Origin of the sequence: Nocardia wallacei (assembly GCF_029869545.1) — a bacterium.
Lineage (GTDB): Bacteria > Actinomycetota > Actinomycetes > Mycobacteriales > Mycobacteriaceae > Nocardia > Nocardia wallacei_A.
On record NZ_JARWQD010000163.1, the window covers coordinates 1 to 42,359 of the forward strand.

Sequence of the window (42,359 nt, forward strand, 5' to 3'; positions counted from 1 at the left end):
CGTTGCACGACCCCCGTGCGCAGTTCGACGTTGTCCGCGCCGATGCGATAGGTCGTGGTGAACCACCGCGCGACCGCGAATCCCACGATGACCACGAGCGCGAGCAGTCCCCACCCCGGGGGCCGTTCGGCGTAGAGGTCAGCCCTTGTGGGCCTTGATCGCCTCGGTCAGCTGCGGGGCGACGTTGAACAGGTCGCCCACGATGCCGTAGTCGGAGATCTCGAAGATCGGCGCCTCTTCGTCCTTGTTGACGGCGACGATGGTCTTCGAGGTCTGCATGCCGGCGCGGTGCTGGATGGCGCCGGAGATGCCCAGCGCGACGTAGAGCTGCGGGGAGACCGTCTTACCGGTCTGGCCGACCTGGAACTGGCCCGGGTAGTAGCCGGAGTCGACGGCGGCACGCGAGGCGCCGACCGCGGCACCCAGCGCGTCGGCCAGCGGCTCGACCACCTTGTGGAAGTTGTCCTCGCTGCCCACGCCGCGGCCACCGGAGACCACGATGGTGGCCTCGGTCAGCTCCGGCCGATCGCCGCCGACCACGGGCTCGCGGGAGGTCACCTTGGTGACGCCCTCTTCCTGTGCGGGCACCTCGACGGTCACCTTCTCGCCCGCGGCGGCCTGCGGGGCCGCCTCGATGGCGCCCGGGCGCACCGAGATGACCGGCACGTCGCCGGTGGCCTTGGAATCGACGGTGAACGCGCCACCGAAGATGGAGCCGGTGACCGAGCCGTCGGCGTTGACGCCGATGACGTCGACCAGCAGGCCGGAGCCGATGCGGGCGGCGAGGCGACCCGACACCTCCTTGCCCTCCGCGGAGGCGGCCACGAGAATCGCGGCGGGGGAGGCGGATTCGGCCAGACCGGCCAGCACGTCGACCTTCGGGGTCACCAGGAAGCCCTCGACGTCGTCGGACTCGGCGATGTAGATCTTCTCGGCGCCGGCGGCGGACAGCGCGTCGGCCAGCTTGTCACCGGTGCCGGTCGCGCCGAGCACGACGGCGGCCGGGGTGCCCAGCGCGCGGGCGGCGGTGAGGAGTTCGGTGGTGACCTTCTTGGGCGCACCTTCGGCGTGCTCCACGAGCACGAGTACTTCTGCCATTGCTCTCTATCTCCTGAAGTTCGTTGGGCTCGGGGGCAATCAGATGATCTTCTGGCCGACCAGGTAGGTGGCGATCTGCTGGCCGCCCTCACCCTCGTCGACGATCTTCTCGCCCGCCGTGCGCGGCGGCTTCGGGGTGACACCGGTGACCGCGGAGCCCGCGTTGCCCACACCGACGGTCGACGGGTCGATGCCCAGGTCGGCGAGGGTGAAGGTCTGCACTTCCTTCTTCTTCGCGGCCATGATGCCCTTGAAGGACGGGAAGCGCGGCTCGTTGATCTTCTCGGTGACCGAGACGATGGCCGGGAGGCTGGCCTCGAGCTTGAACACGCCCTCGTCGGTCTCGCGCTCGCCGGAGATCTTCTCGCCGTCGACGGCCAGCTTGCGCAGGTGCGTCAGCTGCGGGATGCCCAGGTACTCGGCGATGATCGCCGGGACCGCACCCGCGCGGCCGTCGGTGGACTCGTTACCGGCGATGACCAGCTCGACACCCTCGATCTGGCCCAGCGCTCCGGCCAGGACCCACGCGGTCTGCACGGCGTCGGAGCCGTGGATGGCGTCGTCCTTGACGTGGATGGCCTTGTCGGCGCCCATGGACAGCGCCTTGCGGATGGCCTCGGTCGCGCGCTCCGGCCCCATGGCCAGGACGGTGACCTCGCCGCCCTGCGCTTCCTTGATCAGCAGGGCCTCTTCGACGGCACGCTCGTTGATCTCGTCCAGGATCGCGTCGGCGGCCTCGCGGTCGAGGGTGTAGTCACCATCGGTCAGCTTGCGCTCGGACCAGGTGTCGGGAACCTGCTTGATCAGTACGACGATGTTCGGCATTGGTCTTCGTCGACCTCCTGTTCTGGATGGCACGTGAGGTTGGGTTCGCACGATCAGGTGGCCGTACGTCCACGAAATAGCTCAGCTCGGGACATTACCCTACGTTAAGTTACTCGTGGGTAACTTAGGGTGTGATGTTCTGCATCACCACTCCGAGCGCGGGTGTGATAGGGGCAACCGCTAACGTCGGGTGAATGAGTGAGGCCGTTTTCTCCCCCGCCGCAGGGGAGTCCAGCGCGGTGGAGCCGCTGCCCCTGACCGGCGAGCGGACGGTGCCGGGCATCGCGGAGGAGAACTACTGGTTCCGCCGCCACGAGATCGTCTACGCGCGGCTGCTGCGGCGCTGCGCGGGTAAGGCGGTGCTGGAGGCCGGGTCGGGAGAAGGCTACGGCGCCAACATGATTGCGGGCGTCGCGGCGCGGGTGATCGGGCTGGACTACGACGAGAGCGCGGTCGAGCACGTGCGGGCGGCGTATCCGCGGGTGGAGATGGTGCAGGGCAATCTGGCCGCCCTGCCGTTCGAGGACGCGTCGGTGGATGTGGTGGTGAACTTCCAGGTCATCGAGCATCTGTGGGATCAGGCCCAGTTCCTGCGCGAATGCCTGCGGGTGCTGCGGCCGGGCGGGGAGTTGCTGATCAGCACGCCGAACCGGATCACGTTCTCCCCGGGCCGCGATACCCCGCTGAACCCCTTCCACACCCGCGAGCTGAACGCCGCGGAGATGTCGGAGTTGTTGGTGCAGGCCGGTTTCCGGGTGGAGGTGATGGCGGGGGTGCACCACGGCCCGGAACTGGTTGCGCTGGACACCAAGTGGGGCGGATCGCTGATCGATGCCCAGATCGAGCGGGCCCTGGCGGGGGAGCCCTGGCCGGAGGAACTGGCCGCCGACGTGGCGGGGGTGCGCACCGACGACTTCGTGCTGTGGGATGGCGCGGATGGCGCGTGGGACCCGGACATCGACGCCAGCCTCGACCTGGTCGCCATCGCGGTGAAGCCTTGAGTGCAGGAGAGGATCCCGGCCAAAAGCATGCCGGGAATGTCGGTGGGGCGCAAAGCGCCGGGAATGTCGGTGGGGCGTCTGGCTCTGTCCCGGGCCAGTTCACACTGGTGCTGCACTCTCATCTGCCGTGGCTGGCGCATCATGGGCGGTGGCCGGTGGGGGAGGAGTGGCTCTATCAATCCTGGGCCGCCTCCTATATTCCCGTGGCGAAGGTGTTGAGAACCCTTGCCGCGGAAGGTCGTTCGCATCTGCTGAGCCTCGGGATCACCCCGGTGCTGGCCGCGCAGCTCGACGACCCGCACTCGCTGTCCGGGATGCATCACTGGCTGGGCAACTGGCGACTGCGCGCTGACGAGGCGGCGATGGCGGGCAATCTCGCGCTGGGGCGGCACGAGCACCGGCTCGCCACCGCGGCACTGGCCGATTTCGAACGGCACTGGCGGCACGGCGGCTCGCCGGTGTGGCGGGAGCTGATCGATGCCGGGGCGATCGAGCTGCTCGGCGGCCCGCTGGCGCATCCGTTCCAACCGCTGCTGGACCCGCGGCTGCGCGGGTTCGAACTCGGCGAGGGTCTCGCCGACGCCCGGCATCGGTGGGGGCATACGCCGTCGGGGATCTGGGCGCCGGAATGCGGCTTCACGCCCGGCATGGAAATCGGGTACGCGGCCGCGAATGTGACGCATTTCATGGTCGACGGACCGGCGCTGCGCGGCGACACCACGCTGGGGCGCCCGGTGTGGGATTCCGACGTCGTCGCCTTCGGGCGGGATCTGCAGGTCAGCTATCGGGTGTGGTCGCCGAAGTCGGGTTATCCGGGCCAGGGCGCCTACCGTGACTTCCACCACTACGACCACGACACCGGTCTCAAACCGGCCCGGGTCACCGGCAAGCAGGTCGCCGGTCCGGACAAGGCGCCCTACGACCCGGAGCTGGCCGCCACGGCGGTGACGCGCGACGTCGAGGACTTCGTGGAGACGGTGCGGCGCAGGCTGATCGACGAATCCGCGCGGATCGGGCGGCCCGCGCTGGTGGTGGCCGCGTTCGACACCGAGCTGTTCGGGCACTGGTGGCACGAGGGGCCGCAGTGGCTCGAGCAGGTGCTGCGCGCGCTGCCCGAGGCCGGGATCACCGTCGGCACACTCGCCGATGCCCGCGCGAACGGATTCGTCGGGGAACCGGTGCAGCTGGCGGACTCCTCGTGGGGGTCGGGCAAGGACTGGCGGGTGTGGGCCGGGGATCAGGTGCAGGACCTGGTCGATCTCAACGGCGACATCGTCCGGCTCGCCCTCGACACGCTGGACAAGATGGGTGCGCACGGCGACGGGCTGCGCGATCCGGTGGCCGACCAGCTGCTGCGCGAGGCGGTGCTGACCGTGTCCAGCGACTGGGCGTTCATGGTCAGCAAGGACTCCGCCGCCGGGTACGCCCGCGACCGCGCGCACGAGCACGCGCACGCCGTCCGCGAGATTTCCGGCGCCGTCGCCGCGGGCCAACTCGCCAAAGCACGGCAGTTGGCGGCAGGATGGTACGCGGCCGACGGGCTGTTTCCGGCGCTGGACGCGCGCCGCCTCGCCACGTCCGGTCCCGCCGGGAACCTGGGACGCGGCGTAGTGACAGAAGGACCCGCATGAAGATTCTGATGGTGTCGTGGGAGTACCCGCCCGTGGTGGTCGGCGGGCTGGGCCGGCACGTCCATCACCTCGCCACCGAGCTGGCCGCGGCCGGGCACGAGGTCGTGGTGCTGGCGCGCCGCCCGATGGGGACCGACTCCTCGACCCATCCGACCTACAACTTCATCGAGGACCGGGTCCTCGTGGTCGCCGTGGCGGAGGATCCGCCGTGCTTCGACTTCGGCGAGGACATGCTCGCGTGGACCCTGGCGATGGGGCATGCGATGGTGCGCGCGGGTATCGCGCTGAGCAAGCCGGGCATCGCCGACGGCTGGACGCCCGATGTGGTGCACGCCCACGACTGGCTGGTCGCGCATCCGGCGATCGCGCTGGCCGAGCACTACGACGTGCCGCTGGTGTCGACCATCCACGCCACCGAGGCCGGGCGGCACAGCGGCTGGGTGTCGGGGCGGGTCAACAAGCAGGTGCATTCGGTGGAGTGGTGGCTGGCCCGCGAATCCGACGCGCTGATCACCTGTTCCACCTCGATGCAGGACGAGGTGGAGCGGCTCTACGGTCCCGAACTGGTGCCGGTCACGGTGATCCGCAACGGAATCGACGTGGGCGCGTGGGCCTTTCGCGACCGGGCCCCGCGCTCGGCGCCGCCGCGGCTGCTGTATGTGGGGCGGCTCGAGTACGAGAAGGGTGTGCAGGACGCGATCGCCGCGCTGCCGCGCATCCGCCGGGCCCATCCGGGGACGACGCTGACCGTCGCCGGTGTGGGAACGCAGTTCGAATGGCTGCGCGAGCGCGCCCGGGCCCATCGGGTGATGCGGGCGGTGAATTTCACGGGGCGCCTGGACCATACGGAACTGCTGGGCTGGCTGCACGGCGCCGACGCGATCGTGCTGCCCAGCCGCTACGAGCCGTTCGGCATCGTCGCCCTCGAGGCGGCCGCGGCCGGGACGCCGCTGGTGACCTCCACCGCGGGTGGCCTGGGTGAGCTCGTCATCGATGGCATCACCGGCGCCTCCTTCGATCCGGCCGACGTGAACGGCCTCGTCGATGCGGTGTGCGCGGTGCTCGACGACCCGGCCGCCGCCCAGCAGCGCGCCCACGCCGCCCGCGCCTACCTCACCGCCGACTTCGCCTGGGACGTCGTCGCCGCCGAGACCATCCAGGTCTACCAGGCCGCCAAGCGCCGCGTCCGCAACCCCCTGGGCCGCCCGGTCGTCGTGGAACGCCCCCTCCCGGACCGCGATCCGAACAACCCCCTCTGAATCCGCATCGCCCGCACGGCAGGCCGCGCGCAACCATCCCGATGCCCCTGGTGCCGCCGGTGGCGAGTGCGAACTTCCCGCTCAGATCGAAAAGGTCTGCGTGAGTGGTCAACTGGTTGTCCGCCGTTCCGCATCTTTCGTCGTTTCCGGCGTGTTTCGGCCGGAAACAGATCCCGGCCAAAAGCGCGCCGGGAATGAGGGTGGGCCGTGCCGGGGATAAGGGTTGGAGTGCGCCGGGGATAAGGGTTGGAGTGGGCCGGGAATGAGGGTGGGCCGTGCCGGGGATAAGGGTGGAGTGCGCCGGGAATGAGGGTGGGCCGTGCCGGAATAGGGGTGGAGCGCGCCGGAGGTGTGCGGTGCGGAAACTGGGCTAACCCGGCGTATCGAGTCGGTGAACGGCGGGTGTGATCGTCGTCTCGTTCACCGGACTGGCATCGGCAGGACACTCGGCGGTAGCCCCGAGGCCGATTCCGGCTGGCTTCATCGGGACATGACAACAATGTCCGTGTTGACAGCGCCGGGCCGCACGACGGACACAGGGGTGGAGCGGCCGCGGTATTCGCTGGTCGTGTCGTCCGATGCGGAGCACCGCCGCGCGGCGCAGCGGCTGCGCTACCAGGTGTTCGCCGCCGAGCCCGGATTCACCATTCCCGACAGCGCCGACGGACTCGACGCCGACCGCTTCGACGAACACTGCGACCATCTCCTGGTGCGCGACGAGCTGACCGATCAGTTCGTCGGCTGCTACCGGATGCTGCCGCCGGACAAGGTCGCCGCGGCGGGCGGGTACTACACCGCCACCGAATTCGATTTGACCGCAATGGATCCCGAGGGACAGCGGATCGTCGAGATGGGCCGGGCCTGCGTGGTCCCCGACCACCGCAACGGCTCCACCCTGACGCTGATGTGGGCGGGCATCCTGCACTACATCCAGCTCACCGGCTACGACTGGGTGATGGGCTGCGTCTCGGTGCCGATGCGCGACGATCCGGCCGATCCGGCGGGCGTCAACGTGCGCGGCGTGCGAGATCTGTTGCTGGCCAAGCACGGTGGCGATCCGCGACGACGGGTCCTGCCCTACAACCCGGTCGTCGTCGACGGCCGCACCCTCGACGACCTGGAATCCCCGGCGCGGCCGAAACTTCCGCCGCTGCTGCGCGGCTACCTGCGGCTGGGCGCGGAGATCTGCGGCGAGCCCGCGCACGACCCGGACTTCGGCGTCGCGGACTTCGTCGCGCTGCTCGGCCTCGAAACCATCAACCGGCGCTACCTGGATCGGCTACAGAGCGCCGCGAATACCTTCGACGGACGGTGATTGCGATGCCCGCCTTGGTAGCACCCGGTTCCTCCGCGCTGTCGTGCCCACCGGCCGCGCCGGTCCACGACTGGATGCCGTCGAGCCCGTGCGGGCCCAGTTGCGTCGACGTCTCCGCCACGGCCGGGACCGTGCGCGCGGCGGCGCGGGTGCTGGGCGTGATCGCGCTGCTGTCCAGCTTCCCGGCGGTGAACCTGGCCACCCCGCGCGCCCGGCGGGCGGGCCTGCATCGGCGCTACGCCCGCGCCGCATTGCGTTGCTGCGGAATACGTTTGCGCGTCATCGATCGGCGCGGCGATTCGGCTCCCGGGGCGGTCGGTGCGGGGCCGCTCGTGGTGGCCCAGCACGTGGGCTGGACCGATGTGCTGGCGCTGGCCGCGGTGCAGCCGATGGGATTCGTGGCCCGCGCCGACCTGATCGACTGGCCGCTGCTGGGGCGGCTCGCGCGCCTGGTCCGGGTGATACCGATCGACCGCGAGCGGCTGCGCCAGCTGCCCGAGGTGGTCGACACCATGGCGGCGCGGCTGCGCGCGGGGGAGCCGGTCGGCGTGTTCCCCGAGGGCACCACCTGGTGTGGTCGCGCCCACGGGCGCCTGCGCCCCGCGCTGTTCCAGGCCGCCGTGGACACCGGCGCACCCGTGCAGCCGATCCGGTTGCGGTATCTCGACCGCGACGGCGAACCGTCCACCGTGCCCGGTTTCGTCGGTCTCGACACCTTCGTCGACTCGGCCCGCCGCGTGCTGCGGTCGAAAGGTGTTGTGGCGGAGCTGGAACTGCTGCCGCGGGAGCTGCCGGGCGCCGACCGCCACGAGCTGGCCCGCCGCTGCGAGCGGGCCGTGCGCGGCACCGAGACCCTGGACATCGACGCGCACGCCACCGCGGTCGGCACCGGCCCGACCCGTGCGATCGTGCTCGATACGGTCGCCGAGCCCGCGACGGTCTCCTGAATTCGCCCGGTCTGGGGCGCTCCTGTAACGGAACAGTGCGATTTGCCCATAAATAGCGAGACGCCGCCCGCGGGCGGCATCGACATCGCTAGTATGGCAATGCTTTTCGTTAACTACTGGCCTGGACAAGGGAGTACGACGAATGAAACGCACGTTCCTGGGCGCGGCGACCGCCGCATTCCTCGGCGCGGGACTGGCCGTCGCCGCACCCGCCACCGCCGACAACGGCGAGCCCTGCCAGCTCGGCTGGTCCAATGTCGGGCCGCGGACGTGCGTCAAGACCGACTTCAACCTCAGCCCGGTCTTCACGCTCGGCAACGGGGTGTGCGCGGGCATGATGTCGGCCGGGGGCACCGCCTTCGACGGGCCCCTCTACCCGTACTCCGAGGCGCCCGGGGCCGCGCACGCGATCGTCCTGCGCATCACGCAGGGCTTCTCGCCCGTGGGTGAGTGGGGCCCGCAACTGCTGGCCTGCGATGTCACCGCGATCGCCGACTGGCGCAATCTCGACACCGGCCAGGCGGGCAGCGTGAGCCGCTTCGTCCCGGCGGGCCAGCGCCTGTCCCCGGCGATCGTCCTCGCCGAAACCGGCCCGGGCCGAGTCCAGCTGACCCTGCGCACGGACAAGGCCAACATCCCGGCCTCGACCGAGGTCGTCGTTCCATAGCGGGTAATCGCCGCCGGGCCGAGGCCGGGGCCCTCGGTGCCGTGCGCCCGGAGGTACTCGGCGCCGAGCCGGTCCCTTGCTGTCCGCTGACCTGCCGACAGCTGCTACCACTGGAGTGGGCCGGTGGCGGCGAAGTAGCCGCCGGTCGGGCCGTCGGGGCCGATCCGGGCCATGCGGACGGTGATCTCGGCGCCTCCTCGACCGTCTGCCTGCCCGCGAACCCGTTGAGGTCCGTTCCCGGCTCAGCCCTTTGTTCCCCGCCCGGAGGCTCGGGGAATATCGGGCTCAGCCCTTTGTCCCCCGGCCGGAGGCTCGGGGAATATCGGATGGTCGCCGGTGGGTTGGGGATCGTGGGTGAGTTCGTGGAAATGTCGGAGAGCGCGGAGGGACGGCCCCTAAGATGTGCAGGTCAACGGTGGGATAGGCTTTATCGGTCATGAAGTCGGCTATCCCGGGTCCGGTCGGTGCGGTACCCCAGACTGTCTACCTCGACCACGCGGCGACGACACCCATGTTCCCGGCCGCGGTCGAGGCGATGAGTGCTGCGCTGCGCACCGCCGGGAACGCGTCGTCGCTGCACGGCTCGGGGCGCGCGGCCCGGCGCATGCTGGAGGAGGCGCGCGAGTCGATCGCGGCCGATCTGGGCGCGCGGCCCTCGGAGGTCATCGTCACCTCCGGCGGCACCGAGAGCGACAATCTCGCCGTCAAGGGCATCTACTGGGCGCGGCGCGCGGCAGACCCGCGGCGAACCGGGATCCTGGTCAGCGCGGTCGAGCACCACGCGGTCCTCGACGCCGTGGAATGGCTGGAACAGCACGAGGGCGCGCAGGTCACGCTGCTCGAGGTCGACGCGGCGGGCACAGTATCGCCCCGCACGCTGCGGACCGCGCTGGCCGAACATGCCGACGACACCGCGCTGGTCACCGTCATGTGGGCCAACAACGAGGTCGGCACCATCGAGCCGATCGGCGAATTGGCCGCCGTCGCACAGGAATTCGACGTCCCGATGCACAGCGACGCGGTGCAGGCCGCCGCGCAGCTGCCCGTCGACTTCGGCGCCTCGGGGCTGTCCGCGGCCAGTTTCGCCGGGCACAAGGTCGGCGGTCCGCACGGCGTCGGCGTGCTGCTGCTCGGGCGGCAGGTGCCGTGCGTTCCGCTGGTGCACGGCGGCGGTCACGAGCGCGATCTGCGGTCGGGCACCTCGGATGTGCCCGCGGCACTGGGCCTGGCTGCCGCGCTGCGTGAGACCGTGAGCGGATTGCCCACGCGCACAGCCGAATTGAGCAAACTACGGGACGACCTGATCGCCGGCGTGCGCGACGCGGTCCCCGACGCGGTGCTCAACGGGCCGACCGGCGGGCGGCGGCTGCCGGGTAACGCCCACTTCACCTTTCCCGGCTGCGAGGGCGATTCGCTGCTGATGCTGCTGGACGCCGCCGGGATCGAATGCTCCACGGGATCGGCGTGCAATGCCGGGGTCGCCGCGCCCAGCCACGTGCTGCTGGCGATGGGCGTCGACGCCCACCAGGCCCGCGGTTCGCTGCGTTTCTCGCTGGGGCACACCACAACCGGATACGACATCGAACGACTGCTGGAAGTGCTGCCGCCGGTGGTGGAGCGGGCCAAGGCGGCCGGGCTGGCCGGTGCGAAAGGAGGGACGCGATGAGAGTGCTCGCCGCGATGAGCGGCGGCGTGGATTCCGCCGTGGCGGCCGCCCGCGCGGTGGACGCCGGGCACGAGGTGGTCGGGGTGCATCTGGCGCTGTCGGCGAACCCCGGGACACTGCGCACCGGTGCCCGCGGCTGCTGCTCCAAGGAGGACGCCGGGGACGCCCGCCGCGCCGCGGATGTGCTCGGAATCCCGTTCTACGTCTGGGATTTCGCCGATCGCTTCAAGGAGGACGTGATCGACGACTTCGTCGCCGCCTACGCGGCCGGTGAGACGCCGAATCCGTGCCTGCGCTGCAACGAGAAGATCAAATTCTCCGCCCTCGCCGACCGCGCGGTCGCGCTCGGATTCGATGCCGTGGTCACCGGCCACTACGCACGACTGGAGGACGGCGTGCTGCGCCGCGCGGTCGACGCCGACAAGGACCAGTCCTACGTGCTGGCCGTGCTGACCGCCGAGCAGCTGACGCGGGCCATGTTCCCCGTCGGCGACACCCCGAAGCCGCAGATCCGCGCCGAGGCCGCCGAGCGCGGCCTGTCGGTGGCGAACAAGCCCGACTCGCACGACATCTGCTTCATTCCCTCCGGCGACACCCGCGCCTTCCTCGGCGCGAAGATCGGCATCCGGCCGGGCGCCATCGTCGATGCCGACGGGCACAAGCTCGCCGATCACGAAGGCGTGCACGGCTTTACGATCGGCCAGCGCAAGGGGCTGGGCCTGCCGGGCCCGGCGCCGGACGGCCGTCCCCGCTACGTCACCGAGATCGATCCCGACTCCGGCACCGTCCACGTGGGCGCGGCCGAGGATCTCGAGGTGTGGACGGTGACCGCGGAGCGGGCCGTGTGGACCTCCGGCGCCGCGCCCTCGGGACCGATCGACTGCGTCGCGCAGGTGCGTGCCCACGGCGGCACCGCACCGGCGGTCGCCGAGGCGGTCGACGGCGGGCTCGAGGTGCGTCTGCGCGAGCCGCTGACCGGCGTCGCCCGTGGTCAGGCGGTGGTGCTGTATCGGCCGGACCCGTCGGGAGACGAGGTGATCGGCAGCGGGACGATCAGCGGGACCGGACGCGAGCGGGCGGGGGAGCCAGCCGGGTCGGTCTCGGACGCGGCTCGGTGAGCTCCGATCTCCGGAGCAGCCGCGGCACTCTCTTCGCGACCGCTTCGCGGCGGGTCGTGATCATCGCATGACACGTCGTAGGCTGTGGATGTCGCACCCGCGCGCCCGGGACGTCGAGGTCGATCGTCCGGACGGTGGTCCGGACCCGGATTCGGGCGCGGGACTTCCGCAATGACCGCGCGGGCGAGCGTGCGGTCGAACGAATGGACGGTGCACCGTGACGTCGGGTAATGAGGTAGTGCTGCGCGGCGGGATCGCCACGGGGGTCGGCTCCTGGCCGGGTACCGATCCCCGCGAGGCGGCGGCGACCATCGTCGGCGAACTGGGCGAACTGCCGCACCTGGTCGAATTGCCCGGGCGCGGAACGGGTTCGGACATGATCGGCCGGATGTCGGCGCTGCTGGTGGATATGCAGTTCGACACGACGCCGCGCGGCTATCGGATGGCACCGCGGCCCGGTACGGTCTCGCGGCGTGCCTTCGATCTGCTGCGGACCGATCTCGACGCGCTCGAAGAGGCCTGGGAGACAGCCGGTCTGGCCGGACGCAACCACGCGGTGAAGGTCCAGGTCGCTGGCCCGCTGACGCTGGCGGCGCAGGTCGAGCTGGTGAGTGGGCATCGCGTTCTCACCGATTCCGGTGCGGTGCGCGACCTTTCGGAATCCCTCGCCGAGGGACTGTCGCAACATATCGCCGAGGTGGGTAAGCGCCTCGGTGCGCGGGTCGTGGTGCAGCTGGACGAGCCGTCGCTGACCGCGGTGCTCGACGGGGCGATCCGCGGGCCGAGCGCGATGCACACGGTGCGCGCGGTGCCGGGGCCGCAGGCGCTGGCCGTGCTCGATTCGGTGGTGACCGCGCTGGACGCGCCGGTGCTGGTGCACACCTGCGCCGAGCCGCCCGCGCTCGGCCTGTTACGTCGAAGTGCCACTGCCGCGGTCGGATTCGATATCGCCGCGATCGGCACGCGCGATCTGGACAATATCGGCGAGCTGCTGGATTCCGGCAAGTACCTGGCGCTCGGGCTGGTGCCGACCGTCGCCCCGGGCGGACGCGTCACCTGGCGTGACGTCGCCGAGCCCGGTGTCCGGCTGCTGGATCGCCTCGGCTTCCCGCGCCGCCTGCTCGCCGACCGCGTGCTCGTCACCCCGGCCTGCGGGCTGGCCGGTGCCACCGCGCAATGGTCCCGCCGCGCCCTCGAACTGGCAGCCGAAACCGCTCGCGTCTTCGCCGACGAACCGGAGTCGATCAATCTCGAGTGACGGCCGCGCCGACTCCGGGATGCTGTCGGCCGGAGTCCGCCCGATCCGATGCGGCACCGATCCCCGGGCCACCAGCACGCCAGGATGCGGTCAGCCGAAGGGCGGACGGGCGCCCGGGTGGCCGAGCTGCCAGTGCTGCGGTTTGCCCGGCGGGTAGACGACCGGGATCTGGTCGCCGGGGGAGGGCCACTGGTTGACGTCCCAGGCGAAACGACCGTAGACGGTCTCCGCGGCGACCGACGGGCCGGACAGGGTGCCGGTGATGGTGACGTACTGGCTGCCCTGCGCGGCCGGTCGCGGGCTCACCCCGGTGACGTGCAGCGTCCCGGTCTCGGGCTCGGGACGGTTCCACCCGGCACGCGGGCCGGATCCCGGCTTCGCCCGCCCGCGCCGGAAACTCGTGATCAGCACCACGAGCACCACGACGACCATGACCAGAAACGCGATCTCCAGCATGCCCCCATGCTATGCGCCGGGCCTATCGGGCCCGTTCAGCGCGCGGTGAGTTCCGTGGTGCCCTCGGGGGTGCGGCGCAGCTGCCAGACGGTGGTGCGGCGGTGCTGGGAGCGGCCGTTGCCGCGGTCCACCAGGGTGCGGTTGCGGGTGGTGAAGATCAGCTGCGCGCCGCGGGAGTTGGTCTCGGGGTTCTGGAACAGCTGGATCAGGCGGTCGGTCGCGTCGCCGGTGAGGTGCGTGTCGATATCGTCGACGGCCAGCACCCGTCCGGTGTCGAGCGCGTCCAGCATCGGCGGCAGCAACCGCAGCAGCGCCAGCGTCGCGGTGGACTCGTCGGCGATGTCGAAGGTGGCGTCGATCCCCTCGTGCACCAACCCGAGCCCGACGCCGCGGCGAGCCACCATCCGCGAGTACAGGGTGTCGCGGGCCGCGCGCAGGTTGCTCAGCTCGCGCTCCAGCGCGGTCGGCGTGAGGCCGTGGGTCTGCCGCAGCTGTTCGGCGCGGGCGGGTGAGGCGAGGCAGGCGTCGAGTTCGGTTGCCGCACCGGCGATATCGTTGTCCAGGTCGCGCAGATAGTCGGCGTACATCGGATCGTTCTCCGCGATCAGCAGATCCTCGATGCCCAGCTCCGCCGAGCGCAGCAGGGTCAGCAGGCGCGCGGCATTGTCCGCGGAGCGGGAGATGTGGCTGCCGAGGCTGTGCGCGATGCGCTGCGGATCCGGTTGCCCGCGTTGCACATCCAGCTGCGCGGAGAACCAGCGATAGGCGGGCACCAGGGCCTCCGCGTACATCTGCCCGGTGAGGCTGAGCAGCAACGCATTCGGGCGCACCAGCGGCACCAGCGCCCCGATGCCGTACCGCACCGGTTCGAACATCGGCCCGATGCGGACGTGGTCGCCCTCGCGCTCGAAGACGATGCGCTTGCGGTTGCGCGGATGACTGTGCAGCCACTCGGCGGTCACGTCGGCGTTGTCGAGCCGGAAACCGTAGGTGTAGGGCACGCCCTCGGCGACGAAGGTGGCGACGAATTCGGAAGGGCGATCGGCGAATCCGCGGTGCGGGGCGCGCACCGGTCCCGCGTAGGGATCCCAGCCGGTCACCGAATTCAGCACCGCGTCGCGCATATGGCCGAGCGCGTCGACGAGGCTGGACTTGCCGGTGGCCGCCGTGCCGTGCACCGCGGTCACGGGCGCGGGCAGCGCGCCCGCCCGGCTGCCGACCAGCCGCAGTTCCTGCGTCTCGGCCAGCGATCTGTGGTTCGTCACCTGAAAACTGCGCAACACCCGTGCCATCCTGCCGTCCGCTCCGGTACGCCGCGACGGCGGGCCTGCGGGGACCGTCAGTCGTAGGTCGGATCCGGGTGTGGGAGCCGTCCGGCGTCGAAGGACGGCGGGGCGTCGGATTCGGCTGTGCCGTAGGCGAGATCGCCCATCGGCCCCAGGCGGAAATCGAGGCGCCCGCCGTCGCGCGCGAACGATTCCGGCAGCCAGGCCCTGGTGGTGACCGTTCCATCGACGCTCAGGGACCTGATGTATCGCAGCGAGTCGCACAATCCGGGAGCCGAGACGATGATCGTCTGCCCCGAGGAGCGGGTCACCTCGATCTCGGGGAAGGCGGGCTGGTTCACGAACAGCTCCGCGCGTCCCGGAATCACCGGATAGAAGCCGAGGGCGGCCCAGACGTACCACGCCGACAGCGAGCCCAGGTCGTCGTTGCCCGCCAGCCCGTCGGGGGTGGGGCGGTACAGCTCGGTGCACACGCGGTGCACGACGTCCTGGGTGCGGTCGGGCCGCCCGGCCCACGCGTACAGCCAGGGTGTCTGCAGAGAGGGTTCGTTGCCGAGGTAGGCGTGCGGCCGGTCGGCGCCCGCATTGAGTTCGGTGAAGAATTCGTCGAGCCGCGCGGTGGTGTGTTCGCGGCCGCCCATCAGCTCGACCAGCGCGCCGACATCCGCGAAGACCATCCAATGATATTGCGCGCCATTGCCTTCCACGTATCCGTCGGTGGCGGCCGGATCGAACGGCTCGGCGAACGAGCCGTCCGCGTGCCGGGGCTGGATCCAGCCCGTGCGCGGGTTGTACAGCCGCTGCCAGCCGTGCGCGCGCTGCATGAACCGCCGATGGGTCGCGTCGTCGCCGAGCCGCCGCGCCAGCTGCGCGATCCCGAAGTCGGCCAGGCAGTACTCGAGGGTGTCGGAGACCTTGCCCGGGACGTAACCGAGCCGAAGGTAGTCCTCGTTGCCGGGGCGTTCGGTATAGCCGGACTTCTCGCCGATCCGGTCGGCACCGGCGACCATGGAGGCGAGTGCCTCGGCGGCATCGAACTCACGCACCCCGAACGCGTAGATACTGGCGAGGATCGAATGGTACGGATCCCCGTTCATGACGCCGGTGACGGTGTTCTGATGCGACCAGCGGTCCCACACGTCGCCGAGCGCTCGCGCGTCGTCGACCATCGATTGGGCGATATCGGCCGCCACGTCCGGGACGAGCAGCGCCAGCAGCTGAGCCTGCCCGCGGTAGATGTCCCAGCCGGAGAAGGTGGCGTAGTGGTGGTGCCCGGGCCGGACGGTATGCAGCTGCCGATCGAATCCGGTGTAGGTCCCGTCGGCATCGTCGAAGATATTGGGTTGCAGCAGACAGTGATACAGCGCGGTGTAGAAGGTGCGCAGCCGGTCGGGATCGCCGTCGCCGATGCGGATCCGCTCGAGCTGCCGCTGCCACTGTGCCCTGGTTCCGGCCCGGACGGCCGCGAAATCCGTTGCGCCGATTTCGGTGTCGAGATTGTTCCGGGCGCCCTCCATGCTCACGAACGACAACCCCACCCGCATCTCGACGGGCCGGTCCGCATCGAACTGCAGATAGACACCGCAGCCCTTGCCGTGGACCTCCAGCTCACCGGAGTCGGTGCGACGGGTCGGGGCCGCGCCGCGCACGGCGGTGTCGCGGCGCACCGTATTGTCCTGCCACACACCGGATCCGGTGATCGGTCGATCGAAGACGGCATGGAAGTACACCCGGTAGCGGCTCGGCGCCGCGCAGAATCCGCCGGTGTGCGCCCAGCCGGAGACGGCGCTGCCGCTGATGGTCGCCTCCGCGTCGTCCACGCCGTTCACCGAGCCGGTGATGTCGATCAGCACCGTGCCGGGTCTGCCTGGCGGAAAGGTGAATCGGGCGATGCCCGCCCGCGTCGTCGCGGTCAGCTCGGTCGTCACGCCGCTGGTGGTGGTGACCCGGTAGTACCCCGGTTCGGCCGTCTCGGTGCGATGGTGGAAGGTCTGGTGATAGCTGGTCTCGGCGGGGGAGGATCCGATGACGCCGGAGATCGGCAGTATCGGAATATCCTGTGCACCAGTGCATCCCGGGCCCGAGATGTGGGTCAGCGAGAATCCGTACAGCCGGTTGTCCTCGTATTTGTAGCCGCCGCCCGCCGTGCGCACGGTATCGGGACTCCACTGCAGCATTCCGAACGGTGCGACGGCGCCGGGGAAGGTCATGCCCGCGCCACCACCGTGACCGTAGTCGGGGCCGCCGTCCTGAGTTCCGACGAAGGGGTTCACATACGCGGTGGGATCGGTCATCTTCTCAGATTCGGTGATGGAGGGCGGCCGCCACAGCGGAACGGCGAGACTGGTCGCGTCGGGCCGGGCGCGACGTTGACATGCAACCAAATGGATGCCTATATTGAATATGCATCCGAAAGGTTGCCTATGGAGGTGACGGAGTGGACGAGGTGTTCAAGGCGCTGGCCGATGCGAGCCGGCGGCTGCTGCTGGACAGCCTGAACGCGGACAACGGGCAGACGCTGCGGCAGTTGTGCGCGGGACTGGACATGTCCCGGCAGGCGGTGAGCAAGCATCTGGCCGTGCTGGAGGCGGCCAACCTGGTGACCACGCGCCGCCGCGGCCGGGAGAAGCTGCACTACCTGAACGCCGAGCCCATCAACGCCATCGCCGACCGCTGGATCAACCGCTACGACCGCGGGCGAGTGCACGCCCTGGCCGACCTCAAGACCGCATTGGAGACCACGACCATGAGCAATACCGAATTCGTCTACACCACCTACATCAAGACCACCCCGGAGAAGCTGTGGGAGGCGCTGACCCAGCCCGCGTTCACCAAGCGCTACTGGGGCGCCCACTTCGACACCGACTGGCGGCCGGGTTCGGTCATGACGTGGCACGAAAGGGATTGGAAGAGTACCGATTCCGAGCAGAAGGTGCTGGAGGCCGATCCCTACAACCGACTGTCCTACACCTGGCACACCATGAGCCTCGACCACGCCGACGCGTTCGGCATCGACCACGACACGGCACGCAAGTGGATGAGCGAGCCCCGCTCCAAGGTCACCTTCGAGCTCGAACCGGTCGGCGACCTGGTCAAACTCACCGTCGTCCACGACGGTTTCGAACCCGGCAGCGCCCTGCTCGAGGGCGTCAGCGGCGGCTGGCCGAGCATCATCACCAACCTCAAGGCCCTCCTGGAGACGGGCGATACGCTGCCCGAACTCGCCCCGGAGGCATGGGAACCGGCCTCGTCCTAAACCGGATGTCGCCAGCGCCCGGAGATCAATTGCCGTACTGCTCGGTCTCCGGGCGTTCGATCATCAGGCCGTGGGCGGGTTCGTCGGCGACGGGGCGGTGTTCGACTCCCTTCGGGACGACGAAGATGTCGCCGGGGTGGAGGGTGACGGGCTCGCGGTCCTGGAGTTCGAGGCGGAAGGTGCCGTCCCAGCAGAGGAACAGTTCGTCCTCGTCGTGGTGGTGCCAGGGGAAGGCGCCGTGGAAGCGGGCGATGCGGACGACGGCGTCGTTGGCGACGGCGAGGTCGCGGGGCTGCCACGGGCCGGTAAGGGCGGCGGCGGTGTCGGGGATGGAAATCTTGGTCATGGGACCATCCTGGAATTGCCGTCCTGGTGAACCTAGAGCCAATCGGGCAGAATTGGTTTGTATATGGAGCCAATCGAACTGACCGACCGGCTCGGGCGCTGGTCCGCGGGCCGGGGTCCGCTGTATCTGCTGCTCGCCGGGCGGCTGCGGGCCCTGATCGAAGACGGCGAACTGCCGCCGGGCACGCTGCTACCGCCCGACCGCGCGCTGGCGAAGGCCCTGGCCGTCGGCCGCAGCACGGTGGTCGCCGCGTACGAGCTGCTCGGCGCCGAGGGCCGGGTGGTGCGGCGGCAGGGGAGCGGGACGCGGGTCGCCGGGGCGGGCCCCGCCGCGCCGCCGGATACCACGCACTCACCCGCGTTCCTGCACCTGCTGGAACCGGAGTCCGGTGTCATCGCGCTCGCCTGCGCCGCGCCACAGCATCCGCCGCCGGAGGTGGCCGACGCCTATCGGCGGATGCTGCCGCGGCTGGCGGAGATCGACGACGATATCGGCTACCACCCGAACGGACATCTGGTGCTGCGCAAGGCGATTGCCGATCGCTATCGGGCCCGCGGGGTGCCGACCACACCGGAACAGATCCTGGTGACGGGCGGCGGGCAGCAGGCGCTGTCGCTGATCGCCCGCGCCTTCCTGCGGCCCGGCGATCGGGTGCTGGTCGAGGCGCCCACGTATCCCGGTGCGCTGGAGGCGTTCCGGGAGGCCGCGGCGGTGCTCGAGGGGTGCCCGATCGGCCTCGGAAAGGTGACGCCCGCGGCGCTGGCCTATGTGGTCGCGACTCATCAGAACCCCACGGGCACGGTACTTTCCGCGCTGTCCCGGCGCGCCCTCGTGGAATCCGCGGCGGCGGCCGGGGTGCCGCTGGTGGACGATGAGGTGCTGGCCGATCTCGCCTTCCCCGGTGCCGATCCGGCCCCGCCGCCGCTGGCCGCCTACGACGACTCGGTCGTCACGGTCGGATCGCTGAGCAAGATCCTGTGGGGCGGGATGCGCATCGGATGGGTGCGCGCCCCGGTCGCGGTGATCGGCCGCCTCGCCCGCCTGCGCGCCGTGCACGATCTCGGCGGCAATATTCCGGCGCAGCTCGCCGCCGCCGGTCTGGTGTCCGAACTGGATGCCCTGCGCGATCGAATAGTCCGGCAGCGCAAGGAATGTCACGACCTGCTGGTGTCCGAGCTGGCCGCGCGGGTGCCGGAATGGGACGTGCCGCCGGTGCCGGGCGGCCAAACCCTGTGGGTGCGATTGCCTTACGGCGACGGCACCTCCTTCGCCCAGCGCGCCCTGCGGCACGGCACCGCGATCCTCCCCGGCACCGGCCTGGACGCCACGGGTGGCAGCACGTCCCACGTGCGCATCAGTTTCGTTGCGTCGCAGCAGGACTTGCGCACCGCCGCCCAGCGGCTGGCCGAGGCATGGCGGGCATACGAACCTCCCGCGCGCCATACCGCGGCCGCCCCGCCCTTGGCTGTGTAACTCGATCGACTTCCCGAAACCGGGGACGGGGCCGCGTGCTCCGTGTCACACTTCCGTGTAGCGGAAGAGTAGTTCCGTTTTCGGAAAGGAAGTGGCCGATGAGGGCGTTGGCATGGCTCGGCGGCCGGGCGCGTACGAGCGGTCCGGAGGACACCAAATACCCGGCGGGGCAATTGGTCGCCTACGGGACCCAGCACATTCTGACCATGTACGGCGGGGTGATCGCGCCGCCGCTGATCGTCGGCGGCGCGGCCGGGCTGTCCGCGGCCGAGATGGGTCTGCTGGTCACGGCCGGGCTGTTCATCTCGGGCCTGGCCACGCTCGTGCAGACCCTGGGCATCGGGCCCTTCGGCAGCAGATTGCCCATCGTGCAAGGCATTTCGTTCGTGAGCGTGTCGACGATGGTCTCGATCGCCAGCGAGGACGGGCTGCGCCCGGTATTCGGCGCCATCATCGTCGCGGGGGTGATCGGGCTGGTGCTGTCGTCGTTCTTCGCGCAACTGGTGCGATTGTTCCCGGCGGTGGTGACGGGCTCGCTCATCACGGTGATCGGACTGTCGCTGATGCCGGTGGCCTTCCAATGGGCGATGGGCAACGACCGCGAGGAACCCGGCTACGGGTCGATGGCCAATATCGGCTTCGCGGGCCTGACGCTGCTGATCATCCTGGTCATCAGCCGCGTGTTCCAGGGTGCGATCTCCCGGCTGTCGATTCTGATCGGCCTGGTGATCGGCACCATCATCGCCGCGCTGGCCGGGAAGGCGGATTTCGGTGCGGTCGGTGAGGCGCGCCTGGTCGCCCCGCCGCAGCTGTTCCATTTCGGCACACCGACTTTCGAGATCGGCGCGATCGTCGCGATGACGATCGTGATGCTGGTGATCATGACCGAGGCCACCGCCGACATCCTGGCCATCGGCGAGGTGGTGGGCACCGAGGTCGACACCCGGCGGGTCGCCGACGGCCTGCGCGCGGATATGGCCTCCTCGGCGGTGGCGCCGCTGTTCGGCACCTTCCCGTGCAGCGCGTTCGCGCAGAATATCGGTCTGGTGGCGCTGACCGGGATCAAGAGCCGGTTCGTGGTGGCGACCGGCGGGTTCATCCTGCTGCTGCTGGGACTGCTGCCGGTCGTCGGCGCGGTGGTCGCCGGGGTCCCGTATCCGGTGCTCGGCGGGGCCGGGCTGGTGCTGTTCGGATCCGTTGCCGCGAGCGGGATTCGGATGCTGTCGCGGGTCGACTATCAGGACAACCTCAATATGGTGATCGTCGCGGTGTCCATCGGCGTCGGCGTGATACCCATTGCGGCGCCGGCGTTCTGGGAAGCGTTCCCGGAGAAGGTCGCGATGGTTCTGGAATCCGGGATCAGCGCCACCGCCATCGTCGCCGTCGTGCTGAATCTGGCCTTCAACGTGCTGAAGTTCGGAAGGCGTTCGGGCGCCTCGGTTTTCGCGGCCGCCGAGGACAGCCAGGACCGGCTCGGTGATCGGCTCGACGACGATCTGCGGCCGTGATCTCGCCCGCGCCGTTGTACGGCGATGGTCTCCGGCCGAGCGCGCGCCGGAGTGCCGGACGACCGCGGGCGCCCGTGGGCGGTGCTCGGCGAGCGTCTTGTCGATACCGGCTCGACAGCGGGCCGTCGGACACGGCGCCGGAGGCGGCAAAAACGGTCGGTGGTCTCGGCTAATCTGCGTTTTGTGAGTGAATCCGGTACCGAGATCACCCCGGCGACGGGGGACGAGCGGACACAGTGGCAGGAGCTGGCGGAGCAGGTTCGCGAGCACCAGTTCCGCTACTACGTGCGCGACGCGCCGATCATCTCCGACGGCGAGTTCGACGCGCTGTTCCAGCGGCTGCTGGCGCTGGAGGAGGCGCACCCGGATCTGCGCACCCCCGACTCGCCGACGCAGCTGGTCGGCGGCGGATTCGCGACCGAGTTCACCGCGGTCGACCACCTCGAGCGCATGCTGTCGCTGGACAACGTCTTCGACGAGGACGAGATGCGGGTCTGGGTCGGCCGCGTGGAGGCCGAGACGGGTTCCGACATCCACTACGTGTGCGAGGTGAAGATCGACGGCGTCGCGCTCAACCTCGTCTACGAGGAGGGGCGGCTGACCCGCGCGGCGACCCGCGGTGACGGGCGCACCGGTGAGGACGTCACCCTCAACGCCCGCACCATCGACGACATCCCGCTGCGGCTCGCCGAGAACGACGAGTTCCCGGTGCCGAAGCTGCTCGAGGTGCGCGGCGAGGTGTATTTCCGGCTCGAGGATTTCGAGAACCTGAACGCGGCGATCGTGGCCGAGGGCAAGCCGCCGTACGCCAATCCGCGCAACACCGCCGCCGGGTCGCTGCGGCAGAAGGATCCGGCGGTGACGTCCCGCCGCCGGCTGCGGATGATCTGCCACGGGTTCGGTCGCATGGAGGGCTTCACCCCCGAGTCGCAGTACGAGGCATACCGCGCGCTGGCGGCGTGGGGTCTGCCGGTATCGGCGCACACCGTCCGCGTGCAGGGCGCCGACGCGGTGATCGAGCGCATCCGCTACTGGGGCGAACACCGCCACGACATCGAGCACGAGATCGACGGCCAGGTGATCAAGGTGGACGAGATGGTGCTGCAGCGCCGCCTCGGCGCTACCTCGCGCGCCCCGCGCTGGGCGATCGCCTACAAGTACCCGCCGGAGGAGGTCACCACCAAGCTGCTCGACATCCAGGTCAATGTCGGGCGCACCGGGCGCGTCACCCCGTTCGCGGTGATGGAGCCGGTCACCGTCGCCGGATCGACGGTCGCGATGGCGACGCTGCACAACGCCTCGGAGGTGGAGCGCAAGGGCGTGCTCATCGGCGACACCGTCACCATTCGCAAGGCGGGCGACGTCATTCCCGAGGTGCTGGGCCCGGTCGCGGACGTGCGCGACGGCTCCGAGCGCAAGTTCGTCATGCCCACCCGCTGCCCGGAGTGCGGCACCGAACTCGCCCCGGAGAAGGAGAGCGACGCCGACATCCGCTGCCCCAACCAGCGGCACTGCCCGGCGCAGCTGCGGGAGCGGGTGTTCCACATGGCCGGGCGCGGTGCGTTCGATATAGAGTCGCTCGGTTACGAGGCGGCGGTCGACCTGCTGAAGTCCGGCGTCATCGCCGACGAGGGCGACCTGTTCGACCTCGATGAGGAAAAGCTGCTCACCACAACGCTTTTCGTCAACAAGAACGGCAGTCTGTCGGCCAACGGCAAACGCCTGCTGCAGAATCTGGACTCGGCCAAGGATCGGCCGCTGTGGCGGGTGCTGGTCGCGCTGTCGATCCGGCATGTGGGCCCGACCGCGGCCCGCGCGCTGGCCTCGGAGCTCGGCAGCATGCAGCGCATCGAGAACGCCTCGGCCGAGGAACTGGCCGCCGTCGACGGGGTCGGCCCGACCATCGCGGCCGCGGTGAAGGAGTGGTTCACCGTCGACTGGCACCGCGCCATCGTGGAGAAGTGGGGCGCGGCCGGGGTGCGCATGGCCGACGAACGCGACGAATCCATCGAGCGCACCCTCGAGGGGCTGTCGATCGTGGTCACCGGTTCGCTGCAGGGGTTCTCGCGCGACGAGGCCAAGGAGTCGATCCTGGTCCGCGGCGGTAAGGCGGCGGGCTCGGTCTCGAAGAAGACGGCCTACGTGGTGATCGGCGATTCCCCCGGTTCGAAGGCGGCCAAGGCGGAGGAACTCGGCGTACCGATCCTGGACGAGGACGGGTTCCGCCGATTACTGGAGGGCGGGCCGCCGGCGGTCGAGGAGAGCGGTCCGGCCGAAGAGTAGGTCGCCGCCGAGCGTGAGCGTGTCGAGTGTGTGAGGAAAGGTGAGCAGGTGGGCGTGGCGGAGCCGGGATTCGAGATCCGGAAGGCGCGGACGGAGGAGTTCGCGACGGTCGGGGCGCTGACCGTCGAGGTGTATGTCGGCGAGGGCCATGTCGATCCCGAAAGCCCTTATGTGGCAGAACTTTTCGATACGGCAACGCGCTCGGGCTCGGCCGATGTGCTGGTGGCCGTACGCGACGGCGAGGTGCTCGGCTCGCTCACCGTGGCCCGGTTCGGCACGCCCTATGCCGACATCGCCCGATCCGGTGAGCTGGAGTTCCGGATGCTCGCGGTGGGAAAGCGGGCACGCGGGTCGGGCGTCGGAACGGCACTGGTGCGCGCCGTCGTCGACACCGGCCGGTCCGAAGGGTTCGAGGGGGTGGTGCTCACCACCATGCCGACCATGGGCGATGCCCGCCGCATCTACGAAAGCATGGGATTCGTCCATGTGCCCCAACGAGATTGGGCAACAGATACGGGCAAGCCACTCACCGTGATGCGCTTGGCGCTATAAGCCCCGCTGTGCCCGGCGTGTGCGCTCTAGGGTCCCCGCTATCCGCGGCATGCGCTCCGTGGTCCCGTCACCCCGGCGTGCGTTCTAAGGTCCCGTCACCCCGGCGTGCGCTATGGTCCCTCATCCCCGGCGTGCTTTTGGCCGGGGCCTCAGCCGAGCACCGTGGCGATAATCCCCGTCAGATACCCCAGCCTTGCCACCTCCGACGGCCGGAACTCCGGCCCGCCCGGGCGGCCGAGCAGCAGCACCTTGCCGGTATTGCCGAGCGGCGCCGCGGCCAGTTTGGTGTCCATATCCTTCCAGATCTGCGGCACCCAGTCGGCCTCGGGATCGAGCGCCGCGGGCTTCTCCAGCGGCATCCACGGCGCCGAACCCGCTTGTGTCTCAGGCGCACTCGTGCTGCCCACCACCCGGTAGGCGCCCTGGGCGCCCATGTCGATCACGGTGCTCCACCCCACCCGCAGCACCCGGGGGACGCCGTCGACGAGCACCTGCAGCCGGTCGTCGCGCGCGGCGGCCACCTGGTCGATCAGCTCGAGCTCCCGATGCGTGTCGAGAATGCCGGAGTACGGGCGCAGCGAATCCACCCGCACGTCGGCCAGCGATTCGGCCGCGGTGATCAGGGTGTCGGGCAGCGCGCCCGGTGGCACCTCCACCACGAGATCGTCGATCGCGTATCCGGCACCGCGTTCGACCACATCCAGCGAGAGGATATCGGCGCCGACGGAGCCCAAGGCGACGGCTAACGAACCCAGACTTCCTGGGCGATCCGGAAGTTGCACGCGGAGCAGAAATGACACGTGCGGCCCTTCCTTTCCTGTGCGACCGAGACTTTCGGACGTATACCCGTGTCTCGCAATACTTACACCCGGAGGTTGCGGGTGAGCGGTCCATGGCGCGCGTGGTGACACACGCCACTGGTCATTGTCGGATGAATGAGCCCGCGGTGCCAGTCGCATCCCGACAGCGTCACGGTACCGAGTCGTGCACACGGCTCCGGCGACCGCTCACGCTCGCCGATCGGGTGAGCGCGATGCGACTCCAGGGCTGGCGCCGCCGCCGGAGCCTGAGGTGTGAGCCCATTAAACTGACTCGAGCCTATTCACTAGGCTAGACCGAGGCCGCCTCGTCCCGTCGGCAGCACCTGGAGCGGAGACGCTGCGCGCCACACCTTCCCTTGCACATACCGTGCAAGGAGATCTGCTCGAACCTGCCGAAAGGGGTCCCGCGGTGCCCGCCATCTCCCGCGACGAGGTCGCACACCTCGCCCGGTTGTCCCGGCTCGCCCTGACCGATGAAGAGCTCGACCTGTATGCCGGTCAGCTGGATTCGATCCTCAGTCACGTGCGGGTCATCTCGGAGGTCGCCGCCGACGTCCCGGCCACCGCGTCGCCGAATCCGACGACGAACGTGACCCGGCCCGACACCGTCGTCGCGGGCCTGACGCCGGAGCAGGCGCTGTCCGGCGCACCGGCGGTGGAGGAGCAGCGGTTCATGGTCCCGCAGATCCTGGGAGAGGGCGAATGAGCGATCTGACCAAGGCCACCGCCGCCGAGCTGGCCGAGAAGATCCACGCCCGCGAGGTGTCCGCGGTGGAGGTCACCGAGGCGCATCTGCGGCGCATCGCGGAGGTCGACGGCGAACTCAATGCCTTCCTGCACGTCGCCGGCGAAGAGGCGCTGCAGACCGCGGCCGAGGTGGACCGGGCGATCGCCGCCGGGCGCGTGGCCTCGCCGCTGGCGGGAGTTCCGTTGGCGCTCAAGGACGTTTTCACCACGACCGACATGCCCACGACCTGCGGGTCGAAGATGCTCGAGGGCTGGGTCCCGCCGTACGACGCGACCGTGACCGCCAAGCTGCGCGCGGCCGGTATCCCGATTCTCGGCAAGACCAATATGGACGAGTTCGCGATGGGCTCGTCCACGGAGAACTCGGCCTACGGCCCGACCCTCAATCCGTGGGATCCGCAGCGGATTCCGGGCGGTTCGGGCGGCGGGTCGGCGACGGCGCTGGCCTCGTATCAGGCGCCGCTGTCGATCGGCACCGATACGGGCGGGTCCATCCGCCAGCCCGCGTCCATGACCGGCACCGTCGGCACCAAGCCGACCTACGGCACCGTCTCGCGGTACGGCCTGGTCGCTTGCGCGTCGTCGCTGGATCAGGGCGGGCCGTGCGGACGGACCGTGCTGGATACCGCGCTGCTGCACGAGGTGATCGCGGGTTACGACCCGAAGGATTCGACGTCGCGCAATGCGCCGGTGGCCCCGGTGGTCGAGGCGGCGCGCCAAGGTGCGCAGGGGGATCTGCAGGGTGTGAAGGTCGGCGTGGTCAAGGAGTTGCACTCCGACAGCTACCAGCCGGGCGTCATCGCGTCCTTCGACGCGGCCGTGGCGGTGCTGAAGGAGCTCGGCGCCGAGGTGGTCGAGGTGTCGTGCCCGCACTTCGAGTACGCGCTGCCCGCCTACTACCTGATCCTGCCCAGCGAGGTCTCCTCCAACCTGGCCCGCTTCGACGCCATGCGCTACGGCCTGCGCGTCGGCGACGACGGGCAGCACAGCGCCGAGCAGGTGATGGCCGCGACCCGCGCCGCCGGATTCGGCCCGGAGGTCAAGCGCCGCATCATGATCGGCACCTACGCGCTGTCGGCCGGATACTACGACGCCTTCTACGGGCAGGCGCTGAAGGTGCGCACGCTCATCGCCCAGGACTTCGACAGGGCCTACGAGCAGGTCGACGTGCTGGTGTCACCGACCAGCCCGTTCACCGCGTGGAAGCTGGGGGAGAAGGTCGACGACCCGCTGTCGATGTACCTGTCGGACCTGTGCACGCTGCCCAGCAACCTGGCGGGCTACTGCGGCATGTCGGTCCCATCGGGCCTGAGCAGCGACGACGGAATGCCGGTAGGCCTGCAAATCATGGCCCCGGCCCTAGCCGACGACCGCCTCTACCGAGTAGGCGCCGCCTACGAAGCCGCCCGAGGCCCGATCGCCTGACCACCCCCACCCACCGGGGCATGCACCTGGCCTGGCTGTGGTCCGCCGGGGCCACGCTTCCGGCACGGGCGTAGTTTGCGGGGCCATGCTCCCGGCGTATGAGTAGTGCCGCCCTGCTTCTGGCGTGTGGTGGTCTCGTCTGCTTCTGGCCTGTGGGTGGTCCCACCTGCTTCTGGCCTGTGCGAGGTCCCACCTGCTTCTGGACCGTGCGTGGTTCTACCTGCTTCTGTTCCCGGCGTGCTTTTGGCCGGGATTCACTCCTGCCATCGGTGGATTCCGGCCAAAAGCATGCCGGAAATGTGGGTGGTGTGTCACGGCGGCAACGGGTGGTGGTCGGTCGTGGTCAGGGGCGGGGCCAAGGGCGGCCGTCTAGGCGTTCTATGTCGGTGTTGAAGCGTTGGAGGTAGTCGGCGAAGGTGGCTACGTCTTCGGGGGGCCAGCCCTCCATGACTCGGTTCAGGCCCTCGATGTTGGCGGTGCGTTCGGTGACCAGTCGTTGTTCGCCCGCGTCGGTGATTCGGAATTTGCGGGCCATGCCGCCGTCCGGGTCGGGGATGCGTTCGACGAGCCCGGCGCGCAACAGGGCGGCGGTCTGGCGGTTCAGCGTCGAGGCGTCCAGGCCGAACGCGTCGCTGAGTTGCCCGATCGACATCGGCCCATCGATGGCCAGGCGACTGAGCAGCAGGTAGGCGCTGCGCTCCAGGCGGGTGCCGTCGCGGCGATAGCGGGGATTGAGGGTGTATCGGCCGAGCAGCATGGTCTCGAACTCCACCTGATGCGTGGGTTTGTCCATGCCGTCCTTCCGCCGGTGAGCGCTGCCGCCCTGCGAGGACCGGCAGCACAGAAGCTGTGCGCCACGCGGCCCATGTGCGCACTGCACAGTGTATGAGCCGTACACATCCCCCGGTCCCGCCGGGCCGCGTGTCGACATCCTTCCAGCCGCCGGTAACCCACCGAGGAAGATCGCAGCCGCACACCTCCGCCCGTCCCACGGATCGGCATGCCCTCCCCACCATTCCGCATTCCGACAGACGCCCCCGTCCCGGCGGTCCAGCGAGCCTCCTCGGATTCGGTAGTCCGGCGGGCCCTCCCCTACCCGGTGGTTCCGCGGCTCTCTCGTTCCTGGTGGTTCGGTGGCTCTCGTTTTCGGTGGTGCGGTGGGCCTCTTGTTCCTGGTGGTTCGGTGGGCCTCTCGTTCCTGGTGGTTCGGTGGGCCTCTTGTTCCTGGTGGTTCGGTGGGCCTCTCGTTTCCGGTAGTGCGGCGGCTCTCTCGTTTCCGGTAGTGCGGTGGGCCTCTCGTTCCCCGTGGTTCGGTGGGCCTCTCGTTCCCGGTAGTGCGGCGGCTCTTGTTCCCGGTAGTGCGGTGGGCCTCTCGTTCCCCGTAGTCCAGCGGGCTTCGCATTCCCCGGCAGTCCGGCGGCCTCTCATTCCCGGCATGCTTTTGGCCGGGATCGGGCGGGGTCAGCAGGTGCCCATTGTGGTGCCCTGGTCGGTGCCGTAGCGGTGGCCGTGGCCCGGGGGTGGGGTGAGGGCGGTGAGGAGGTCGGCGGAGGTTTGGACGAAGCTGAGGAGCGGGATCCAGGGTGGGTGGGGCGCGTCGGGGCGGGTGGCGGTGAGATCGGGTGCGCGCCAGAGCAGTTCGGGCGACCACTGCACGACCGGATCGGAGGAGTTGGCGAGAATCGTTGCGCCGCCGTGGTGTACGCGCCCGGCGGGCGGGCCCGCCCACAGGGCGGCACACACGCGTCGCTGCTGATCGGCGTCGTCGGCGAACAGCGCACTACCGGCGGTGGCGCCGAGGCTCTGCCCGTAGATGTACAGGCGGGGTTTGCGGGCCAGCGCGGCGATCCGCTGTTCGACGGCGGTGAACAGGGCGCGCGCGGACTCTTCCGCGGCGTGGCGGCCGAAGACGAAGGTCGCCCAGCTGGGCGCCTGCGAGTACTGCATGCCGACCAGCGTGACGTCCCCGCCGAACCGCTCGTCCAGGCCCCGTGCGGCATTGGCGTCGATCCAGCCCGAACCGGTGGGAACGACCACGACCAGGTTGCCCCGATTCAGCGCGCCCGAGTGATCCAGTTCGCGAATCGCCAGGGCGACACGGGAATTCAGATCGGGCGCCGAATTCAGTCCGACATAGATGCGCGCCGCGCGGGAGGGCGAACCGGCCACGAACTTCCGCCCCTCGGCGCCGAGCGAGGACCAGCTCACGCCCGACTCGGTGCTACCCGAGCGGGTCAGCGAGACCGGTCGTACCAGCGTGGGATCGACGCTGGCATCGGCGGTGGCGTAGGCCGCCCGCTGCCAGTCCACGACGGTCGGCACCAGCATCGCCTGGGTGGCCACCGCCGCGACCACGGCCAGCCCGACGCTCCGTAACCGGCCCAATCGCCGGACCAGCCAACGGATTCCGTGCGCGGCGCCGACGAGTACCGCCACGATCAGAACGGCGCCGATACCGCAGCGCAACCAGTGATCGACGGTCACCTCCGGGGCGCCCATGGCGGCGCGCAGGCGATTTTGCCACTGCTGCGCGAGCAGGACGGCGCCGGTGACCACCAGCGTGCCGGTCAGTGCCACCGGCAGCCGGTACGGCGCAAGACTGCGGTTGATATCGAAACCCGAGCGGCGCAGCAGGATTCGAGAGATTCCTGCGACGGCGAGCGCGATCGTCACGAGCAGGGCGGTGAGAATCGCCTGTGCCGCGGCGGTTCGCGGGAGAAGTCCGGGAGTCAGCGAGGCCGCGGTGCCCAGTGTGAGGGCGAGGGTGGTGCCGATGCGGGGCGGGGTGCGGAAGCGTCTTCGTGGTGGCCGGGTGGGTCGGCGCTGCTGCGCTGCGTTCGGGCGGCGCTCTGGTTCGGACTGGTGGCGCTCGGGCGGGGCAATGGTGATGGTCATGGCAGATCCTCGGTGCGTCAGTCGAATTGGTGACGATCGATGTGATGCGGTGCGCCGCGGCGGGCATGGCGGAGACGCCGTGCCGCCGATCGGCGGTAAGGGCCCGGCGACGCGTGTCGCCGGACGGGTGCGGGACCCGGGGCGGCAGGTGCCGCCACCGGGGTGTGTGGCGCGTCGTATGCGTCCGGCCGGACCGCACACGCGCGGGGTGAAGGGGATGCGCTAGCGGCATGTCTGGAACGGGGTCATCCGGCTGGTGCCCCGATTCGGCGTGCCGAGGCGGTTCAGTTCGGCAGCGCAACGCGGGCCCTCCTGCGGAACAAGACGGTCGGATCGATCCCGCGGCGGCGCGCCCGGCGGATTCCCATGAACAGCAGGGCGAGCGTGAGCGCGGCCGAGCCGACGGGGGCGAGCAACCGCAGCGCCTGACCGCCGAGCGCGCTACCCGACAGCTCGGTCCCGAACACGTACTCCGGCAACGGCGTCGCGTAGTTCTGGCGGCGCGAATTCAGGTCCACGGCCGTGGTAGCGACGCCGGCGAGCACCTCGCACCGGGTGCGGACGAGGGGATCGGAGTGGGCGGCGCAGGCGGAGTACATGCGCTGCTCCAGGGCCGCGTCGACGGCCTGGCGCGCCCAGGCCCCCAGCGGCTGCTGGTCTCGTTCGGCATAGCGGAGCATGTCGTAGCCGAGATCGTGTGCCTTACAAGCATTGTCGAAGTCGGCGGGCAGCGGGATCGGCGACGAGCAGCCGCCGCGCGGATCCACCAGCAGCCCACCCACCACGACCGGGCGGTACCCCTGCCGGGATTGGAAATCCTCGGGAATAACTGCCTCCCAAGGCTTTTCACCTGTCAGCTCCGCGACCGCGGTCCGCGCGGCGGCATTCTCCACCGGCGGCCTGCCGACACCCACCGCGGCCGCCGCGGGACCCAGCGCGACCGTGGACCCCGTGACCATCGCGACCACGGCCGCGGCACCGGCCACGCGCCGTAGGCGTCCGGTTCTCTCGGGGGGCGCCGAATCCGGCCCGCGGCCGCCCCCGGACATCCCCTGCGGTGCGTCCGCAACCCGCCGACGTGACGAGCCGGTGATCGACTCTGCGCGGGGTGGGAAATCCTGCGTTGCATCGCTCATGGCCACCAAGGTTATGAATTGGCATCTACCCGGGCGTCACGCCGGGGTGCGATTTATCGCCTGTAGTACCGGGGGAGGGTTCCCGCGGGCTCGTACCCGGGTAGGGGGTGCGATTTCACCCGGGGGTATGACGACGCTGGTCATGCGGATTTCTACTGTCGTATACATGGCTCGGATTGCGCGGACAGCGCGGCAGGTGACCCGGACGGTGCGAAATCCCGGTCGGCGGCGTTTGGCCTTCGACGGCTTCACCGTGCTCGTCACGGCGATCCTCTTCGCGGTGGCGTGGCCGACGCTGCACCTGACCCATCAGGTCCCCGCGGCGGCGCAGCCGTTCATCGCCGGGCTGGCCGCCTTCCCGTTCGCGCTGATCCGGGTGAACCCGGCGCTCGGCTGGGCCATCTCCGCGAGTTCGGCGCTGCTGATCGCGCTGGCCATCCCGAACCAGCCGAACAACACCCTGCCGTTCCAGGTGGTGCACATCCTCGTATTCTTCGCGCTGCTGTTCGCCGTCGCCGTGCGCGCGCAGATGCAGATCGTGCTGGTGGCGTGGATCGCCTCGGCGCTGCTGTTCGCGACCACGATGGCGCAGACCGGCGATTCGTTCGCCGAGGCCGGACTGGGCTGGCCGATCGCGATGACCGGCCTGGTGGTGTTCGGCCTGCTGGTGCGCTGGCTGGTGCTCTCGCGCAAGGCGCTGGTGCAGCAGGAGGAGCAGAACGAACTGGAGCGGGCGCGCCGGGCGATCCTGGAGGAGAAGGCCCGCATCGCGCGCGACCTGCACGACGTCGTCGCCCACCACATGTCGATGGTGGTGGTGCAGGCGCAGACCGCGCCCTACCGGGTGAGCGATGTCTCCCCGGCGGCGCGGGCCGAGTTCGAGTCGATCGGATCCTCCGCGCGCGAGGCCCTCAACGAGATCCGCAGCATGCTCGGCGTGCTGCGCAGCGACGGTCAACTGCCCGAGCACGCCCCGCAGCCCGCGGCCGTCGATGTGCTGGCCCTGCTGGACGGTGCCCGCCGCGCCGGGGTCTCGATCGCCTGGTCGATCGACGGGGACCTGCCGACCGTTCCCGATACGGCCGGGCTGGCGCTGTATCGGATCGTGCAGGAATCGCTGTCCAACGCCTCGCGGCACGCGCCCGGCGCCGCGGTACGGGTCGCGCTCACCGTGCGCGCGGGCTCGGTCGAGGCGATCATCGGCAACGCCCCGGGCGCGAGCGTGGCCGCCGGTACTCCGGGAACGGGCATTTCGGGCATGCAGGCCCGGGCGGAGGCCATCGGCGGCACCGTCCTCGCCGGTCCGCGTCCGGACGGCGGATTCGAGGTGCGGGCCGTGCTGCCGTTCGCGATCGCGGTTGGCGCACTCGAGCCACCGTCGCTCGCCGGTAGTGCGGGGGGCGGGGCGATCGAATCTCCCACCACCCCCTGAGCACCCGTCCACCGGCGTGGGCTGGGTGCGGTGCTCGGGGTCCGCGCGTGCGAGGATCGTCGGGTGCCCATTACCGTATTGATCGCCGACGATCAGGCGATGGTGCGGCAGGGTTTCGGTGCCCTGCTCGCCGCCCAGTCCGATATCAGCGTCATCGGTGACGCGGAGAACGGCAAGGTCGCCGTCGAGGAGGCCAAGCGGCTGCGTCCCGATGTGGTGCTGATGGATGTGCGCATGCCGGAGATGAACGGGCTGGATGCCGCCCGCGCCATCCTCGCCGCCCACCTCGACCCTCCGGTGCGGGTGCTGATGCTCACCACCTTCGATATCGACGACTACGTCTACGAGGCATTGAGCCTGGGCGCCAGCGGCTTTCTGCTCAAGGACGCGCCCGCCGACGAACTGGTGCGCGCGGTGCGGGTGGTCTCCGAGGGCCAGGCGCTGCTCGCCCCGACCGTGACGCGCCGGTTGATCGCCGACGTCACCCGCCGCCGGGCCCGCCCCAAACCGGCACCGGCGCTGGGCGCGCTGACCCCGCGCGAGCGCGAGGTGCTCGAACTCATCGCCAAGGGTATGTCCAACACCGAGATCGCCGAGGCGCTGTTCGTCGCCGAGCAGACTGTGAAAACTCATGTGTCCAAGGTGTTCTCGAAGCTCGAGTTGCGTGACCGCGCACAGGCGGTGGTGCTCGCCTACGAATCGGGTCTGGTCACCCCCGGCTGACCGGCGGGAACGGGTCAAGCACAGCAGGTAGGATCGCCGCACCTGTACGTTGCCGGAAGGGGTCCCGTAGGTGTTGCACAACGGTGACGTGTTCGCCGGGTTCACCATCGAGCGTCTGCTCGGACAGGGCGGGATGGGTTCGGTCTACCTGGCGCGCCACCCGCGGCTGCCCCGCCTGACGGCCCTCAAGCTGCTGAACCGGGAGCTGTTCGCCGACGCGGAGATTCGCGCGCGGTTCGAGCGCGAGGCGGATCTGGCCGCACAGCTGGACCACCCGAACATCGTCGCCGTCTACGATCGCGGCGTCGAGGACGAGCAGCTGTGGATCAGCATGCAGTATGTGGACGGCGTGGACGCGGCGACCGTGCACCCGCACACGCTGCCGCCGGAGCGGGCGGTGCAGATCATCGAGGGGGTCGCCGCCGCACTGGATTACGCACACGGCAACGGCGTGCTGCACCGGGATATCAAGCCCGCCAACATCATGCTGGCGCGGGCCGGGGGCGGCAAGGGGGAGCGGGTCTTCCTCACCGACTTCGGCATCGCGCGGCTGCGGGAGGACACCCAGCACCTGACGCAGGCCGGAATGTTCACCGCCACACTGGCCTACGCCTCGCCCGAGCAGATGACCGGCGCCGCGCTGGATCACGGGTCGGACCAGTACTCGCTGGCCTGCGCGCTGTACTGGCTGCTGACCGCGACCGGGCCGTTCGACTCCGAGAATCCGTCCGAGGTGATCCGCGGCCACCTGCAGCTGCCGGTGCCGCCGGCGAGCGCGCGCCGGGCCGGGCTGTCACCGGCGATGGACGCGGTGATCGCCAAGGCGATGGCCAAGCGGGCGGCCGAAAGATTCCCCAACTGTACGGATTTCGCGACCGCGGCGAAGCGTGCGCTGACGGCGCCCGCCCCGGTGCTGGTGGCGCCGGGTGCGCCCTATGCGGCCGCACCGCACGCGAATCAGCCTGGTGTGCAGGGCTATTCGCCGAGTGTCGGCGGCTCGGCACCTCCGATGCCCGCCGCCACCCAGCATTCCGGCGGCAATGGCGCATCGGCGAATATGGCCGCGCCACCGACCTATCCACCCCCGGGACTTCCGTCGCAGCCGGGCTACCCGCCGCCGCGCCGGTCGTCGAATTGGGTCGGCTGGATTGTGCTCGCCGTGGTGGTGCTGCTGGCGGCGGTGATCGCCGGAGCCGCCCTCGTGAGTTCCTCCGACGACGACTCGGAGAGCAGCGGTGCCGAAACCACCACTTTCACCAGGGATTCCGATCCGGTGCGCGAACTGCGAGCGCTGCACGAGGCGTTTCCGCGGATGGTTCCCGAGCCGAACGACAGCGGTACCGGCAGCGGCATCGGGTTCGGCGGGAAGACCTGCTATGCCACCAAGGCGGGCAGCCCCCTGTTCCAGCACAACGAGGGACATCCGTCGCTGGGTAACTGGGTCGTCGCCTGGGACTGCTGGGGCGCCGGCGCCGGACATCAGCCGGACTACACCGTGCTCTCGTACCGGTCACCGGCCGATGTGCACACCGTCCTGGCGCGCTTGCCCGCCAACCGCACGAGCGTCGACGGCAACAGCGGCTCCTCCTACACCAATCACCGCTGGAACACCCCGGAGAACCAGTCGCGGACGACCTACTACGTGATGACGTCGTTCGAGAACGAGCCGGAGCGCGCGAACTTCCTGCTGTACTGCAGCAACGACTACTGGCCCGCGGTCCAGCGCGGCCTGTCCGGCCCGGCCTTCACCGAGTGGTGGAAGACGTTGCCGCTCAAATGATCTGACCGCCCCTGGTTCCGGCGCGCTTTTGGCCGGAATCTCGCTCTGGATTCGAAGCATGCCGGAAATGAGGCCGGACCGGCGCCTGCCCGGCTCAATTGTCCATATGGCTAACTTAATTGTCCATTTGTAAAATAGAGTGGTAGGGTCGCCCCGTGCCCACCCACCGCACCCCCGAACCATCCGCCCGCGTCCGCGACGCCGAGCGCACCAAGCGCTGCCTGCTGGATGCGGCCTTCGGCGAGTTCTCCACGCGCGGCTTCGCCGGGGCGCGGGTGAGCGAGATCGCCGCCCGCGCCGGGGTCAACAAGCAGCTGATCACCTACTACTTCGGCGGCAAGGCCGGGCTGTATCGGGCGCTGGAACAGCAGTGGCTGGACCGCGAATCCGGTTTCGCCGACCCGGACGTGCCGATGGCGGAGCTGGCGGTCCGCTACCTGCGGCAACTGCTGGCCGACCCGCGCGGGGTCCGGATGCTGATGTGGCGCGGGCTGAGCGATCAGGCGCCGCCGCTGCCGTCGACGGCCGAGGGCGATCTGGCCGATGTCGCGGCGCGGCAGGCGCGCGGCGAGATCGCCGCCGATCTGGATCCGGCGGCCTACCACCTGGCCCTGCAGGGCATGGTGATGGCCCCGGTGCTGATGCCGGGTGCGGTGGCCGAGCTGTTCGGAATGGACCCGCAGACACCGGAATTCGAACAGCGCTACGGGGAGCAGTTGCGGCGCATCCTCATTCACCTCGCAGGACCGAATACCTCAGAAGGAGAACGACAATGAGCTTCCTCGTCACCGGCGCCCGCGGCACCGTCGGCCGCACCGTGATCGAGCGGCTGCGCGCGTCCGGGGAGCGGGTGCGCGCCGCGAGCTCGAGCCCCGGGGGCGCCGAGCTGCCCGCGGGCACGGAGGTCGCGGGGCTCGACATGACCGATCCCGCGTCGGTCGCCGCCGCCCTCGACGGCATCGACCGGGTATTCGTGTACGCCGCGCACGACGGCATGGACACCTTCGCCGAGGCGGCGAAAGCCGCAGGGGTGCAGCACATTACGCTGCTGTCCTCGCTGGCCGCCGCGGCGCCCGGCAATCCGATCGGCGACCTCCACCTGGCTGCGGAGCGGCCCCTGCAGGAGTCGGGGCTGCCGCTGACCATTCTGCGTCCCGGCGGTTTCGCCACCAACTGGCGCTGGTGGGTCACGCCGCAACGCGTCGTCCGGCTGCCCTATCCGGAGGTGCAGCAGAGCCTGATCCACGAGGCCGACCTCGCCGACGCGGCGATCGCGACGCTGTCCCGGCCCGGCCACGCGGGCCGGATCTATCCGATCACCGGCCCGGAGTCGCTGTCGCTGCGTCGCATGGCCGAAATCCTGGGCGCGGCGCTGGGGGAGCCGCTGCCGTTCGAGGTGATCAGTCACGAGCAGGCCGCGGAATTCCTGTACGAGCCGATGCTCGAGCTCTGGGCGGAGCGCGGCGACATACCGGACGATGTGGAGCCCACCTCGGAATCGGTCACGGGCGTACCCGCCAGGACATTCGCTCAATGGGCCGCCGATCACGCCGCCGACTTCAAGTAGATCCCCGCGTGGGTTCCCGCTCCGCCGGGCCTCACGGGGTGGCGCGCTCGTCGAGAACCATATGCCCGGCGTCGACGAGGATCTGCCGGGCTCGTCTGCGGACCTCACAGTCGTCGACCGTGCAGCACCTGTGAATTTGCATCGCCTCGTGCGCATGTTCGGGTGTCAGCGGGCCGGGGTCGACGGTGCAGTCGAAGAGGAACATCATGGCGACTACCAGCGTTCTTCACGGGAGGCCGAGCGGGGAACCAACCCGTGTAAGCCTATCCAGCTTCGCCGCCGGGCGTGGGCGTATAGGTTACTCGGAGTTGACGAGTGCCCTACGTCCCTATCCGGACTCGGTGAACCGGCTCATCCGAAGAAGGCCGCCGCCTCCTGATAGCGGTCCGCCGGAACGAGTTTGAGCTGTTTCGTCGCCTCCGCGAGCGGCACCAGTTCGATAGCGCTGCCCTGCAGCGCGACCATCTGGCCGAAGTGCCCGTCGTGTACCGCCTCGGTGGCGTGCACTCCGAACCTGGTCGCCAGCACCCGGTCGAAGGCGGTCGGCTTGCCGCCGCGTTGCACGTGCCCGAGCACGGTGGTGCGCACCTCCTTGCCGATGCGCCGCTCGATCTCGAAGCCCAGCTGGTGCGCGACGCCGGTGAACCGCTCGTGCCCGTACTCGTCGATCCCGCCCTCGCGCAGGTGGAACGAGCCCTCCGCCGGTTTGGCGCCCTCGGCGACCACGCAGATGAAGTGCGAATCGCCGCGCTGGAAGCGGCGTTTCATCATCGCGCACACCTCGTCCACGTCGAAGGGCACCTCGGGGACCAGGGTGAGGTGCGCGCCGGAGGCGATCCCGGCGTTCATCGCGATCCAGCCGGCGTGGCGGCCCATCACCTCGACCAGCATCACGCGCTGATGCGATTCGGCGGTGGTGTGCAGCCGGTCGATGGCGTCGGTGGCGATGGTGACGGCGGTGTCGTGGCCGAATGTGGTGTCGGTGCAGTCGATGTCGTTGTCGATGGTCTTGGGCACGCCGACCACCGGGACGCCCTCCTCGGCCAGCCAGCTCGCGGCCGTCAGCGTGCCCTCGCCGCCGATCGGGATGAGCGCCTCGATGCCGTTGTCGTCGAGGGTCTGCTTGATGCGGCCCAGACCGGCCCGCAGCACGTCCGGATTGGTGCGCGCCGTGCCGAGCATGGTGCCGCCCTTGGTGAGCAGCCGGTCGGTGCGGTCGTCGTTGTGGATGCGGATCCTGCGATCCTCCAATAGCCCGCGCCACCCGTCCTGGAAACCGACGATCGCGTCCCCGTAGCGACCGTTCGCGGTGCGAACGACTGCTCGGATGACCGCGTTCAAGCCTGGGCAGTCCCCGCCTCCGGTCAAGACTCCGATGCGCATGCCCGCTATCTTGCCGGGCGCACGAAGCCCGCGCAGCCCCACCCCCACATCCCGGCCGAAAGCACGCCGGGATGTGGGGATATTGTGCGCGGGGATGTGTGGATGTTGTGCGCGGGGATGTGTGGATGTTGCGTGCGGGGATGTGTGGATGTTGCGCGCGGGGACGTGTGGACGTTGCTGCCACAGATATGCGTTGCGCGCAGGTGCGCCCACCTATTTCCCGCGCGCCCGCCGTATTTTCCGGCGTGCGCGCCCACTCTCATTTCCCGGCGTGCGCGCCCACTCTCATTTCCCGGCGTGTTTTTGGCCGGGAACCTCAGCGTGGGCACTGGCCGGCGGGTAGGTCGCCCAGGTGCTTGTCGACCAGGGCGATCATCTTGTTCAGCATTTGGGTGCCGTCTTCGTAGCCGCCCGAATTGGCCTGTGCGGCAAGGGCGACGGCCATTTGGCCCGCGGGGGTGGTGACCAGGCCGAACTGGCGGACCAGGTAGTTGCCGCTCTGGTCAGGGCCCCAGCCGCCCTTGTATTCGGCATTGTCGAGGCGGCCGATGCCCCACTGCTGGCCCCACACCACCTTGCCCATCAGGTTGACGACCGTGTCGGCGTTGGGCAGGCAGGGCAGCCGCGAGGCGAACCGCACCTGATCCGCGAGCGACCAGTCGGCCTGGCCGAAGGCGGAATAGTCGGGGCGGGCCCGGGTGGCGGGCACCTTGGTGGTGGTGTCGCCGCCCTCGCGCAGCACGGCCTCCACGGCGCTCGCGGCCTGCGTGGGTGCGCCCAGCGACTGCCACAGCCCGTCGGCGGCGCTGTTGTCGGACTCGGTGATGGCCGCCGACATCTGATACGTGCCGGTGTTGCCGTTGCCGCGCAGCACGGCCAGCGTGAGCGGCACCTTCATCGTCGACCAGGCCGGGCCGGTGGTCCAATCGCCCAGGGAGGTCAGGTATTCGCCACCCACGGGCATGATCGCCAGTCCGGCGTGGCCGCCCAGCGCCGGCTGCAACTCCTTGAAGTCGGCGGCCAGGGTGCCGGGCAGCGCGACCATCGCGCCGATGGTCGGATTGGAGGGCCGCTCCATGGTGGGCAGCGGTTCGCTGTCGTCGCTGGACGAACAGGCCGCACCGGCCAGCACCAGTGCGCTGCCCAGCACGGCCGTCAGCCGCCGCCGGAATGCCTTGCCGAACAGTCGCCTTCGTCCCCGAGCCGCCGTCGCCGGGGCGGGACCCGGTGGCGGCGGGGATGTTTCGCCGACGCCGAGTCGGGTCACTCCGTAAATGCCCGGCAGTGGGCGCATTTCGGTCGGCTCGAACCGGTTACCCGGCCGCCGGTGTGGTGCGTCCACCCGTTCACCTCCAACATCGCGGGGTGGTTCGCAACCACGCCACCCCTCAGTCGAGGCATTCTGTGCCGTCCGGGCCGCGCGGTCAAATGGCGTAACTGCCGGTGTCCCATATGAGACGAATCCCACTCACCGCGGGCATTCGCCGCCGCCCAGCTCACGACTGTGTTCGGCGAGCAGGGCGGCCATGCGGTCGAGCATCGCGCAGGCGTCGTCGAAGCTGCCCGAATCCGGTTGTGCGGCAAAGGCCACCGCCAGCTGGCCCGACCAGGTGGGGATCAGGCCGAACTGGCGGACCAGGTAGGCGCCGGTCTCGTCGTCGGGGCCCCAGCCGCCCTTGTATTCGGCGCCGACGAACGCCCCCAGGCCCCAGCTCTGGCTGGCGGTGATCTCGCTCATCAGGTTCACCACGCGCGCGGCGTACTGCAGGCAGGGCAGGCGGCTGGCGAAGCGGACCTGGTTGAGCAGTGTCCACACGGTGGCGCCGAACGCCATGGGGTCGTCGACCGACTCCCGGGCCTGCGCATTGTGCCGGTCGGCGACGTCGGTGGTGGTGTCCCCGGCCTCGCGCAGCACCGCCTCGACCGCCTCGGCCGCGCGTTCGCCGCCGCCGAGCGCGTCCCACATCGCCTGTGCCGCATCGTTGTCCGAGGAGGTGATCGCGGCCGTCGCGAGTTCGGCCTGGCCCGCGGGGTCCTGGCGCAGCGCCGCCAGCGCGAGCGGCACCTTGATGGTGGACCACGCGATTCCGGTGGTCCAGTTGCCCAGGGTGATGGCGCGGTCGCCGCCGACCGGCATCACGGCCATGCCGACGCTGCCGGGCATTTCGCGCTGGAGATCGGCGAATTCGGTGGCCAGCGCACCGGATACGCCGAGGCTGTCGGCGACGGCGTGGACGCCGGGCTGCATCGCCGCCGCGTTCGCGGGCGGGGCGGGTGCGGGGGTCGCGGTGATCTCGGCGGGAACGGGGGTACCGGCGTTCGCGGTGCACGCCGAGACGGCCACCGCCGTCACGATCAGCAGGGTCCATCGAAAGCTCTTGTGCCGCAGTGGCTTCACATCAATAGACATACACCACCGCGTTCTCGCCGCCGGTGCAGGTGATCAAGCGGCCCGCCGCGGTGCAGTCCATCGGATACGAACGACCGGTGACCGGGCTGACCGCGACCACCGAGGCCGGGCCGCCGGAAGGCCCCGCGGCCTGCGCGTATGCCTTGCGGACCTCCTCGGCGAAGGCGCACGAGGTCACCGATGTGCCGGTGGCCGCTTTCGAGAACGGTCCCTGGGTCCCCGAATTGCCCTGGCACGCGGAGGCTCCCGGTGGCGGGGTGGCGCCCGTCGTCGTGGTCGGCGCGGCGGTCGTGGTCGCCGGGGCGGGCTGCTGCGGCACCGAGATGCTCGCTCCGGCCGGGCCGGAGGCCACCGACGGCCCGGTGCTGCCCGGCTTGCTCACCACATGCCACCCGATCGTGCCGGCCACCGCGGCCAGCGCCACCGCGAGCACGCCCAGCACGATCGGCAGGACGATCGACCGCCGCCGAGATCCCTCATAGGGATCCTCGTAACCCGTTGCCGCGGAGTCATATTCGGACTGCCCACCGAACGCGTAGTCATACTCCTCGCGCTCGGCATCATAAGCCCGCGCCGCCGGACCATAGCCCTCATAGGCCCGTGCGTCAGGATCGTAATCGTCGTACGCAAGTGCGGCGGAGCCGTGGTCGCCGTACCTGCGCTCGGCGGGGTCGCGATCGTCGTATCCGCGCCCGGCGGGGTCGCGATCGTCGTAACCCCGTCCGGCGGGGTCACGATCGTCGTAACCCCGTCCGGCGTGGTCGTGATCGTCGTATCCGCGTCCGGCGGGGTCACCATCGTTGTAATCGCGCGCGGCGGGATCGTGTTCGTCGTATCCGCGTGTGGTGGAGTCGTATTCGTCGTAACCGCGTGTGGTGGAGTTTTGTTCGTCGTAACCGCGTGCGGCAGGGTCGTGATCGTCGTAATCGCGCGCGGCAGGATCGCGATCGCCGTAATCGCGTGCGCTTGAGTCGTATTCGTCGTCACCAGGCGACGCGGTGTCGTAATCGTCGTACGCGCGTGCTGGTGGGGCGTCGTATGTGCGAGGGACAGGGACGTCGTATGTGCTGGTCGTGGACTCGTGATCTGCGTTTGCGCGTGCCTCGGGGGCGTTGCCGTAGCCGCGTCCTGCGGGGTCGTAGTCGTCGTAGGCGCGTGGCTCGTGGCCGGAGTCGGCGGTGGGGGTTTCCGCGTCGCCGTGGGGTGTGTAAGCGTCGTCGGGTGGGGGATAGTTGCTGGTCCGGTCGTTGTCACGGTTGGTCGACGGTGCAGGGGAGTTGGTGTGTGTTGGCGATTCCCAGGAGGGGGGAGGTGGGTCCGTCGGTTGTGGCAGTGGGGTGAAACGGAATTCGTCCGGTCGGACCAGGGTGGGGTCCGAGGGCCGGATTATGGGCAGGTCGCCGGAGGTGTCGCGGTCCTCGTTCGGGTCGCGGGGGGCGATGATCCGCAGCGTTCCGGAGGTGTCGTGGCGCGGAGGCTGCGAGTCGGTGCCGGAACCACGTTGTGCGACATGCGGATCGGTGTTCTCCGATGGCTGGGCCCCGCCTGCGACCGGTCCGGTCGGCCGGTCTGTCGTCGGCATGCGACCCGTCCCGGCCCCGGTCGGCTCGCCTGTCGATACGCGGCCCGCCCCGGCCCTGGTCTGCTGGTCAGTCGTCGACGTGCGGCCTGTCCCGGCGCCGGTGCGCTGGTCGGTGGTCGACGTGTGGCTTGTCCCGGCCCTGGTGTGGTGGTCGGTGGTCGGCATGTGGCTTGTCCCGGCGCCGGTGTGCTGGTCGGTGGTCGACGTGCGGCTTGTCCCGGCGCCGGTCGGCTCGTCCGTGGTCGGTGGGTGGCCCGTTCCGGCGCCGGTGGGCGTTGCCGTGGGCGTAGGTGGTGTGCCTTCGGGTTCCGGCGGCGGGGCCGGAGTACGCGGGGGGAAGCGGGCGGGGATGGTGGGGCCGTCCGGTCCGAAGGGCTGGAAGGTGGTGGGCTCCGGGGGCGGGGCGGGGGCGCCCCCCGGCGGCGGCCCCCGCAGTGTTGGCGTAAAGCGCGGGGGGAGTACCGGCCCCCGGCCCCCCCGCGCCCCCCCCGGGCCCGCGCCCGGGTGGGGGTG

36 protein-coding genes are annotated in these 42,359 nt (G+C 70.0%); 21 read left to right on the forward strand and 15 right to left on the reverse strand.

The annotated features are described in order from the left end of the window. Positions 1-138: 138 nt before the first annotated feature. A complete protein-coding gene (locus QH290_RS13470; RefSeq protein WP_280383091.1) occupies positions 139-1,098 on the reverse strand; it encodes an electron transfer flavoprotein subunit alpha/FixB family protein in 960 nt (319 codons plus the stop codon). A gap of 39 nt (positions 1,099-1,137) precedes the next feature. Further along, positions 1,138-1,923: an electron transfer flavoprotein subunit beta/FixA family protein gene (locus tag QH290_RS13475; protein ID WP_068014074.1), complete on the reverse strand. Its 786-nt coding sequence runs from the start codon at positions 1,921-1,923 to the stop codon at positions 1,138-1,140. 194 nt (positions 1,924-2,117) lie between these two features. On the opposite strand from QH290_RS13475, the gene QH290_RS13480 reads away from it, so the two are divergent. The 9 genes from QH290_RS13480 (at position 2,118) to QH290_RS13520 (ending at position 12,785) form a co-directional block, all read left to right on the forward strand. Continuing rightward, complete coding sequence (locus tag QH290_RS13480; RefSeq protein WP_280383094.1) at positions 2,118-2,924, forward strand: class I SAM-dependent methyltransferase; 807 nt, start codon at positions 2,118-2,120, stop codon at positions 2,922-2,924. A 107-nt stretch (positions 2,925-3,031) separates the two neighbouring features. Next, complete coding sequence (locus tag QH290_RS13485) at positions 3,032-4,555, forward strand: glycoside hydrolase family 57 protein (RefSeq protein WP_280267833.1); 1,524 nt, start codon at positions 3,032-3,034, stop codon at positions 4,553-4,555. After that, positions 4,552-5,814: a glycosyltransferase family 4 protein gene (locus QH290_RS13490; RefSeq protein WP_280383096.1), complete on the forward strand. Its 1,263-nt coding sequence runs from the start codon at positions 4,552-4,554 to the stop codon at positions 5,812-5,814. The genes QH290_RS13485 and QH290_RS13490 overlap by 4 nt, the downstream gene beginning before the upstream one ends. Positions 5,815-6,304: 490 nt before the next feature. Next, a complete protein-coding gene (locus QH290_RS13495) occupies positions 6,305-7,129 on the forward strand; it encodes a GNAT family N-acetyltransferase (RefSeq protein WP_280383098.1) in 825 nt (274 codons plus the stop codon). Positions 7,130-7,134: 5 nt separating this feature from the next. Next, a complete protein-coding gene (locus QH290_RS13500) occupies positions 7,135-8,076 on the forward strand; it encodes a lysophospholipid acyltransferase family protein (RefSeq protein ID WP_280383100.1) in 942 nt (313 codons plus the stop codon). A gap of 142 nt (positions 8,077-8,218) precedes the next feature. Continuing rightward, a complete protein-coding gene (locus tag QH290_RS13505; RefSeq protein WP_280267837.1) occupies positions 8,219-8,743 on the forward strand; it encodes a hypothetical protein in 525 nt (174 codons plus the stop codon). A 436-nt stretch (positions 8,744-9,179) separates the two neighbouring features. Further along, a complete protein-coding gene (locus QH290_RS13510) occupies positions 9,180-10,409 on the forward strand; it encodes a cysteine desulfurase family protein (RefSeq protein WP_280383102.1) in 1,230 nt (409 codons plus the stop codon). Next, positions 10,406-11,527, forward strand: a complete 1,122-nt coding sequence (gene mnmA, locus QH290_RS13515; RefSeq protein ID WP_280383104.1) for a tRNA 2-thiouridine(34) synthase MnmA — start codon at positions 10,406-10,408, stop codon at positions 11,525-11,527. The genes QH290_RS13510 and mnmA overlap by 4 nt, the downstream gene beginning before the upstream one ends. Before the next feature lie 217 nt (positions 11,528-11,744). Continuing rightward, complete coding sequence (locus tag QH290_RS13520) at positions 11,745-12,785, forward strand: methionine synthase (RefSeq protein ID WP_280383105.1); 1,041 nt, start codon at positions 11,745-11,747, stop codon at positions 12,783-12,785. A 90-nt stretch (positions 12,786-12,875) separates the two neighbouring features. Here QH290_RS13520 and QH290_RS13525 read toward each other — a convergent pair whose 3' ends face one another. From QH290_RS13525 to QH290_RS13535, 3 genes are all read right to left on the reverse strand, one after another. Continuing rightward, positions 12,876-13,241: a hypothetical protein gene (locus QH290_RS13525; protein ID WP_280383107.1), complete on the reverse strand. Its 366-nt coding sequence runs from the start codon at positions 13,239-13,241 to the stop codon at positions 12,876-12,878. Between the two features lie 35 nt (positions 13,242-13,276). Further along, positions 13,277-14,506, reverse strand: a complete 1,230-nt coding sequence (locus QH290_RS13530) for an AAA family ATPase (RefSeq protein WP_280383109.1) — start codon at positions 14,504-14,506, stop codon at positions 13,277-13,279. A gap of 74 nt (positions 14,507-14,580) precedes the next feature. Next, complete coding sequence (locus QH290_RS13535; protein WP_280383110.1) at positions 14,581-16,821, reverse strand: GH92 family glycosyl hydrolase; 2,241 nt, start codon at positions 16,819-16,821, stop codon at positions 14,581-14,583. Positions 16,822-16,964: 143 nt separating this feature from the next. On the opposite strand from QH290_RS13535, the gene QH290_RS13540 reads away from it, so the two are divergent. After that, a complete protein-coding gene (locus QH290_RS13540; RefSeq protein WP_280383113.1) occupies positions 16,965-17,783 on the forward strand; it encodes an ArsR/SmtB family transcription factor in 819 nt (272 codons plus the stop codon). Positions 17,784-17,808: 25 nt separating this feature from the next. Here QH290_RS13540 and QH290_RS13545 read toward each other — a convergent pair whose 3' ends face one another. Then, positions 17,809-18,129 (reverse strand): cupin domain-containing protein, encoded by a 321-nt coding sequence (locus QH290_RS13545; protein WP_280267846.1) that lies wholly within the window; start codon positions 18,127-18,129, stop codon positions 17,809-17,811. Between the two features lie 63 nt (positions 18,130-18,192). Between QH290_RS13545 and QH290_RS13550 the strand changes: the two genes are divergently transcribed. The 4 genes from QH290_RS13550 (at position 18,193) to QH290_RS13565 (ending at position 23,945) form a co-directional block, all read left to right on the forward strand. Then, positions 18,193-19,602, forward strand: coding sequence for an aminotransferase-like domain-containing protein (locus QH290_RS13550; RefSeq protein WP_280383115.1), 1,410 nt, complete (start codon positions 18,193-18,195; stop codon positions 19,600-19,602). Between the two features lie 98 nt (positions 19,603-19,700). Continuing rightward, positions 19,701-21,110 carry a nucleobase:cation symporter-2 family protein gene (locus QH290_RS13555; protein WP_280383118.1) on the forward strand — a complete coding sequence of 470 codons (1,410 nt, stop codon included), beginning with the start codon at positions 19,701-19,703 and terminating at the stop codon, positions 21,108-21,110. Positions 21,111-21,293: 183 nt separating this feature from the next. Continuing rightward, entirely contained in the window at positions 21,294-23,393 is a 2,100-nt protein-coding gene (gene ligA, locus QH290_RS13560) for an NAD-dependent DNA ligase LigA (RefSeq protein WP_280267849.1), read from the forward strand. Positions 23,394-23,441: 48 nt separating this feature from the next. After that, positions 23,442-23,945, forward strand: a complete 504-nt coding sequence (locus QH290_RS13565; protein WP_280267850.1) for a GNAT family N-acetyltransferase — start codon at positions 23,442-23,444, stop codon at positions 23,943-23,945. A gap of 149 nt (positions 23,946-24,094) precedes the next feature. On the opposite strand, the gene QH290_RS13570 is transcribed toward QH290_RS13565, so the two are convergent. Next, positions 24,095-24,745, reverse strand: coding sequence for an ACT domain-containing protein (locus QH290_RS13570; protein ID WP_280267851.1), 651 nt, complete (start codon positions 24,743-24,745; stop codon positions 24,095-24,097). Between the two features lie 430 nt (positions 24,746-25,175). Here QH290_RS13570 and gatC point away from each other — a divergent pair, with 430 nt between their 5' ends. Continuing rightward, the gene (gene gatC / locus QH290_RS13575) at positions 25,176-25,472 is read left to right on the forward strand and encodes an Asp-tRNA(Asn)/Glu-tRNA(Gln) amidotransferase subunit GatC (RefSeq protein ID WP_280267852.1); all 297 of its coding nucleotides are present in this window, start codon (positions 25,176-25,178) and stop codon (positions 25,470-25,472) included. Further along, on the forward strand, positions 25,469-26,938 hold the full coding sequence (gene gatA, locus QH290_RS13580; RefSeq protein ID WP_280267853.1) for an Asp-tRNA(Asn)/Glu-tRNA(Gln) amidotransferase subunit GatA: 1,470 nt from the start codon (positions 25,469-25,471) through the stop codon (positions 26,936-26,938). The genes gatC and gatA overlap by 4 nt, the downstream gene beginning before the upstream one ends. A 343-nt stretch (positions 26,939-27,281) precedes the next feature. Here the strand turns inward: gatA and QH290_RS13585 are convergent, their stop codons facing one another. The 3 genes from QH290_RS13585 to QH290_RS13595 form a co-directional block, all read right to left on the reverse strand. Continuing rightward, positions 27,282-27,731: a MarR family winged helix-turn-helix transcriptional regulator gene (locus QH290_RS13585; protein ID WP_280383120.1), complete on the reverse strand. Its 450-nt coding sequence runs from the start codon at positions 27,729-27,731 to the stop codon at positions 27,282-27,284. Between the two features lie 668 nt (positions 27,732-28,399). Next, positions 28,400-29,833 carry an alpha/beta-hydrolase family protein gene (locus QH290_RS13590; protein WP_280383123.1) on the reverse strand — a complete coding sequence of 478 codons (1,434 nt, stop codon included), beginning with the start codon at positions 29,831-29,833 and terminating at the stop codon, positions 28,400-28,402. Between the two features lie 284 nt (positions 29,834-30,117). Beyond that, positions 30,118-30,969, reverse strand: coding sequence for a phospholipase A2 family protein (locus tag QH290_RS13595; RefSeq protein ID WP_280268643.1), 852 nt, complete (start codon positions 30,967-30,969; stop codon positions 30,118-30,120). 166 nt (positions 30,970-31,135) lie between these two features. Here QH290_RS13595 and QH290_RS13600 point away from each other — a divergent pair, with 166 nt between their 5' ends. The 5 genes from QH290_RS13600 (at position 31,136) to QH290_RS13620 (ending at position 36,471) form a co-directional block, all read left to right on the forward strand. Beyond that, complete coding sequence (locus tag QH290_RS13600; RefSeq protein ID WP_280383125.1) at positions 31,136-32,401, forward strand: sensor histidine kinase; 1,266 nt, start codon at positions 31,136-31,138, stop codon at positions 32,399-32,401. Between the two features lie 63 nt (positions 32,402-32,464). Further along, the gene (locus QH290_RS13605; RefSeq protein ID WP_280268645.1) at positions 32,465-33,124 is read left to right on the forward strand and encodes a response regulator transcription factor; all 660 of its coding nucleotides are present in this window, start codon (positions 32,465-32,467) and stop codon (positions 33,122-33,124) included. A gap of 70 nt (positions 33,125-33,194) precedes the next feature. Further along, positions 33,195-34,904, forward strand: coding sequence for a serine/threonine-protein kinase (locus tag QH290_RS13610; protein ID WP_280268646.1), 1,710 nt, complete (start codon positions 33,195-33,197; stop codon positions 34,902-34,904). A gap of 155 nt (positions 34,905-35,059) precedes the next feature. Beyond that, positions 35,060-35,680 carry a TetR/AcrR family transcriptional regulator gene (locus QH290_RS13615; RefSeq protein ID WP_280268647.1) on the forward strand — a complete coding sequence of 207 codons (621 nt, stop codon included), beginning with the start codon at positions 35,060-35,062 and terminating at the stop codon, positions 35,678-35,680. Next, positions 35,677-36,471, forward strand: coding sequence for an SDR family oxidoreductase (locus QH290_RS13620; RefSeq protein ID WP_280268648.1), 795 nt, complete (start codon positions 35,677-35,679; stop codon positions 36,469-36,471). Before QH290_RS13615 ends, QH290_RS13620 begins: the two co-directional genes overlap by 4 nt. A 31-nt stretch (positions 36,472-36,502) precedes the next feature. Here the strand turns inward: QH290_RS13620 and QH290_RS13625 are convergent, their stop codons facing one another. From QH290_RS13625 to QH290_RS13645, 5 genes are all read right to left on the reverse strand, one after another. Beyond that, positions 36,503-36,679: a hypothetical protein gene (locus QH290_RS13625; RefSeq protein WP_280268649.1), complete on the reverse strand. Its 177-nt coding sequence runs from the start codon at positions 36,677-36,679 to the stop codon at positions 36,503-36,505. Between the two features lie 143 nt (positions 36,680-36,822). After that, positions 36,823-37,854 carry an ATP-dependent 6-phosphofructokinase gene (locus QH290_RS13630; RefSeq protein WP_280268650.1) on the reverse strand — a complete coding sequence of 344 codons (1,032 nt, stop codon included), beginning with the start codon at positions 37,852-37,854 and terminating at the stop codon, positions 36,823-36,825. Positions 37,855-38,170: 316 nt separating this feature from the next. Next, the gene (locus QH290_RS13635; protein WP_280268651.1) at positions 38,171-39,196 is read right to left on the reverse strand and encodes a serine hydrolase; all 1,026 of its coding nucleotides are present in this window, start codon (positions 39,194-39,196) and stop codon (positions 38,171-38,173) included. A 126-nt stretch (positions 39,197-39,322) separates the two neighbouring features. Then, positions 39,323-40,264 carry a serine hydrolase gene (locus QH290_RS13640; protein WP_280268652.1) on the reverse strand — a complete coding sequence of 314 codons (942 nt, stop codon included), beginning with the start codon at positions 40,262-40,264 and terminating at the stop codon, positions 39,323-39,325. After that, positions 40,254-41,846 (reverse strand): hypothetical protein, encoded by a 1,593-nt coding sequence (locus tag QH290_RS13645; protein WP_280383127.1) that lies wholly within the window; start codon positions 41,844-41,846, stop codon positions 40,254-40,256. Before QH290_RS13645 ends, QH290_RS13640 begins: the two co-directional genes overlap by 11 nt. Positions 41,847-42,359: the final 513 nt, after the last annotated feature.

What these genes read in the sequence shown, in the direction of transcription:
- QH290_RS13490 (WP_280383096.1), top strand. Translation starts at nt 4,552, where the DNA reads ATGAAGATTCTGATGGTGTCGTGGGAGTACCCGCCCGTGGTGGTCGGC.
- QH290_RS13525 (WP_280383107.1), bottom strand. Translation starts at nt 13,241, where the DNA reads ATGCTGGAGATCGCGTTTCTGGTCATGGTCGTCGTGGTGCTCGTGGTG.
- QH290_RS13500 (WP_280383100.1), top strand. Translation starts at nt 7,135, where the DNA reads ATGCCCGCCTTGGTAGCACCCGGTTCCTCCGCGCTGTCGTGCCCACCG.
- QH290_RS13645 (WP_280383127.1), bottom strand. Translation starts at nt 41,846, where the DNA reads ATGCCGACGACAGACCGGCCGACCGGACCGGTCGCAGGCGGGGCCCAG.
- QH290_RS13510 (WP_280383102.1), top strand. Translation starts at nt 9,180, where the DNA reads ATGAAGTCGGCTATCCCGGGTCCGGTCGGTGCGGTACCCCAGACTGTC.
- QH290_RS13625 (WP_280268649.1), bottom strand. Translation starts at nt 36,679, where the DNA reads ATGATGTTCCTCTTCGACTGCACCGTCGACCCCGGCCCGCTGACACCC.
- QH290_RS13480 (WP_280383094.1), top strand. Translation starts at nt 2,118, where the DNA reads ATGAGTGAGGCCGTTTTCTCCCCCGCCGCAGGGGAGTCCAGCGCGGTG.
- mnmA (WP_280383104.1), top strand. Translation starts at nt 10,406, where the DNA reads ATGAGAGTGCTCGCCGCGATGAGCGGCGGCGTGGATTCCGCCGTGGCG.
- gatA (WP_280267853.1), top strand. Translation starts at nt 25,469, where the DNA reads ATGAGCGATCTGACCAAGGCCACCGCCGCCGAGCTGGCCGAGAAGATC.
- QH290_RS13585 (WP_280383120.1), bottom strand. Translation starts at nt 27,731, where the DNA reads ATGGACAAACCCACGCATCAGGTGGAGTTCGAGACCATGCTGCTCGGC.
- QH290_RS13595 (WP_280268643.1), bottom strand. Translation starts at nt 30,969, where the DNA reads ATGAGCGATGCAACGCAGGATTTCCCACCCCGCGCAGAGTCGATCACC.
- QH290_RS13550 (WP_280383115.1), top strand. Translation starts at nt 18,193, where the DNA reads ATGGAGCCAATCGAACTGACCGACCGGCTCGGGCGCTGGTCCGCGGGC.
- QH290_RS13505 (WP_280267837.1), top strand. Translation starts at nt 8,219, where the DNA reads ATGAAACGCACGTTCCTGGGCGCGGCGACCGCCGCATTCCTCGGCGCG.
- QH290_RS13620 (WP_280268648.1), top strand. Translation starts at nt 35,677, where the DNA reads ATGAGCTTCCTCGTCACCGGCGCCCGCGGCACCGTCGGCCGCACCGTG.
- QH290_RS13590 (WP_280383123.1), bottom strand. Translation starts at nt 29,833, where the DNA reads ATGACCATCACCATTGCCCCGCCCGAGCGCCACCAGTCCGAACCAGAG.
- QH290_RS13555 (WP_280383118.1), top strand. Translation starts at nt 19,701, where the DNA reads ATGAGGGCGTTGGCATGGCTCGGCGGCCGGGCGCGTACGAGCGGTCCG.
- QH290_RS13470 (WP_280383091.1), bottom strand. Translation starts at nt 1,098, where the DNA reads ATGGCAGAAGTACTCGTGCTCGTGGAGCACGCCGAAGGTGCGCCCAAG.
- QH290_RS13475 (WP_068014074.1), bottom strand. Translation starts at nt 1,923, where the DNA reads ATGCCGAACATCGTCGTACTGATCAAGCAGGTTCCCGACACCTGGTCC.
- QH290_RS13600 (WP_280383125.1), top strand. Translation starts at nt 31,136, where the DNA reads ATGGCTCGGATTGCGCGGACAGCGCGGCAGGTGACCCGGACGGTGCGA.
- QH290_RS13535 (WP_280383110.1), bottom strand. Translation starts at nt 16,821, where the DNA reads ATGACCGATCCCACCGCGTATGTGAACCCCTTCGTCGGAACTCAGGAC.
- QH290_RS13495 (WP_280383098.1), top strand. Translation starts at nt 6,305, where the DNA reads ATGACAACAATGTCCGTGTTGACAGCGCCGGGCCGCACGACGGACACA.
- QH290_RS13545 (WP_280267846.1), bottom strand. Translation starts at nt 18,129, where the DNA reads ATGACCAAGATTTCCATCCCCGACACCGCCGCCGCCCTTACCGGCCCG.
- QH290_RS13640 (WP_280268652.1), bottom strand. Translation starts at nt 40,264, where the DNA reads ATGTCTATTGATGTGAAGCCACTGCGGCACAAGAGCTTTCGATGGACC.
- QH290_RS13630 (WP_280268650.1), bottom strand. Translation starts at nt 37,854, where the DNA reads ATGCGCATCGGAGTCTTGACCGGAGGCGGGGACTGCCCAGGCTTGAAC.